At 61.7% G+C, this 57,671-nt stretch carries 42 protein-coding genes, 1 tRNA gene and 1 riboswitch (2 of these 44 running past the window's edge); of the genes, 26 read left to right on the top strand and 17 right to left on the bottom strand.

Annotated elements, in window-relative coordinates; translation table 11 throughout:
* Nucleotides 1-693: the 5' portion of a FecR family protein gene (locus tag KIG99_RS14805; RefSeq protein ID WP_226460844.1), read on the bottom strand. The gene continues 237 nt to the left of window position 1, outside the view; only the first 693 of its 930 coding nucleotides appear in the window; its start codon is at nt 691-693; its stop codon lies beyond the left edge, outside the window.
* Nucleotides 690-1,187: an RNA polymerase sigma factor gene (locus tag KIG99_RS14800; protein ID WP_226460843.1), complete on the bottom strand. Its 498-nt coding sequence runs from the start codon at nt 1,185-1,187 to the stop codon at nt 690-692. The genes KIG99_RS14805 and KIG99_RS14800 overlap by 4 nt, the downstream gene beginning before the upstream one ends.
* A gap of 253 nt (nt 1,188-1,440) precedes the next feature.
* Between KIG99_RS14800 and KIG99_RS14795 the strand changes: the two genes are divergently transcribed.
* The 3 genes from KIG99_RS14795 to KIG99_RS14785 all read left to right on the top strand — a co-directional run bounded on the left by KIG99_RS14795 (nt 1,441) and on the right by KIG99_RS14785 (nt 3,371).
* On the top strand, nt 1,441-2,049 hold the full coding sequence (locus tag KIG99_RS14795) for a nitrous oxide reductase accessory protein NosL (RefSeq protein ID WP_226460842.1): 609 nt from the start codon (nt 1,441-1,443) through the stop codon (nt 2,047-2,049).
* A complete protein-coding gene (locus KIG99_RS14790) occupies nt 2,049-2,531 on the top strand; it encodes a nitrous oxide reductase accessory protein NosL (protein WP_226460841.1) in 483 nt (160 codons plus the stop codon). The genes KIG99_RS14795 and KIG99_RS14790 overlap by 1 nt, the downstream gene beginning before the upstream one ends.
* Before the next feature lie 78 nt (nt 2,532-2,609).
* A complete protein-coding gene (locus tag KIG99_RS14785; protein ID WP_226460840.1) occupies nt 2,610-3,371 on the top strand; it encodes a bacteriohemerythrin in 762 nt (253 codons plus the stop codon).
* A 44-nt stretch (nt 3,372-3,415) separates the two neighbouring features.
* Here KIG99_RS14785 and KIG99_RS14780 read toward each other — a convergent pair whose 3' ends face one another.
* Nucleotides 3,416-4,231, bottom strand: a complete 816-nt coding sequence (locus KIG99_RS14780) for an NAD(+)--dinitrogen-reductase ADP-D-ribosyltransferase (RefSeq protein ID WP_226460839.1) — start codon at nt 4,229-4,231, stop codon at nt 3,416-3,418.
* Between the two features lie 462 nt (nt 4,232-4,693).
* On the opposite strand from KIG99_RS14780, the gene nifH reads away from it, so the two are divergent.
* From nifH to KIG99_RS14735, 9 genes are all read left to right on the top strand, one after another.
* Nucleotides 4,694-5,590, top strand: a complete 897-nt coding sequence (nifH, locus tag KIG99_RS14775; protein ID WP_226460838.1) for a nitrogenase iron protein — start codon at nt 4,694-4,696, stop codon at nt 5,588-5,590.
* Between the two features lie 109 nt (nt 5,591-5,699).
* Nucleotides 5,700-7,172 carry a nitrogenase molybdenum-iron protein alpha chain gene (gene nifD / locus KIG99_RS14770; RefSeq protein ID WP_226460837.1) on the top strand — a complete coding sequence of 491 codons (1,473 nt, stop codon included), beginning with the start codon at nt 5,700-5,702 and terminating at the stop codon, nt 7,170-7,172.
* A gap of 167 nt (nt 7,173-7,339) precedes the next feature.
* Nucleotides 7,340-8,908, top strand: coding sequence for a nitrogenase molybdenum-iron protein subunit beta (nifK, locus tag KIG99_RS14765; RefSeq protein WP_226460836.1), 1,569 nt, complete (start codon nt 7,340-7,342; stop codon nt 8,906-8,908).
* Between the two features lie 118 nt (nt 8,909-9,026).
* The gene (gene nifT / locus KIG99_RS14760; protein ID WP_028996171.1) at nt 9,027-9,254 is read left to right on the top strand and encodes a putative nitrogen fixation protein NifT; all 228 of its coding nucleotides are present in this window, start codon (nt 9,027-9,029) and stop codon (nt 9,252-9,254) included.
* A 102-nt stretch (nt 9,255-9,356) separates the two neighbouring features.
* The gene (locus KIG99_RS14755; RefSeq protein WP_226460835.1) at nt 9,357-9,548 is read left to right on the top strand and encodes a 4Fe-4S binding protein; all 192 of its coding nucleotides are present in this window, start codon (nt 9,357-9,359) and stop codon (nt 9,546-9,548) included.
* 83 nt (nt 9,549-9,631) lie between these two features.
* Nucleotides 9,632-10,360: a dinitrogenase iron-molybdenum cofactor biosynthesis protein gene (locus KIG99_RS14750; RefSeq protein WP_226460834.1), complete on the top strand. Its 729-nt coding sequence runs from the start codon at nt 9,632-9,634 to the stop codon at nt 10,358-10,360.
* Entirely contained in the window at nt 10,357-10,617 is a 261-nt protein-coding gene (locus KIG99_RS14745) for a DUF6129 family protein (protein WP_226460833.1), read from the top strand. The genes KIG99_RS14750 and KIG99_RS14745 overlap by 4 nt, the downstream gene beginning before the upstream one ends.
* The gene (locus KIG99_RS14740; RefSeq protein WP_226460832.1) at nt 10,610-11,359 is read left to right on the top strand and encodes a 4Fe4S-binding leucine-rich repeat protein; all 750 of its coding nucleotides are present in this window, start codon (nt 10,610-10,612) and stop codon (nt 11,357-11,359) included. Before KIG99_RS14745 ends, KIG99_RS14740 begins: the two co-directional genes overlap by 8 nt.
* A 16-nt stretch (nt 11,360-11,375) precedes the next feature.
* Entirely contained in the window at nt 11,376-12,344 is a 969-nt protein-coding gene (locus KIG99_RS14735; RefSeq protein WP_226460831.1) for a hypothetical protein, read from the top strand.
* Between the two features lie 3 nt (nt 12,345-12,347).
* Here KIG99_RS14735 and KIG99_RS14730 read toward each other — a convergent pair whose 3' ends face one another.
* From KIG99_RS14730 to KIG99_RS14720, 3 genes are all read right to left on the bottom strand, one after another.
* Nucleotides 12,348-14,330, bottom strand: coding sequence for a putative bifunctional diguanylate cyclase/phosphodiesterase (locus tag KIG99_RS14730; RefSeq protein ID WP_226460830.1), 1,983 nt, complete (start codon nt 14,328-14,330; stop codon nt 12,348-12,350).
* A 22-nt stretch (nt 14,331-14,352) separates the two neighbouring features.
* The gene (locus KIG99_RS14725; RefSeq protein ID WP_226460829.1) at nt 14,353-15,189 is read right to left on the bottom strand and encodes a phosphate/phosphite/phosphonate ABC transporter substrate-binding protein; all 837 of its coding nucleotides are present in this window, start codon (nt 15,187-15,189) and stop codon (nt 14,353-14,355) included.
* Between the two features lie 90 nt (nt 15,190-15,279).
* A complete protein-coding gene (locus KIG99_RS14720; protein ID WP_226460828.1) occupies nt 15,280-15,951 on the bottom strand; it encodes a thiopurine S-methyltransferase in 672 nt (223 codons plus the stop codon).
* A gap of 304 nt (nt 15,952-16,255) precedes the next feature.
* Here KIG99_RS14720 and nifV point away from each other — a divergent pair, with 304 nt between their 5' ends.
* Genes nifV through nifM form a run of 6 tightly spaced genes read left to right on the top strand, consistent with a single transcriptional unit; the run spans nt 16,256 to nt 20,318 of the window.
* The gene (gene nifV / locus KIG99_RS14715; protein ID WP_226460827.1) at nt 16,256-17,392 is read left to right on the top strand and encodes a homocitrate synthase; all 1,137 of its coding nucleotides are present in this window, start codon (nt 16,256-16,258) and stop codon (nt 17,390-17,392) included.
* Entirely contained in the window at nt 17,385-18,161 is a 777-nt protein-coding gene (gene cysE, locus KIG99_RS14710; RefSeq protein WP_226460826.1) for a serine O-acetyltransferase, read from the top strand. Before nifV ends, cysE begins: the two co-directional genes overlap by 8 nt.
* A 7-nt stretch (nt 18,162-18,168) precedes the next feature.
* Nucleotides 18,169-18,699 (top strand): hypothetical protein, encoded by a 531-nt coding sequence (locus KIG99_RS14705; RefSeq protein ID WP_226460825.1) that lies wholly within the window; start codon nt 18,169-18,171, stop codon nt 18,697-18,699.
* A gap of 11 nt (nt 18,700-18,710) precedes the next feature.
* Nucleotides 18,711-19,052, top strand: coding sequence for a nitrogenase-stabilizing/protective protein NifW (nifW, locus tag KIG99_RS14700; RefSeq protein ID WP_226442680.1), 342 nt, complete (start codon nt 18,711-18,713; stop codon nt 19,050-19,052).
* Nucleotides 19,049-19,522, top strand: coding sequence for a nitrogen fixation protein NifZ (locus KIG99_RS14695; protein WP_226442679.1), 474 nt, complete (start codon nt 19,049-19,051; stop codon nt 19,520-19,522). Before nifW ends, KIG99_RS14695 begins: the two co-directional genes overlap by 4 nt.
* Nucleotides 19,503-20,318, top strand: coding sequence for a nitrogen fixation protein NifM (gene nifM, locus KIG99_RS14690; protein WP_226460824.1), 816 nt, complete (start codon nt 19,503-19,505; stop codon nt 20,316-20,318). Before KIG99_RS14695 ends, nifM begins: the two co-directional genes overlap by 20 nt.
* Before the next feature lie 18 nt (nt 20,319-20,336).
* Here the strand turns inward: nifM and KIG99_RS14685 are convergent, their stop codons facing one another.
* From KIG99_RS14685 to KIG99_RS14640, 10 genes are all read right to left on the bottom strand, one after another.
* Nucleotides 20,337-22,385, bottom strand: a complete 2,049-nt coding sequence (locus KIG99_RS14685; RefSeq protein WP_226460823.1) for an ATP-binding protein — start codon at nt 22,383-22,385, stop codon at nt 20,337-20,339.
* Nucleotides 22,386-22,387: 2 nt separating this feature from the next.
* Nucleotides 22,388-24,631, bottom strand: a complete 2,244-nt coding sequence (locus tag KIG99_RS14680) for an ATPase, T2SS/T4P/T4SS family (protein WP_226460822.1) — start codon at nt 24,629-24,631, stop codon at nt 22,388-22,390.
* A complete protein-coding gene (locus KIG99_RS14675; RefSeq protein WP_226460821.1) occupies nt 24,628-25,833 on the bottom strand; it encodes a sensor histidine kinase in 1,206 nt (401 codons plus the stop codon). Before KIG99_RS14675 ends, KIG99_RS14680 begins: the two co-directional genes overlap by 4 nt.
* Nucleotides 25,830-26,474 carry a GTP-binding protein gene (locus tag KIG99_RS14670; protein WP_226460820.1) on the bottom strand — a complete coding sequence of 215 codons (645 nt, stop codon included), beginning with the start codon at nt 26,472-26,474 and terminating at the stop codon, nt 25,830-25,832. Before KIG99_RS14670 ends, KIG99_RS14675 begins: the two co-directional genes overlap by 4 nt.
* Nucleotides 26,475-26,477: 3 nt before the next feature.
* Nucleotides 26,478-27,044, bottom strand: coding sequence for a response regulator (locus KIG99_RS14665; protein WP_226460819.1), 567 nt, complete (start codon nt 27,042-27,044; stop codon nt 26,478-26,480).
* Entirely contained in the window at nt 27,041-28,357 is a 1,317-nt protein-coding gene (locus KIG99_RS14660) for an HD domain-containing phosphohydrolase (protein ID WP_226460818.1), read from the bottom strand. The genes KIG99_RS14665 and KIG99_RS14660 overlap by 4 nt, the downstream gene beginning before the upstream one ends.
* A complete protein-coding gene (locus KIG99_RS14655; protein WP_226460817.1) occupies nt 28,354-30,990 on the bottom strand; it encodes a PAS domain S-box protein in 2,637 nt (878 codons plus the stop codon). The genes KIG99_RS14660 and KIG99_RS14655 overlap by 4 nt, the downstream gene beginning before the upstream one ends.
* Before the next feature lie 45 nt (nt 30,991-31,035).
* Nucleotides 31,036-34,020: an EAL domain-containing protein gene (locus KIG99_RS14650; RefSeq protein ID WP_226460816.1), complete on the bottom strand. Its 2,985-nt coding sequence runs from the start codon at nt 34,018-34,020 to the stop codon at nt 31,036-31,038.
* Nucleotides 34,021-34,207: 187 nt separating this feature from the next.
* Nucleotides 34,208-34,283: transfer RNA gene (locus KIG99_RS14645), tRNA-Met, on the bottom strand.
* A gap of 68 nt (nt 34,284-34,351) precedes the next feature.
* A complete protein-coding gene (locus tag KIG99_RS14640) occupies nt 34,352-35,050 on the bottom strand; it encodes a nucleotide-binding protein (protein WP_226460815.1) in 699 nt (232 codons plus the stop codon).
* Nucleotides 35,051-35,065: 15 nt separating this feature from the next.
* Here KIG99_RS14640 and KIG99_RS14635 point away from each other — a divergent pair, with 15 nt between their 5' ends.
* On the top strand, nt 35,066-35,881 hold the full coding sequence (locus KIG99_RS14635) for an IclR family transcriptional regulator (RefSeq protein WP_226460814.1): 816 nt from the start codon (nt 35,066-35,068) through the stop codon (nt 35,879-35,881).
* Between the two features lie 28 nt (nt 35,882-35,909).
* The gene (locus tag KIG99_RS14630) at nt 35,910-36,755 is read left to right on the top strand and encodes a glycosyltransferase family 9 protein (RefSeq protein WP_226460813.1); all 846 of its coding nucleotides are present in this window, start codon (nt 35,910-35,912) and stop codon (nt 36,753-36,755) included.
* A gap of 1 nt (nt 36,756) precedes the next feature.
* On the opposite strand, the gene KIG99_RS14625 is transcribed toward KIG99_RS14630, so the two are convergent.
* Nucleotides 36,757-37,530, bottom strand: coding sequence for an FkbM family methyltransferase (locus KIG99_RS14625; RefSeq protein ID WP_226460812.1), 774 nt, complete (start codon nt 37,528-37,530; stop codon nt 36,757-36,759).
* A 231-nt stretch (nt 37,531-37,761) separates the two neighbouring features.
* Between KIG99_RS14625 and KIG99_RS14620 the strand changes: the two genes are divergently transcribed.
* The 6 genes from KIG99_RS14620 to KIG99_RS14595 form a co-directional block, all read left to right on the top strand.
* On the top strand, nt 37,762-38,574 hold the full coding sequence (locus tag KIG99_RS14620; protein ID WP_226460811.1) for an FkbM family methyltransferase: 813 nt from the start codon (nt 37,762-37,764) through the stop codon (nt 38,572-38,574).
* 52 nt (nt 38,575-38,626) lie between these two features.
* Nucleotides 38,627-38,705: riboswitch (cyclic di-GMP riboswitch) on the top strand.
* Between the two features lie 211 nt (nt 38,706-38,916).
* The gene (locus KIG99_RS14615; RefSeq protein ID WP_226460810.1) at nt 38,917-49,629 is read left to right on the top strand and encodes a calcium-binding protein; all 10,713 of its coding nucleotides are present in this window, start codon (nt 38,917-38,919) and stop codon (nt 49,627-49,629) included.
* Nucleotides 49,630-49,704: 75 nt separating this feature from the next.
* A complete protein-coding gene (locus KIG99_RS14610) occupies nt 49,705-51,105 on the top strand; it encodes a tetratricopeptide repeat-containing glycosyltransferase family protein (protein ID WP_226460809.1) in 1,401 nt (466 codons plus the stop codon).
* Between the two features lie 20 nt (nt 51,106-51,125).
* Complete coding sequence (locus tag KIG99_RS14605) at nt 51,126-53,687, top strand: O-linked N-acetylglucosamine transferase family protein (protein ID WP_226460808.1); 2,562 nt, start codon at nt 51,126-51,128, stop codon at nt 53,685-53,687.
* Entirely contained in the window at nt 53,671-57,201 is a 3,531-nt protein-coding gene (locus tag KIG99_RS14600) for an O-linked N-acetylglucosamine transferase family protein (protein ID WP_226460807.1), read from the top strand. The genes KIG99_RS14605 and KIG99_RS14600 overlap by 17 nt, the downstream gene beginning before the upstream one ends.
* Nucleotides 57,198-57,671, top strand: the 5' end (the start) of a protein-coding gene (locus KIG99_RS14595) for a type I secretion system permease/ATPase (protein WP_226460806.1). It continues 1,284 nt past the right edge of the window; the window shows 474 of its 1,758 coding nt (coding positions 1-474); it begins with the start codon at nt 57,198-57,200; its stop codon lies beyond the right edge, outside the window. Before KIG99_RS14600 ends, KIG99_RS14595 begins: the two co-directional genes overlap by 4 nt.

The following is a 57,671-nucleotide window of genomic DNA, read 5'->3' as shown; positions in this document are numbered from 1 at the left end:
GACATTCAAGGGATTGACGACGCGACTGGCGGCGATTTCCCCGGCCTGGTAGCTGGCTTGTTCACCGCCATGCAGTTGCCGCTGGCGGCCGTCGGCCAGGCTGATCTCGACCGCGCCTTCGGCGACCGCGACGCTGACCTTGCCTTCGTCCTGCAGCACATTGAAGGTGGTGCCGATGTCGCGCAGGCTGCCGCCGGCGGCCTGCACTTCGAACGGCCGCCAGCCGGGTGCGACCTTGAACAGCGCCTGGCCGCGCACGAGTTCGATGTGCCGCCGCCAGGGCGTGTACTCGACGCGCAGTTCGCTGGCCGCATCGAGTTCGACCTGCGAACCGTCTTCCAGCATCAGATGCCGGACCTCACCGATTTTGCTGCTTTCCGGGCGGTCCACCGTCTGGGCATGGTAAATCATCCCCAGGGCGAGCGCGGCGACGATGGCCAGCGCGCCGCCGGTCCGCCGCTTCTGGCGCGGCCGCGGCCGGGCGACGCTGTCGAGCGCCCCCCAGAGTTTCTCGAAATTGCCGTATTCGCGCCGATGTGACTCGGAAGCCCCCAACCAGCGCCGGAAATGTTGCTCTGCGTGCGCGTCTACCGCTGGCGAACGCATCCGCAGGAACCAGGTCGCCGCCTCTTCGGCCAGACGTTCGGCCGCGCCGTGCCCGGCCGGCTCGTTGCTTTCCGGCGTCGGCCTCATGCCGGCATGACCTGCAGACGCAACGAAATCAGCGCCCGGACCAGATGTTTCTCGATGGCATTGAGCGTGACCCGGTATTCCTGCGCCAGCCTCGCCTGCGGCACGCCATCGAATTTGTGGCGGATGAAGACTGCGCGGCATTTGGGCGGCAGGGCGTCGATGGCGCGGCGCAGGCGCTCGACTTCCTGGCGGGCGATGGCGAAACGCTCCGGCGACGGGTAATCGGAAACCAGATCGGCGCACTCTTCGATGTCGACCCAATGCGCCGCCGACAACGGGTTGGCGCGGCCATGGTCGATCGCCAGGTTGCCGGCGATGCGAAACAGGAAGGCGCGCGGGTTGTCGACGGGACGCTGCGGCGCGGCGAGCAGGTAGCGGACGAAGACTTCCTGCGCCAGTTCGGTCGCCACCTCGACACAGGACAGACGCCGGGTCAGGAAGCGGCGGATTTCTCCAATGTGATCGATGTACAGGGAGGCAATCGCGCTGGGCATGGCGTACGCAGGAAACTGAAAGGCTCGAAATCCGGAAGCCGCGATTTTAGGTGGCGCCGCGCGCTCGCCCCCGCGACATATCGCCGCACCGCGGCCGGCCGGGCATGGCCCGGCAGTTGGCAGTTGGCAGGGCATCGACTACGCCCTGGTCATGCGCAAACTGCTCGGCTGACTGCGACAATATGCCGCACAGCCACTCCATAACCAGCCGCTAACATAGCCGCTCCGTTTGTCGAACCGAGGGAGCACAACAATGAATCGCCGCGATCTTCTGAAAATTTCCGCCCTGGCCGGTCTCGCTACCGTTTCTGCCGGCGCCGCCGCTGCCGAAACGGCCTGCAGCACCGACGGCACGCCGAACCAGTTCACTCCGAAGACGGCCGCCGATGCCAAGCCGCTCGACAACGAACTGGGGAAATACGCCAAATGCCCTTACTGCGGCATGGATCGCAAGGAACACAACCGCACCCGCATGCTCGTCCAGTATTCCGACGACCTGGCCGACGGCGTCTGCTCGATTCACTGCCTGTCGTTGAGCCTCGGCCTCAACATCGACCGCGAACCGAAAGTGATTTATGGCCCGGATTACGCGTCGACCGTCGAGCCGCGGCCGTTGCTGCCGGTCGATCAGCTGACCTACCTGATCGGCGCCGACCTCAAGCACGCCATGACCAAGCGCAGCAAGCATTCCTTCGCCAGCGCCGATGTCGCCAGGGAATTCCAGGCCAAGCACGGCGGCACGCTGGCCAAGTTCGACGACGCGCTGCGCGAGTCTTATCTCGACATGGCCGCCGATGCCAACATGGTCCGCAAGAACCGCGCCGAACGCCGTCGCCGCGCCGCCGAGCAGAAGCACGGCTGATGCTGCGCCGCGCCTTTCTCGGCCTCTGCCTGAGCCTCTGGGTAAGCCTTGCGCTCGCCCAGAGCGTGCCCAAGCCGGGCGCCAAAGACCTCTGCCCGGTGTGCGGCATGATCGTCTCGAAGTACCCGAACTGGGTCGCCGTCGTCACCTGGAAGGATGGCCACAGCCATTTCTTCGACGGCGCCAAGGACCTGTTCAAGTTCCTGCACGACCTGAAGAAATACGCGCCGGGCCACCACAAGGAAGACATCGCCGGCATCTGGGTTACCGATTTCTACAACCTGGAACGGATGGATGCACGCCAGGCGCTGTTCGTCGCCGGCTCCGACGTCCTCGGCCCGATGGGCCACGAGTTCGTGCCGCTCGCCAACCGGGCCGATGCCGACGACTTCCTCAAGGATCACAAGGGACGCCGCATCTACAGCTTCAAGCAGATCGACCCGACCCTGCCCGGCCGCCTCGACGACGGCAAGTTCGACTGAGCCGGTCGACTGCCCGAAAATGGGCAAAATGCCCGACTTTTTCTTGTCGGCAGGCGATCAAACGCTCGTATTGATCGCTTGCCGCCCCCTTCCGAGCGCAAAAACTTCCCCCGCGGGCTGACACGGACGCATCATGTGGCAGATAATTCGCCGCTGGTCGAAGCTTTCACTTTCGGGAGAAATCGCATGCCGAAGAAACTGTCCTGGAATCAAAACTACAGCGTGGGTGAGCCAACGCTGGATGCGCAGCATCAAAAACTGATGCGCTTGTGCAACCGTTTATCCACTTGCCCGGCGGACAACAGCGAAACGGCCAATACACAGTTCTTCGAAATTCTCGCCGACCTCTCAGCCTACGCCCGCGAGCATTTCGCTACCGAAGAGTCGATACTCCGGGCCTGCAAATATCCCCGCCTGGCCACCCAGGAAGCGGACCATGCCGAATACGAAAGGCATGTGAACGAGTTTCTCAACGCCGCCGAAACCGGCATGCCGGACAAGTCGGAGTTGCAGAAGCTCCTGTCGAGCTGGTGGAAGGACCACATCCTGATTTCCGACATGGATTACCGGAATCACGTCATGGCTTTCAATCAGGCAGCGCACCGACCGGTCCAGCCACAATTTTCGGCAAAGCAAATAGGCACGCTGCGCCGGAAGGCCGGCCTGAGCCAGGAAGCGTTCTGGGGCCAGCTCGGCATTACCCGCTCATCGGGTTCCCGCTACGAGAGCGGCGGAGAAATTCCCGGAGCAGTCCAGCTCCTGCTGCAGTTGGCCTATGGTGATGCAGGCGAAGCCCAGGCATTGTTTGCCAGCCTGCGTACTGCCAGCCGAAACGACTGACCCACACCGGCAGACCCTTTTACCGGCTGCGCGCCGGCAAAAAACTAAATTGTCGACAAACTGACATCGACCACGCCGCCGATCACCAGGAACTCGTCCTCGCCCTGCAGCACGCCGGGCAGCAGGCCGCAGTGGAAGAAAATCTTGGTCAGCGGAATGTCGACCGCCATGATGTAGTCGCCAAACTCGCAAGCGCGGTCGCGACTGCAGGTAAATGAACTGAGATTGTTGAGCAGGATGGTCTGGCGGCCGCCCTTGCCCTTGGCCAGCACCTCGTGCTCGCCCACCCGGTTGATGCCGCGGTACAGCGTCACATGCTGCGCCCCCTGATGGCGCAGCGCCAGCTCCCGCTGGCAGAAGGAATAGACCAGGTCGAACTGCGACTCCAGCGCATTGGTGCCATACAGCCCCTGCGAGCGCATTTCCTGGTAGCGGCGATAGCCCTCGCCACTCGGGTCGCGCAAGGGAGCGCCGTGGTAGCGCGGCATCAGGCCGAAGCGTGACTCGACCCAGCCCTTGAGCACCGCCCCCTCGCGGCTGTCGGAGTCGAAACTCCAGCCGCGGATCATCCGGATGTAATTGGCCTTGGCCCGGTTGCTGGCCTGCCCGGTGTAGCCCATCTCCTCCAGCCACTCGAGCTGGAAACGCACGGTCAGGTAATCGCGAAAGACTTCCGCAGTAGTGCCGGGAGCCGCCGCGGCAAGGCGGCGAAAGAGGTCGGCATGCAGTTCGGCAACGCCATCGATCAGGAGCGGACTCGGATACTGCTGGTAGGTCAGGCCGCCCAGCACGACAGCCGGCAGATTGCAGCGATTGATCGGCAGGCGAGCGTCAGCGGGCAGGGCCGGGCCACTTCGCAACGAGTCGGAGAAAAGACTGGCGTCTCCTGAAGCAGGTTTTGTCTCGCTGACGCTCGACGCGTTGTGCGTTGCCCCGATCTGAACCCCGGGGCTGCCGCGCAACGGATCAGGTAGGAGACTGGCGTCTCCTGAACCGGGTTTTGTCTCGCTGGCGCTCGACGCGTTGTGTCGGGCGCCGGGCAAATGCCCCGGAACACCGTCCAACGAATCAGATAGGAGACTGGCGTCTCCTGAACCGGGTTTTGTCTCGCTGGCGCTCGACGCGTTGTCGTCACCCCTACAAAGCGTGGGGGAATTGTCGGATGTAACCGCTTCACCTCGCGCCGGCTCTTTTTCTATTTTCATTTAACAATCAGCCACTTGGCTTGTTTTCGTCGACCTGGCACGCTACGTGCAGAAGGGATGGTGCGACTCATCAATGATTTCTTCGCAACTCGACTGACAGATCAAGGAGATTACACCATGGCAAAACTGCGTCAATGCGCCATCTACGGCAAAGGCGGCATCGGCAAGTCCACCACCACCCAGAATCTGGTGGCTGCACTCGCTGAATCCGGCAAGAAAGTAATGATTGTGGGTTGCGACCCGAAGGCCGACTCGACCCGCCTCATCCTGCACTCCAAGGCTCAAACCACCGTCATGCACCTGGCTGCCGAAGCCGGCTCCGTGGAAGACCTGGAACTCGAAGACGTCATGTCCATCGGTTTCGGTGGCATCAAGTGCGTCGAATCCGGCGGCCCGGAACCCGGCGTCGGCTGTGCCGGCCGCGGCGTTATCACCGCCATCAACTTCCTTGAAGAAGAAGGCGCTTACGACGACGAACTCGACTTCGTGTTCTACGACGTGCTCGGTGACGTGGTCTGCGGTGGCTTCGCCATGCCGATTCGCGAAAACAAGGCCCAGGAAATCTACATCGTTTGCTCCGGCGAAATGATGGCCATGTACGCTGCGAACAACATCGCCAAGGGTATCGTGAAGTATGCAAACTCGGGTTCCGTCCGTCTGGCCGGCCTGATCTGCAACTCGCGCAACACCGACCGCGAAGACGAATTGATCATGGCCCTGGCCGCTCGCCTGGGCACCACCATGATCCACTTCGTGCCGCGTCACAACGTTGTGCAGCACGCCGAAATCCGCCGTATGACCTGCGTTGAATACGATCCGTCGCACAAGCAGTCCGACGAATACCGCGCCCTGGCCAACAAGATCAACAACAACACCAACTTCGTCATCCCGACCCCGATCGAGATGGAAGAGCTGGAAACCCTGTTGATGGAATTCGGCATCATGGAAGTCGAAGACGAATCCATCGTCGGCAAGACCGCAGCCGAACTGGCTGCCGAAGCCGCCGCAGCCTGATCGCAGTTCCCGGTTCGCTGCTTCGGTAGCGAACCAGTACCGCCAAGCATTCAACCAACTGTTGGCGTCGTGCACAGATAGTTGCCGGCGCAACGAAAGGAGTTTCACCATGGCAGCGCTCACCCGCGACGAAACCGCAGCCCTCATTGCCGAGGTGCTGGAGGTTTATCCCGAGAAGGCCAAGAAGGACCGTGCCAAGCACTTGATGATCAACGACAAGGAACTCGAGTCGTCGAAGAAGTGCATTACTTCCAACCGCAAGTCCCTGCCGGGCGTCATGACCATGCGTGGTTGTGCCTACGCCGGCTCCAAGGGTGTGGTCTGGGGTCCGATCAAGGACATCATCTCCATCTCCCACGGCCCGATTGGTTGCGGTCAGTACGCCCGCGCCGGTCGTCGCAACTACTACGTCGGCACCACCGGTGTCGATGCCTTCTGCGAAATGAACTTCACCTCGGACTTCCAGGAGAAGGACATCGTTTTCGGCGGCGACAAGAAGCTCGCCAAGCTGATCGACGAAATCGAAATGCTCTTCCCGCTGAACAAGGGTATCTCCGTTCAGTCCGAGTGCCCGATCGGCCTGATCGGTGACGACATCGAAGCCGTCTCCAAGAAGGCTGCTGCTGCCCTCAACAAGCCGGTCGTGCCGGTGCGTTGCGAAGGCTTCCGCGGTGTTTCCCAGTCGCTCGGCCACCACATCGCCAACGACTCCGTCCGCGACTGGATCATCTCCAACCGTGACGGCCAGGCTTTCGAAACCACCCCGTACGACGTCGCCATCCTCGGCGACTACAACATCGGTGGTGACGCCTGGGCTTCGCGCATCCTGCTCGAAGAGATGGGTCTGCGCGTCGTTGCCCAGTGGTCCGGCGACGGCACCCTGGCCGAAATGGAAAACACCCCGAAGGTCAAGCTGAACCTGCTGCACTGCTACCGTTCGATGAACTACATCTCCCGCCACATGGAAGAGAAGTACGGGATTCCCTGGCTCGAGTACAACTTCTTCGGCCCGACCAAGATCAAGGAATCGCTGCGCAAGATCGCTTCCTTCTTCGACGACAGCATCAAGGCTGGCGCCGAGCGCGTCATCGAGAAGTACACGCCGATGATGGATGCCGTGATCGCCAAGTATCGTCCGCGCCTCGAAGGCAAGAAGGTCATGCTCTACGTCGGCGGTCTGCGTCCGCGTCACGTGGTTGGCGCCTACGAAGATCTGGGCATGGAAGTGGTCGGTACCGGCTACGAATTTGCCCACAACGATGACTACGATCGCACGATCAAGGACATGGGCGATGCCACGCTGATTTACGACGACGTCACCGGCTACGAGTTCGAAGAATTCGTCAAGGCGATGAAGCCTGATCTGATCGGTTCCGGCATCAAGGAAAAGTATGTCTTCCACAAGATGGGCATTCCTTTCCGCCAGCTCCACTCCTGGGACTACTCGGGCCCCTACCACGGTTGTGACGGTTTCGCCATTTTCGCCAAGGACATGGACCTGACCCTGAACAATCCGTGCTGGAACCTGATGAAGACTCCCTGGCAGAAGGATGCTTCGGAAGCCGAAAAGAAGGCCGCCTAAAGCAGGATCGGGAAAGCAGGATCGAGGATTTAGATATTAGGATCGAGTAGGCAAAGGCAAGACCAACACCACTCAATCCTCGATCCTCGATCCTAATAACTCGCTCTCGCCTTTGTACAACTTACGCCCGTATCCACAGATAGGTGGTGCGGGCGAAGGAGATCAAGATGCAAACCGTAGATAAGATCAAGCCGTGTTTCCCGCTCTTCCGCGATGATGACTACAAAGCCACCATCTCGAACAAGCGTGCCCAGTTCGAAGAAGGCCATGGCGCCGACAAGGTCGCCGAAACCTTCGCCTGGACGACGACCCAGGAATATCAGGACCTCAACTTCAAGCGCGAAGCCCTGACCATCAACCCGGCCAAGGCCTGCCAGCCGCTCGGCTCCGCCCTGTGCTCGCTGGGTTTTGCCAAGACCCTGGTGTACATCCACGGCTCGCAAGGCTGTATCGCCTACTTCCGTACCTACTTCAACCGTCACTTCAAGGAGCCGATCGCCATCATCGCCGACTCGATGACGGAAGATGCCGCCGTGTTCGGTGGCCAGAAGAACGTGCATGAAGGTCTGGCCAACGCCACCAAGCTCTACGGCGCGGAAATGATCGCGATGTCGACGACCTGTATCGCCGAAGTCATCGGTGATGACTTGAACGCCTTCATCGGTAACGCCCGCAAGGAAGGCAACCTGGACAAGGATTTCCCGGTTCCCTTCGCGCACACCCCGTCTTTCGTCGGCTCGCACGTCACCGGCTGGGACAACATGGAAGAAGGCATCCTCAAGTACTTCACGCTGAACCACATGGAAGGCAAGGTGGTCGGCTCGAACGGCAAGATCAACTTCGTGCCCGGCTTCGAAACCTACCTCGGCAACTTCCGCATCATCAAGCGCTACATGAAGGAAATGGGCGTCGATTACACGATGCTCTCCGATCCGGAAGAAATCCTCGACACCCCGGCTGACGGCGAATTCCGCATGTACGCCGGCGGCACGACGATCGACGAAGTCAAGGATGCGCCGAACGCCATCACCACCTTCCTGATCCAGCCGATGCAGCTCGACAAGACGAAGAAATTCGTCGAAAACACCTGGAATCATGAAGTGCCGAAGCTCAACATCCCGATGGGTGTCGAATGGACCGACGAATTCCTGATGAAGGTTTCCGAAGTCACCGGCAAGCCGATCCCGGCTTCCATCTCGCTGGAACGCGGCCGTCTGCTCGACATGATGACCGACTCCCACGCCTGGCTGCACGGCAAGAAGATGGCCATCTACGGTGACCCGGACTTCGTCATGGGCATGGTCAAGCTGATGATGGAATTCGGTATCGAACCGACCCACGTCGTCAGCAACAACGGTTCCAAGAAGTGGGGCAAGGCCATGGAAAAACTGCTGGCTTCCTCGCCCTACGGCGCCGGTGCCAAGGTTTATCCGGGCGCCGACCTCTGGCACCTGCGCAGCCTGTGCTTCACCGACAAGCCGGATTTCCTGGTCGGTAACAGCTACGGCAAGTACATCCAGCGCGACACGCTGCACAAGGGTCCCGAGTTCGAAGTTCCGCTGATCCGCATCGGCTTCCCGATCTTCGACCGTCACCACCTGCATCGCATGACCACGCTGGGCTACGAAGGCGCCATGTACGTCCTGACCACCCTGACCAACACGGTTCTGGAAAAGCTCGACGACCAGACCCGCGGCATGGGTACGACCGACTACAACCACGACCTGGTTCGGTAATAGGAAGCAGGATCGAGGATCCAGGAGTTAGGATCGAGTGGGCCAAGGCAAAAGCCGGACGCCTACTCGATCCTCGATCCTAATAGCTCGATCCTGCAACTCTGAAGGAGTTGCAACAATGGCCAACATCATGATTCGTCAGAACGCTGCCGGTGGGCTGGTGTTTTATTTGCCGAAGCGCGACCTGGAAGCCGCCATCAACTCCATCGAGTTCGACACCCCGGAAAAATGGGGCGGCGAACTGAAGCTGGAGAACGGTGGCAGTTACTACGTCGACCCGATCGCCAAACCGCCCCGCCTGCCGATCTCGGTGCGAGCCAAGCGACTCGGCGCTGCTGAAGACTAGGATCGAGGAATTAGCTATTAGGATCGAGCAAAGGCAAAACCGCGCCGCTCACTCGATCCTAGGCAACTCGATCCTAGGCAACTAATCACTAGGAGCTAAATCATGGCAATGTATATCGATCCCGACATGTGTACCGCCTGCGACGACTGCCGGCCGATCTGCCCGACCAAGGCGATCAGCAAGGGCAAGGTGTTCTTCACCATCGACGCCAGCAAGTGCACGGAATGCGAAGGCGAGAACGACTCGCCGATGTGCGTGAACGTCTGTCCGTCCGGCTGTATCTCGCCGGCCTGATCGCCAGAGAGTCAGGAACCGAGCATCTGCAGCGGTCGACCGCTGCGGATGCTCCATTCCAGACCCTCACATGGAGCACCCTCATGTCCGCAACCCCCATCGCCTCCCGCGAAGCCGCTCTCCGTATCGCCCTGGCAGCCCGTGCCCTCGATGGCCTGGACGTCCGTGCCCTGGTCGGCGCGCTCTCGGAGAAGTTCGATCTGCCGCTCACCGAGTCCAAGCTCGCCTCGATCACCGTGGAAGACCTGCGCAGCATCCTGGCCGGCGACCATGCCGAAGAAAACTGTGTCGTCGGCCTCTCCGCCGATGCGCTCAAGGAAGCCGTCCGCTTCCTGTGGGGCGAAAACATCGAGAACAGCGATACGCCAGCGGTCGACCGCTACGAAGAGGGAGAAATGCCCGGCTCGATCCGCGTCGCCATCGCCAATAACAAGGGCGAGAACCTGGACGGCCATTTCGGCTCCTGCGAACGCTTCCTCGTCTATCAGGTGTCTTCCGACAAGATCAAGCTGGTGGCGATCCGCTCCGGCCTTGATGCCGATGCCGAAGAAGACAAGAACAAGGCGCGCGCCGCAGTGATCGCCGATTGCGATCTGGTCTACATCCAGTCGATCGGCGGCCCGGCCGCGGCCAAGGTCGTGCGGGTCGGCGTCCATCCGCTGAAGAAGCCGAAGGGCGGCCCGGTCCGCGTCGTTCTCGACGAACTGCAGAGCGCCCTGCACAGCCCGCCGCCCTGGCTGGCCCGCATCATGGGTCTGCCGGCAGCGTCACTCGCCAAGTTCGAAGTCGAGGAAGAGGAAGAAGAAGCATGATCAGCCCGGAACTTCTCGCCGATGTCGGCGCTGCGGTTCGGCTGAATCCTTCGGTAAGCAGCCTGCGCCCGCTGTTCCCGGCGCTGCACTTTTCCGAGTGTTCGGCCGATGACATCAATGCCCGCTTCAACCCGGTATTTGACTGCGAAGGCTACGAGCTCTACCTGATCTCGGGCGCCAGCGGCCATTGCCTTGAGCTGACCAGCGACTTCAATGCGGCCACCGGCATCATCGTCGCCGCCAAGTCAGATGACTGAACAGGCGAGCATCGGCGTCGGCCGCTACGGCCTGTGCGCCGGTTGCCCGTACACCGACAGTCATCTCGGTCACGACCGTTGCAAACCGGGCGATAGCTGCGTACGCGCCCACAGCGGTCGCCAGATCGACCGCTTCTTTCGCGCCAACAAGGACCAGGCCGAACATTTTCTCGCCGACCTGTTCTGGGAAAGACGCGCCATCGCAGCGCGCTATGCGCCGATCGAGCTGATCGGTCATCTGGTCAATGACAACGATGAAATCGTGCGGCGCGTCGTGGTCGACCGTATTCCGGCCGACATTCTGGTCAGGATGATCAGCGACCCGGATCGCGAGGTCCGCCTGGGCGTTGCCGCCCGCATTCCCGAAGAACACCTGGCGCGCATGCTGCACGACCCGGATTACCTGATCCGCGCCACCGTTGCCCGCCGCCTGCCGCACGGTCAACTCGCCAGGATGGCCAAGGACAGCGAACGCGAAGTACGCAAGGTGGTTGCCGCCCGCCTGCCGGCATTTGCACTCGACATGCTGGTCGCCGATCCGGAGCCGGAAGTTCGCGCCATCGTTGCCGAACGCGCCCTGCCCGGCCTCGCTGCCGCCCTGCTCGGAGACAGCGAATGGTGGGTACGCCTCGCCGCCGTGGGCAATGCGCCGCTCGAAAACCTGCCGCCGCTGATCAACGACCCGGAAAGCGAGGTCCGCGAAGCAGCCCAGACCCGTCTGACCGAAGAAAACGCTACTTGAAAACGAGGAACACCCGATGAAAGAAACCCTGGCCTGGTCGGAATATTGCAAATCGCTTGCTACACCCGTTGTCGAAACCTGCACCAAGGTGCCGGTCAGCAGCGGCCCGGGCGCCTTCGTCAAGGCACTCGGCCAGGCGCTGCCGGACTGGAAGTTTCGCCACGCAATGAGCCGCGGCGGCTGGTACCGCCTGGGCGGTATCGTCGACGGCAATGGACAACATATCTCCGATAGCCTTGAAAGCTGGGTCGAAGCCGCGCTCGACGAGCGCGATGGCGACATCGGCCAGCTGATCGATGACTTCGCCGGGCAAACGCTGTACGCCACCCGCCTGGTTGGCCAGACGCATTACCTGGTTGCCTCGGCCGGCGAAGAGACCGACGACTTCCTGCAACTGGAAATCGAAGACCTGCAGGAAATGCGCGTGCATCGCCTGTTCGCCAACGAACCGGCGACCCTGGAGGAACTGGTCGATCCGCGCGGCAGCGGCGACTTGCAGCAACCGATCGGCCTGCCGGTCTACGCCTTCCGCCGCCTGCAGCATATCGGCGCCTTCCTCAAGCGCATGCTGGCGCAAAAACCCGAAGCCGCGCCGGTACACCGGATGATCGAAGACTGGGCAAAAAGCAGTGCCGGCAACACCAGTACCTTCTACAACCACTGGGTGATCGCCACCCGCGAGCATCTCGACCGCTATCACCAGAGCGTCTTCCGCGCCCAGCCGATTGCCACGCTGGCCGGCGAGGCACCGGAATTCGATGCAACACCGGGCACCAACGGACTGGAGTTATATGCAGCCCTCGGTCATTTCGACCGCGAAGCGGGCTACCCGCTGGCCTGGTATTTCCACATGCTGACCAGCAAGGCCGTACCGCACTGGGTGGCCCAAACCGTTGTCGAAGATGCCCTGGCCGGCTTCGCCTACCTGCCGCAGCGCGACGTCGATGTCGTGCGCAGCTGGCTGCATCGGCCGTACGCGGTCTGACGCCTAGAAAGGGCTCGGTTCGTGCAGGGCAAAACCCTGCGCGTAATCGACCCCGAGTTCCCTGACGATATCGACGATTTCCGGCTCGGCGACAAACTCGGCCACCGTGCGCAAACCATGCGCCTTGGCCAGGCCGATGATCGCCTCGACGGTGGCGCGATCGATCGGATCATGCGCCAGGTTGCGGATGAACTGGCCGTCGATCTTCAGGTAATCGACATTGAAGCGCTTCAGATAACCGAATGAAGACAGGCCGCTGCCGAAATCGTCGAGCGCGATCGTGCTGCCCATGTGATGCGCATCGGCGATCAGCGCCAGGGCGCCGCCCAGGTTGCCGATCGCCTGGCTCTCGGTGATCTCGAAGCAGATCTGGGCCGGATCGATGCCGTAGAAGGCAATCCGCTCGGCAATGAAATGCCGCATGCCATCCTCGGCCAGGCCGGCCCCGGAAAGATTGATATTGACGTGGTGGAACGGTAGACCGCCGCTGCGGGCAAATTCCTGCAAGCGGGCCAGCGCGGCATTGATCACCCAGCGGTCGATGAAAGGCATCAGGTTGTAGCGCTCGGCGGCCGGGATGAAGCGCCCGGGCAAGACGACATTGCCGGCATCATCACGCATGCGGATGAGGACTTCGGCATGATCCGGACGCCCCGGCTGCAGCGAGGTGATACGCTGGTGATAGAGCACGAAGCAATCATCCTGCAGGGCTGCCGTGATGCCGGCCAGCGAGGCCAGTTCATCCTGGCGCTGGCGGAAGTAGTCGTCGCCCGGCGCATAGACTTCAACCCGGTTGCGGCCATGCTCCTTGGCCGCATAGCAGGCCGTATCGGCGGCGATCAGCAGGCTGGTCACCGTATCGATATGCGGCGACACCTGGACCAGGCCGATACTGGCGCCAAGCTGGAAGGCGCGACCTTCCCAGACGAAGGGGAAGGCACGGATTTCATCGATCATCATCTGCGCCCGGGCACGGGCACCGTCCGGCGTGGCATTGAGCAGGACCATGCCAAACTCGTCGCCGCCCAGGCGGGCAACGAAGTCAGCCCCGAAGCGTTCACTCATCACCCGCCCCAGCGACTGCAGCAGGAGATCGCCGGCGGCATGACCGCAGGAATCGTTGACCGCCTTGAACTGGTCGAGATCGAGGTAAAGCACATACAAGGACTGGCTGTAACGGATGCGCAGCGCCTCTTCCAGATTGGCCTCGAACGCGCGTCGATTGTGCAGTCCGGTCAGCGAGTCATGCCCGGCCTGGCGGGCCAGTTCATCGACCCGGGTTTCGACTGCGCTGGCCATCGCATTGAAACTTTTGGCCAGCAAGCCGATTTCATCCCGGGTCGGCACGTCGAGATGCACCGAATAGTCCCCCTCGGCCACCCGCGCCGCGGCACGGGTCAGGATTTGCAGATGCCGGGTCAGCCACAGACCCGACAACAGCAGCAGGATCAGGGTCAGCACCACACCGGCAGCAGCAACCAGCAAGCCCTGCCAGATCAGCTGCCGGCTGGCGCTGGCGATGAATCCGGTATCCAGTCCGAGATGCACGCTGCCATAGCGCTGCCCCTGAAAATCAACCGGAAACACCAGGTGCATCACTTCGCCCCAGGCAATATTCTCTTGATCCTGTGGCTGGGGCAGCGCCGCCCCCACGGGGTGACCGGAGGCTGCAAGCAGCTTGCCATCCGGCGCAGTCACTGCGATGTAATGCAACTCGTCGGTCTGCCGCCAGCCATCAAGAATATCGCGCAGGGTGGCGTAATCACGGGAGACCAGCGGCACGGCGATCGCCGTCTGGTAAGCCAGTTGCAGTGCTTGCACATGCTGGCCCAACTGCCGCCCAAGCTGGTTCTCCATGTGCCGCAGGCCGCTGCCCAGCATGACGGCCAGCACCAGGATTTCGATGGACAGCGCCGCCAGCAGCAGGCGGGTACGCAGCGAGTGGAAGAAAGGTACCTTGCGCGGGGTATTGCCGGAAACATTCATCGCGGTTTCGTTACCTGAGTATTCAGTGGGCGCCCAGATTCATCTGCTGGCGCACAAGGCTGACATACGGCAGCAAGGCCCTGATGTCGGCCTCCGTCACGTTGTCATAGCCCTGATAACCGGTTTCCCTGAAAAACTGCATGCCTTCTTCGCTGGCAGCGAACTCGGCCAACGCCTGGCGGACCAGTTCGACCTCGGCCTTGCCGAGTCGCTCGTGCGCCAGCGTCATCAGATGCGGGATGCGAATATCGGAAGGCAGCAGCCGAACCCGTTCGCTGATATCTTTCGGCACCTGCTTCAATGGCGTATGCGTGGTCAATGCCGCATCTGCCTCGCCGACCGCCACGGCAGCGACAGCCGCGCCATGGGTCGGGTATTCGCGGACCTGGTAGTCACGCCCGGGCAGCATGCCTTTGTCAGCCAGCCATTTCATGCCGCCGATCGAGGAAATCGAGAAGCGGCTGGAAAGCGCCACGCTACGCCCCTTGAGGGTTTCAGCGGAAGTAATGTCGGAAGCCGAGCGAACAACGAAAACCGGTTGCAGCGGCGCCTTGTAATGCACCAGGGGAACATACCCCTTCTCGATCGACATCACGGCAAAATGCGGCCCGGTGATCAACAGATCGTAACGCCCGGCCAGCGACTCGTTTACGAAGGCGGTGTAATCGGCTTCGGTAAACACTTCGATGGGGCGGCCGAGACGTCGCTCAAGTGCAAGGCGCAGCGGCTGATGTGTCTTGATCAGCGCCAGGGCGCTGTTGAAGGGCATGATGCCGAGCTTGAGCGGGGGAACGGCAAAAGCCGTTTGGGCGAAGACCAGAGCAAAAATTGCCAGCACCGAACAAACAATGCGACGCATGACGACAGCCTTGAGCGATGAATGCCACCAATCTATCACCAAACGCATAGATGAAAGCGATCTAGATCAAGAACCTTGCCAATCTCGCCTTCACAGCGCTTTCGGGGTCAGCAGATAAACCTTGTGCTCGACCCTGACCTGTTCGCTGACATCCGGATCGGGATCTGCCTCGAAAACGCTTTCGACGTGATCGAGACGAATGTCGTAGGCATCGGCATAAAGCGTCGTGATTTCGTCGGCCACGGCAAACGGCTGATCGGCAGTCTCCCAGGCTTCCGGCTCCTCGGCCGTCAGCAGCAGGATCCGGCAACTGGCCGGGACGATGTCGCGCAGATGCTTCAGGTAGGCGGCACGCAGATCATCGGGTAAGGCGGTCAGCGCCGCGCGGTCGAAGACGGCGCCAATCTCGCCCAGATCAGCGGCCGTGAGCTGGAAAAAATCACCGCAGAGAATGCCGATCCGGCCATGTTCCCACAGCGTGAATGCCCCAACCCGACGCTTTGTCGGCTGCATCCGGTTTTCGCGGAAAAAGGCGCGCGCCGCAAGCGGGCTGAGCTCGACCCCGATCACCGCATGTCCCTGCTGCGCCAGCCAGAGCATGTCCAGGCTCTTGCCGCACAGCGGCACGAAAACCCGCTCACCGGCGGCCAGTCCGAGGCCGGACCAGAAACGGATCAGGTGCGGATTGACCACCTTCTGGTGGAAATCCGTATTCCGGTCGCGCCAGGATTGCTGCCAGAGTTCATTGTCGCGTCCGGTCATCGCGGACTCCCTTCGCAAGAGGTGATGTTTCGTGTGAATAAAGCAGAAAAGCTGCTGATCGAAACACACAACACTTCGCGGGAAGCGCCATGCAGGCCGAAAGGCATGCGCAGGAAAGCGGGCGCCACAGACGCCCGGCGTGCATTCAGCCTAACACCGAATCTGCCGCATCGGTGAGCTGCGGCGATTGTCGGATTCTCGACACAGACCAGACAGCCATCCGGTCAACAACAAAAAAACAGCTTTTTTTCAATGACTTGATAATTGGCACCACCCTTGCTTAGAAGGTAGCGAGGAGAATTCCATGACCCAGGCTTTCATCACCATCAATGACACCACCCTGCGCGACGGCGAACAGTCGGCCGGCGTGGCGTTCTCGCTGGGCGAAAAACTGGAGATCGCCCGCCAGCTCGCCGCGATCGGCGTGCCCGAACTGGAAGTCGGCATCCCGGCGATGGGTCCGGAAGAACGCGACTCGATCCGCGCCGTCGCCGACATGAAGCTCGCGCCGCGCCTGATGCTGTGGAGCCGCATGCACCCGGCCGACATCGCCGCCTGCGCCAATCTCGGCGCGCACCTGATCGACATCTCGGTACCGGCCTCCGACCAGCACCTCGCCTACAAACTCAAGCAGGACCGCGCCTGGCTGCTGCGCGAACTGCCCAAATACATCGGCGCCGCCCTCAACCTCGGCCTCGAAGTCGGCCTCGGCTGCGAGGATGCCTCGCGCGCCGACATGAACTTCCTCTGTGCCCTGGCCGAAACCGCCGAACGCTGTGGCGCCCGTCGCCTGCGCTTCGCCGACACGCTGGGCATCCTCGAACCCTTCGGCACCTTCGACAAAATCGCCACTTTGCGGCGGTCGACCGGTCTGGAAATCGAAATGCACGCCCACGACGACATGGGGCTGGCCACCGCCAACACGCTGGCCGCCTGCAAGGCCGGCGCGACGCACGTCAACACCACGGTCAACGGCCTCGGCGAACGCGCCGGCAATGCGCCGCTCGAAGAAGTCGTACTCGGCCTGAAGAAACTCTACGACATGGAAACCGGGGTCAGCCTGAAGGGCTTCCCTGCCCTGTCCAGCCAGGTGGCCAGCGCCTCGGGGCGCGCCGTGCCCTGGCAGAAGAGCATCGTCGGCGCCGGCGCCTTCACGCACGAAGCCGGCATCCATGTCGATGGCCTGTTGAAGCACCCGGATAACTACCAGGGCTACGACCCGCAGGAAGTCGGCGCCGCGCACCGCATCGTGCTCGGCAAGCACTCCGGCTCGCGCGCCGTGCAGGTCGTCTATGCCGGGCTCGACCTGACCGTCAGCGAAGCCGAAGCCCAGGCCCTTTTGCCACGCGTCCGCAACTTTGTCGCCGAACACAAACATCCGCCGGAAACGCCCGATCTGCGGGCACTTCTGGCCTCCGTCAGGAGCCACCTCCATGTCTGAAGCGATCACCATGACAGCTAGCCTTACCGCCACGCCGGGCCTCTGGGCGATTCTCCGCGAAGATCTGGCCTGCGTCTTCCAGCGCGACCCGGCCGCCCGCTCGACGTTCGAGGTCCTGACCACCTATCCCGGTGTGCATGCCGTGCTCACCCACCGCCTGTCGCATCGCCTGTGGCGCGCCGGCTGGCGCTTCCCGGCGCGTTTGCTGTCCTTCCTCGGGCGCACGCTGACCAATGTCGACATCCACCCCGGTGCCACCATCGGCCGCCGCTTCTTCATCGATCACGGTGCCTGCGTCGTGATCGGTGAAACGGCCGAGGTCGGCAACGATGTGACGCTCTACCACGGCGTCACGCTGGGCGGCACCTCGTGGAACAAGGGCAAACGCCACCCGACCCTGGCCGATGGCGTCGTCGTCGGTGCCGGCGCCAAGATTCTCGGCCCGATCATGATTGGCGAACGCGTTCGCGTCGGCGCCAACTCGGTCGTCGTCAAAAACGTCCCGGCCGACCGCACCGTGGTCGGCGTACCCGGCCGCATCGTCGATACCCGCGCCGGCAGTGCCCGCCCGGAAAACGGCATCAGCCTCGACCACAACCTGCTGCCCGACCCGGTCGCCAAGTCGATCGCCTGCCTGATCGAGCGTATCGAAAGCATGGAAAAGGAACTCGCCGAACTGCGCCACGAACCGCCGCCCGCCGATCACAGCGGCGAATGCCGGACGTGCACGGCCGGCGACCTGTGCTGCGAACACGAAGCGATGCACTGAGCACACCATGGACCTGCTCGACTTTTCCGACTGCAAGCTTTACTTCGAAGATCCGCTGCCGGCTGCCGCCGAACAGCTGATTGCCCAGGCGTCGAGCGAATACGGCGAAGACACGGCCGAACTCGCGCTGCTACGCGCCCACCTGATGGCGCCGGACAACCTGACCGTGCTGGTCGGCCTCTACCGTTACTATTTTTACCAGCATCGCCTGGACGACGCGCTGATGGTCGCCGAACGCGCCATGCAGCTCTCCGGGCGCCTGCTCGGCCTCTCGCCCGACTGGCGCACGCTCGACGAGACGCGGCTCGGCACCGCCGCTGCCAATTCCTTCGGGATGATGCGTTTTTACCTGCTGGCATTGAAGGCGGCGAGCGTGGTCCTGCTCCGCCTCGGCCAGATCGACGCCTCGCGTGACCGTCTGATCAAGCTGGCCGGCCTCGACAGCCGCGATCAACTCGGCGCCGCCAAGTTGCTCGAAGTCGTCGATGCCTTCCATCACCCCGCCGAAGAACCCGAAATCCAATTAGCAGCAGCCTGAGGAGTAGCACCATGGACGAAACACTTAGCCTAGCCGAAGCCCTCGAAGACCTGGTCTCTGCCGAGGATTTTCTCGACTTTTTCGAGATCCCGTACGAGCCGAGCGTGGTGCATGTGAACCGCCTGCACATCCTGCAGCGCTTTCACGACTACCTCGCCCGCCAGGCGCCCAACCTGCCACCGGAAGAAGACCAGCAGCGCGGCATCTACCGTCTGTGGCTGGAACGTGCCTACCAGGATTTCGTCGTTTCCGACTCGTTGACCGAGAAGGTCTTCGCCGTCTTCCAGACTGTCTCGAAACCGGAAGGCGGCATGAGCTCCTTCGTATCCATCGACAAGGTATTCCGCGAATGAACGGCTCACGCTGGGAACAGGGCGATGCCGTCCGCCTGATCCGCAACGTCCGCAATGACGGCACCTATCCCGGCATGGACCCTGGCATGCCGCTGGTCCGTCGCGGCAGCATCGGCTACGTGATGGACGTCGGCACCTTCCTGCAGGACCAGATCATCTATTCGGTGAACTTCCTCGACGAAGACCGCATCGTCGGTTGCCGCGAGGAAGAGCTGATCGGCGGCGACGATCCGTGGGTACCCTCGCGCTTCGAGTTCCGCGAAAAAGTCCGCTCGATCAAGGGCCTTTCGGTAGGCGGCGAAGTCCTGGTGCCGCCCGGCGCGATCGGCGAGGTTATCAAGGTGGTCCGTCACGCCCCCGGCGGTGCGGCCTATCACATTCACTTCGAATGCCTGCTCGGGCGCGTCCTGCAGATTCCTGAGGACGCCCTGGATGCAGTGGAGCAAGACAATGCAGACCGGATATCTTGAACTGAAACTTGCCTGGGAACTGTTCCACAAGGCGCCGGAAACCCTCTCCGAGCCGGAACGTGGCCGCCTCGCCGAAGTTGCCAACCGCCAGAACAGCATCGAGCAGCGCATCCTGCTCAGCCCAGAAGCCGCCAATGTGATCGTTCCGGCGGCGACGCTGAGCACCCGCCTCGGCGAAATCCGCCAGCGCTACGCCAGCATCGACGATTACCAGCACGACCTGGAACGCAGCGGCCTGAACGAAACGACGCTGGGCGAAGCGGTCGAGCGCGACCTGCGTGTCGAAAGCGTGCTCGAGAAAATCGCTGCCGATACGCCGCCGGTCAGCGCCATCGATGCCGAGATCTATTACCGCCTGCATCCGGAAGCCTTTGACCGGCCGGAAGCCCGTCGCCTGCGTCACATCCTGGTCACCTTCAACAATCCGAAGCAGAAGCTCAAGGTGCTCAAGGAACTGGAAGCGCTACGGGCTACGCTGAGCAGTGACCAGAAATTCGCCAATGCCGCGCTGCGCCATTCGCAATGCCCGACCGCCGTCGAAGGCGGCAAGCTCGGCACCGTCAAGCGCGGCCAGCTCTACGCCGAACTCGAGCCGTATGCCTTTGCACTGGAAGAAGGTGAAGTTTCCGCCGTGCTCGAGTCGCCGATCGGCCTGCACCTGATGCGCTGCGACGAAATCCTCGAGAGCGGCATGCTGTCCTTTGCCGAAGTTGCCGACAAGATCACCGAACGCCTCGGCGACAAGCGCCGCAAGGACGCCCAGCGCGCCTGGATACTGGCTCTGCCGAAAATCTGAACGCAGGCGGGCGCAAGCCTAAGCGGCAATCTCCGCCGGCATGCGTTGCGGCAGCCAGAGCCGGAAAGTGGTGCCCTGCCCCGGCTCGCTGCTCACATCGATACGCCCGCCGTGCTTCTTGACGATGATGTCGTAGGAGATCGACAAACCCAGGCCGGTGCCCTGGCCCACCGGCTTGGTGGTGTAGAAGGGCTCGAAGATGCGCTTCACGGTTTCCGGACTCATGCCCTTGCCGGTGTCGGCAAACTCGAACCAGACGTAGCCGTTTTCCAGCCCGGAGCGCAGCGTGATGCTGCCGCGCTGCTCGATGGCCTGCGCCGCGTTGACCAGCAGGTTCATGAAGACCTGGTTGATCTGCGCCGGCACACATTCGATCTCGGGAATGTCGCCGAGCTCGCGCACCACTTCTGCCTTGTACTTGATTTCGTTCCAGACGACATTCAGGGTGCTTTCCAGCGCATCGTTGAGATTGGCGAGCTGGTGCTCGGCCTGGTCAACGCGGGAGAAATCCTTGAGATCCTGGACGATCTTGGTCACCCGGTTGAGGCCGTCCTGCGACTCGAGCAGCAGTGACGGCAGATCCTCGCGCAGGAACTCGAGATCAGCCTTCTGCTGCGCCGCCTCAAGCATTTTGCGGTCGCCGCCGGCGTCGACCGCCTGGTAGGCATCAATCACCGAGAACAGATTGCCGACATAGTTTTTCAGCGTCCCGAGATTGGAATTGACGAAACCGACCGGGTTGTTGATTTCGTGCGCCACCCCTGCCGCCAGCTGACCAATGGCGGCCATCTTCTCGGATTGCAGCAATTGCTGCTGCGCTTCCTCGACCTTGGCAAGCAGCATTTCGAGCTCTTCCCGGTCCTTCTCGAGCGCGCCGTTGGCCGCAGCCAGTTGCCTGGTTCGCTCGACGACCAGTTCCTCCAGATGATTCTGGTATTGCAGCAGGTTTTCTTCGGCACGATGCCGCTCGGTGACATCCTGCAGGGTTTCGATGGCACCGATACTCTGCCCCTCGGCGTTGTAAAGCGGGGCTGCCGTGTAAAACAGCCAGCGCCCCTGCTCGCCAAGATGCGGAAAGAATGCCTCGCCTTCGAATGCGCCGGCAACGATGGCAGAACGCCGAAAGCCGTTCTGATAGTACGAGAGGAATTGCTCGTCAAAACCGCCATCGATAATCAGGTCGGCCATCAGCGGTCGACGCTCCGGATAGAAGGCTTGCCAGTGCTCGCTCGTTCCCACCATGTCAGCCGCCAGCAAACCGCTGATCGCAGCACAGGCCTTGTTCCAGTGCGTGATCCGGTGATTGGCATCGATCACGAAGGTTGGCACCGGGTCGCCATCGATGATCTGCGACAGCAATTGTGCCATGTTGCGCTTCGAAGCTTCAGCCCGCTTGTGCTCGGATTCGAGCAGCTTCTTCTGGGTCAACTCGACCTGCTTCATGGCCAGTTGCAGGCGCCCCTGTTCGACCAGCAGTTGCTGGTTGCTCTGCGACAGGGCTTCCGTGCGTGCCGCCACCTGTGCCTCGAGCGTCGCATTGGCCTGCTGCAACTCATCGTTGCGCGCCGCGATCAGGCGGAACATCGTGTTCATGCCGGCCAGCAGGCTGGCCATCGCCGGATCGGCAACCTTGCCTTTTTCTTCCTCGAAAGCCTGAGCCGGGGAGACGCCAGCCCGGATCTTGCGGATCTGGCGCGCCATCGACTGGTCCATGCCAAGAATATGGTGCGCCAACCAACTGCTCAGAAAACGCAGCAGGAATTCCTGATCGCCGGAGGGCATTTCGCGCATCTTGACCACCTGCTGGCCAAAATCGGCATGCACATTGTGATGAATCTCGGCAAAGCGCGGATCGCAGCCGGCACTTTCCATCAGTTCTTCTTCGTGCTGGAAATGCGTGACGGCGTAACCGACCAGTTGCACCAGCACCTTGTCGATCTCTTCTGCCGGGGTCGACGTCGTTTGATGCTCGATCAGCCAGTTGACCAGGCTGACCAGCCCCTGGTGCTCGGCATCGACTACCGACTCGCCGGTGACAAAACTCTCGTTCCAGACAAAAATATCCATGTTCAATCCTCTCCCGCCTGCGGCCCGAGGACGCGCAGGATTTCTTCAAGCGTGGTAGCACCGGCCGTGACACGCTCAACGGCATGATGGGCAATACTGCGCAGACCCTTCTGGCGAACCAGGCGACGAATTTCCAGCACGCTGGCGCCGCTACCGATCCGGTCGCGCAAGTCGTCGTCCAGGGTCAGGACTTCGTAAATACCGACTCGCCCCTTGTAACCACTACCGTGACAGGCCGGGCATCCCTTGCCGCGCGCCGTACTGACCAGATCACGGAAGGCCCGCCCGAGACGGGCTTTCAGCAAGGGATTGGCGACTTCTTCCTGGCTGCACTCCGGACAAACCCGGCGCACCAGGCGCTGGGCAATGATACCTTCGAGCGCAGTCGCCACCACGTAAGGCTTGAGGCCGAGGTCGAACAGGCGGGCAATGGTCGCAATCGCCGAATTGGTGTGCAGCGTCGAATAGACGAGGTGACCGGTCAACGCTGCATGGAAGGCCACTTCCGCGGTTTCAATATCGCGGATTTCGCCCAGCAGCACGACATCCGGGTCCTGGCGCAACAGGGCGCGCAGGATGGTCGGGAAGTTCAGACCGATTTTTTCGCGCACCAGCACCTGGCCGGCCATGTCGAGGTAGTACTCGACCGGGTCCTCGATCGTCACGTAGTTCTTTTCCGGCGTCGCATCATGCTGCAGCAGCGAGTAGAGCGTCGTCGTCTTGCCGCTGCCGGTCGGGCCGGTGGCGAGGATGATGCCCTGCGGCCGGGCGACCATATCGGTGACGCGCGGCAGGTCGACCGGTGAGAAGCCGAGTTTGTCGAGACCATGCACCGAGGAATTGCGGTCGAGAATGCGCATGACGATCTTTTCGCCGTTGATCGTCGGCAGCGTCGAGATGCGCAGATCGACCATGCGCAGCGGCGTCTTGACCGTGATGCGGCCATCCTGCGGCCGCCGGCGCTCCGAGATGTCGAGCTCGGACATGATCTTCAGACGCGAGACCAGCGACTGGTGCAACTGGTGCGGAATGTTGATCTTGTCGGCCAGCACGCCGTCGATGCGGTAGCGCACGACAACGCTCTTGGTGCGCGGCTGGATGTGGATGTCGGAAGCACCGAGCCGGATCGCCTCGAGAATGATCGCGTTGGCGATGCGAATGGCCGGCGGCGACTCGGTGTCGCGCAGCAATTCTTCGAGCGGTGCGACGTCGTCGTCCTCGATGACGATTTCGATCCCCTCGTAGGGGTCGGGCGAGGAAACCAGGGTCTCCAGCTCCTTGAAATCGACACCGCCATCGCCGCTGTAAAGCTCCTCGATTTTCTTGCGAATGGCGGCGACGTCGGCCATCACCACCTTGAGGTCAAGACCGGCGGTAAACCGCACCTCGTCGATCAGGCCCTCGTCGAGCGGATCGGCCATCGCCAGCAGCAGGCGCTTGCCATCGAGGCGGAGCGGCACCACCAGTTGGCGGCAGCAGAAGCTGTGCGGGATCAGCTCGGCCAGCATTCGTTCGATGCGGAACTCGGGCAGTTGCACCTCCTCGATCTGCATGTCCTTCCGGAGCAAGTCGCGGATATTGCGCTCGGCAACCCAGTCCTTTTCAAGGAGCAGGCTGATCAGCGGTTCCTTGCGGCGCTCCTGGAGCAGGGTCAGTTCCTGCAACTGGCTGTCGGTGAGCAGGTTCTTCTTGTGCAGCATGATGCCGAGCCGGCTGCGGTGTGTTGCAGCGAGCCGCGACAGGGCCGAGATTTCCTTGGCTTTCTGCGCGTTCTCGCTCTTCAGCTGCCGATTGCGCGCCATCAGGTCGAACTGTTCGAGGGCGAGCGCGACGGTGACGCGCAGGTCGTCGTCGTTCCACGGCTTGAGGATGAACTTGTACACCGCACCGTCGTTGATCGCGCCCATCACCGCGTCGGTGTTGGCATGCCCGGTCAGCATGATGCGGATGGTGTCCGGCGAGCGCTGCTTCACTTCACGCAGGAACTGCGCGCCGTCCATGCCCGGCATCATGAAGTCGCTGATCACCAGCTGGAAAGCGCCTTCGGCCAAACGCGCCAGCCCCTCGTTGCCGTTGCCCGCGATCACCACTTCGTAGTTTTCCTGGCGGAAGACGCGGGCCAGTGCCTTGACGATGCCCGGCTCGTCATCGACCAGCAGCAAGCGATATTTCGGTGCCGTCAGATGACTGGCCGGCGCCTGCGGGGCGGCTGTCTGGCCGGTAAAAAGAGCGCTGTAATCGGTCATGGGACCAGCGGAAAAAAGACGGTGACGGTCGTACCGAGACCCGGCGTGCTGCTCAGCTCGATGCGGCCACTATGAGCAAGGACGATATTGCGGGCGGTAGACAGGCCGAGTCCGGCCCCGGCCCCGACCTGGCGCGTCGTATAGAAAGGCTCGAAGGCATGCTCGCACTGCTCGGCGCTCATTCCCTGGCCATTGTCGACAACGCGGATTTCGATACCGCCGGCGACGACGCCGCTGCTCACCCGTACCTCACCGCTGCGCCCGGCATCCTGGATGGCCTGTACGGCGTTGCGCACGATGTTGAAGAACAACTGGTTGAGATGGCCGGGCAGACAGACCAGCCGAGGCAAGGGAGTCAGCGCCAGGGTGAGCTCGACGCCGGCCGGCAACTGGCTGCGCGTGACGCTGGCGACATGCTGCAGGGACTCGTTGAGATCGGCGAACTCTTCGGTCGCCCGGTCGACGTTGGAAAAACTCTTCAAATCACTGACGATGCGGGCGATGCGTTCGATGCCGCGGGCACTGTCGGCAAGCAGATCGGCAGCGTCTTCGAGGATGAAATCGAGATCGAGTTCGCGCCAGGCGGGGCTATTGGGCGGCAAGGTTTTTTGCAGCGCGGCAAAACGTTCGAGATACGTCTTGAAAGTCGACAGGTTGCTACCGATGAAGCCAAGCGGGTTGTTGATCTCGTGCGCCATCCCGGCTGCAAGCTGGCCGACCGAGGCCAGCTTTTCTGCCTGATAGAGCATCTGCTGCCGCTCTTCGAGTTGGGCAACCTGGTGCTGGACACGCGCCTCCAGTTCTTCCGAGAGTTTGCGATAACGCGCCTCGGATTCGAGCAGGCGGGCATGTTCGCGCTTGAGACTGGCAAAATCCTCAGCCACCGCTTCGAGATGCAGGGCGGAGGCCATCTTGAACCGAACCTCGGCGCGCAGCACGCCAAGCAGCAGGTCACGCGCGGCCAGCAGGCGCTCGGGCGCGGCGTTGGCGCTGGCAAGAAAACCGATCGGTTCAAGTTCAAGCGTCAGCGGCACGCGCCGCATTTCACCAGGCGGCACACCCCACAACAGCTCACCCGCGGCATCGAGCAGCGCCAGATCGGCGCCGAGCAAACCGGCCAGCGCCGGACCGAGCCGGGCCAGGGCCGCCGCATCGAGCAACTCGGCCAATCGCCATTCACGATCGAAGCCGGCCTCGCTCATCCTTGCCCCAGTGCCCCGGCGATGAATTTTGCCTCGTCCAGACCGTGGACCGTTGCCAGTTCATGTGCTTCAGCCTGGCGCCGGTAGAGCGCCGACAACATGGCGGCAAAACAGGCTTCGACCCCTTCGCCACGCAACGCCGAAGCAAAGACCAGCGGCCACGGCGCCGCCGCCCAGCGCTCGCGCAACTCGCCCTCGGGCACCGCATCGGGCAGATCGCGCTTGTTGAACTGGACGATCAGCGGCAAATTTTCGAAATCGAGTCCGACCCGATGGCAGTTTTCGCTCAGGCTCTGGAAGGACTCGGCATTGTTGGTTTCCTGGGCGCGCGCCGAATCGGCGACGAACACGACGCCGTCGGCACGTGACAACACGGCCTTGCGCGTCCCGTCGTGCGCGATCTGGCCCGGCACGGTAAACAGCCGGAATTTGAGCAAAAGCCCGGAGGGCGCACGAAAGCCGAGCGGCAGCAGGTCGAAGAACAAGGTCCGGTCGTCCTTGGTCTCCATGCTCATCATCTCGCCCTTCAATTCGGGCGCCAGCAGATCGTGCAGACGCAGCAGATTGGTTGTCTTGCCACTCTGCGCCGGGCCGTAATAGACCAGCTTGAAGGAAAGGCTGTTGCCTTCGCGCTCGGCCATGACTCAGCCCTTGGGCTGGAACTCCGGGTCGAGCAGCACGGAACCGTCCGGGCCCCAATTGACTTCGGTGATACCCGGCTCGATCGCCTCGAGACGTTGCGCTTCGAGTTCTTCCGGCGTCGTGTCGCCCATTTCCAGGCGGACCAGATTGGCCAACTGGCGGTTCTCGAGCAGCAGTTCACGGTGCGCCAGGGCCTGGCCGATCGCCGACATCAGCTCGTAGTCGTTCCACGGCTTGGCAATGAAGCGCTCGATACCGACCTCGTTGACCGCCCGCAGCAGCGCGTTGAGATCGGCATAGCCGGACAGGATCAGGCGCGCCGCATCGGGCTGCACCGCCTTGGCGGCCTTGAGGAACTCGATGCCATCCATCAGCGGCATGCGGTAATCGCTGACGAACAGGTCGTATTCTTCGTGGCGAGCACTTTCCAGCGCTGCGGCCGGCGTATTGAAGGCATGCACTTCCAGCTTGAAGGTCTGGTTGCCGTAGGCACACGGCGCAACACGCAGCAAACGCTGCAGTGACTTGAGAATGGAATCCTCGTCATCTACGAGCAGGATACGGCTCATTTTTCCTCCTGGCGGATATAGAGGGTCAGGTTCTGCTGTTCGGCCTGTTCCAGCTTGACCAACTGACCGATGATGTCGCTCGTCAGCGGACTGCCCTTGGCGAGCAGCAGATAACCATCGCGGTGCGCCAGATCGCGGCTGAGCACCATGCCCGGCTTGAGATGCATGCTGCGCAAAGGCACTTCGCTCGGCCCGCCCTTCTGGTTTTCGGAAATCAGCTTGACGAAGGCGTCGACCGCTGCGGGATCGTAACGCTTGCCGCGATTGTCGATCAGGAAGGCGAGCGCCTCTTCCTGGCGCAACGGGCGCTGGACCAGCGTGCCCATCTGCAGCGCATCATAATCATTGACCAGGGCCAGAATGCGAGCCCCCTGCGGAATGCTGATGCCGGCCAGACGCTCGGGGAAGCCGCTGCCATCGAAACATTCGTGGTGATGTTTGACGAGAATCGCGACATCCTTGAACTTGTCGATCGCCATCAGGATGTTCTGACCAATCTGCGGATGCTTCATGACCTGCGCCCGCTGCTCCTGGCTCAGTGTGTTGAAGGGTTTGCCGAGCAGTTCGTCGGGCAGGCCGAGCTTGCCGATATCGTGCAGCAGACCGGCCAGCATGATGCTTTGCGCCTCGGTGTCGCTCAATCCCATGCGCTGCGCCAGGCTGCGCGACATTTCGGCAACCCGCCGGCCATGCCCGGCGAGACGCCCCCCGCCCGGCCCGTTACGCAGTTCGGCAAGACCGGCAAAGACTTGGACGCTGGTCAGGAAGGATTTTTTCAGCTCGCCATGCGCCTGCTCGACGAAAGTCAGCGCCTGGCGCAGTTCGGCCGTACGTTCGGCAACCTTTTGCTCGAGACTGGCGTTGAGCGATTTCAGCTCTTCATTCTGGACCTGGGTCAGCGCCGTCAGCCGGCGATTCTCTGCCTCCAGCTGCTGCCGCTCAAGGGCTTCCCTGACGGTCTTGACGATTTCCAGATCGTCCCAGGGCTTGGCAATGTAGCGATAGATCTCGCCGTCGTTGATCGCGGCAATCGTCGAGGTCACGTCGGCGTAGCCGGTGAGCAGGATGCGCATGGTGTGCGGCCAGCGGGCGCGCACCTGCTTGAGAAAAGTGGCGCCATCCATTTCCGGCATGCGCATGTCGGAAATGATCAGATCGACCGTCTCGGTTTCGAGCAGGGCAAGACCGGCGGCACCGCCTTCGGCAACCAGGATGCGATAGCCGTGCGGCCGGAACAGGCGGCGCAGGGCAGAAAGAATGCTCGGCTCGTCATCGACGAAGAGCAGGGTCGCGGGGGTGAGCGCTTCGCTCATGTCGGAGTCTCCGTATTGTTACCGGCACTTTCGCCGTTTTTCGGTGCAATGGGAAGAATGACACGGAAGGTCGTGCCGACACCGAGTTCGCTCGCCACCTCGATCCGCCCGTGATGGCGGTCAACAATGCCGTAAGAAAGGGAAAGCCCGAGCCCGGTCCCCTTGCCGACCGGCTTGGTCGTGAAGAAGGGTTCGAAAACGCGCGACAGGTATTCCGGCGCGATCCCCTTGCCGGTGTCGACAATTTCGATACAGACTTCATGTTCTCCGTACATGGCCGTACGCAAGGTAATGCTGCCTTCCTTTTCGATGGCGTGTCCGGCGTTGACCAGCAGGTTCATGAACACCTGGTTGAGCTGCGAGATCAGGCAATACACCACCGGAATGTCGCCATACTCCTTGATTACCTTGCACTTGTACTTGAGTTCGTTCCAGACGATGTTCAGCGTCGAATCGAGCCCCTGGTGCAGATCGGCCCATTGCCACTCCTGTTCGCTGACATGCGAGAAATTCTTCAGGTCCTGGACGATCTTGCGGACCCGGGTCAGGCCATCCTTCGATTCAGCCATCAACTGCACGGTGTCTTCGCGGATGAAGGCAAAATCGCATGCTTCCTTGAGGCTCTCGATTCGAGCCAGATCAGGAAATCCATCCCCCAGATCACGCGCGGCCTTGTCATAGGTATCGATAATCGCCATGACGTCACGCAGATAGCACTCCAGTGTCCCGAGATTGGAATGCACAAAACCGATCGGATTGTTCAACTCGTGCGCAATGCCCGCTGCCAGTTGGCCGACCGAAGCCATCTTTTCCGACTGCAGCAACTGGTTATGAGCTTCTTCCAGGCGTTTGTTGAGGACGCGCTGCGCGGCCAGATTGTCGGCCAGCTCCTTTTCCTGCCGCTTGTGGCTGGTAACGTCGGACAGGACGCCGTCGTAGAACTCGACATTACCAGCGGCATCACGCTGTACATTGGTTCGATCGGCGACCCAGAGAACCTCGCCGGAGGCCGTCAGCAAGCGGTATTCCAGATCGAAATAATCACGCCCTTCGGCGGAGTACCGGATGAGCTCATCGACCACCCGCGTCAAATCGTCCGGATGCACCATATCGGCAAAACCCGGCTGGCCAGCCATCAAATCTTCGACCGAGTAGCCCCAGTGCGTTACGTTGTCGGAAACGAAGACCACCGGCCACCCGGCGCTGGCCTGCCTGCGAAAACAGACGGCGTGACTGGCATTCACCACCTGCGTGGCAATTTTCAGCGCCCGTTCGGCCCGCCGTTGATCGACAATGCGCCAGACCTCATTGCTGATCAACTGGATCGACTCGACATCGGTTTCGGTGTAAAACGCTTCCTTGTTGGCGACGCCGGTCACCATCCGGACTCGCCCATTCTCGACCACCGGCAGGCTGACCAGCCGTACCAGACTGGAATGCCCGGCGGGAAGACCGTGTTTGTTCGGGGCGCCGGCGTAGTCGTTGATGACAACCGGCACTTTCTGGCGCACCGCATCAGCCCAGATGCCTGCCTGGCTCAACGGATCGTGGTTGTCGCAAGCTCCCGTGCCGCATTGTTCCGGGGTCTGGCTGGACCTGGCGACCAACTCGATGCCTTCACCGTCGTCATTGACGAAATACATGAAGGCAATCTGGCTGGCCGTGATTTCCTCGATCTGCTGCAAGGCGTATTGCATGAACTCACGCTCGCCAAACTGACTGCTCCGGCGCGGCAACTCAAGCAAGACTTCAGCCCGCTGCGCCTGCAGGTCGAGCATGGCTGCTGCCTCGCGCCGCGCCGTAATATCGGAGGCAACACCGTCCCAGACAATCTCGCCGGAAGACAGCCGGCGCGGCCGGGAACGCATGAGCAGCCAGCCCCACTCCCCATCGGCCCGGCGCACCCGCAGTTCCATCGAGAAGTCACTGAGTGTACGTATGCTCTCCATTTCCGCGGCTCGCCACTCGGGCAGCATCGCCGGATCGACATATTGGAGAATCAGATAGGGATCGTTGAGCAGCTCATCCGGTTCGAGGCCGTGGATTGAACGGGCGCCGGAACTGGCATACGTAAAACGAATATCACCATCCGGCGTCTTCGTGCACTGGTAAAGATAGCTATCGGGCAGGTTGTCACCAAGGTGGCGCAAACGCTCCTCGCTGCTGCGCAAGGCCTTCTCGGCAGCAAGTCGGGCCGTAATGTCCTCGATGATGATCAGGAGATAATCAACCTTGCCGTCGTCCCGGCGCACCGCCTGAACCGTGATGAAGGTGTCGATCACCTTGCCATCGGCCCTGATGTAGCGCTTCTCGAACTCATGACCATTGGTTTCGCCGCTCAGCACACGCTCGAACGCAAGCTCGCTGGCCTGCAGATCGTCCGGATGCGTCAGATCTGTCCAGGTCATTTTCAGCAAGGCTTCCTGAGCGTAGCCAAAAATATGGCATAGCGCCGGGTTGACCACCTGCCAGTGGCGGTCAACGCCGACCACCGCCATGCCGACCATCGCCCGCTCGAAATAGATGCGGAAGCGGGTTTCTGCCTCGGCATCGCATGACTTTCTGCGGCTCATCTGCCACACCATGCCGGCTGCCACCACGACCAGTACTGCAAACAATACGAAATCAGGCATGGAGCTCACCCGGCATCCATTTTCCAAGGGCATCAATCCTGCACATCACTCGCCATCTCCCGCCAGATGCGCCGTTTGCTTGGCCAGACGAAAAGCTTCGCGGATCTGCTCGCGCAGTTGATCGTCATCCCAAGGCTTGGTCAGGAACTTGTAGATCGCGCCGCGATTGATGGCGCCGGTCACCGACTCGAGATCGGTGTAGCCGGTCAACACCAGACGCACCGTATTCGGATAAAGCTGGCGCACCCGCGAAAGAAACTCGGTACCCGACATTTCCGGCATGCGCTGATCGGAAACCACCACCTGCACCGGATGCTTGGCCAGCAACTCGAAAGCCTCCAGCGGCGAGGCTGCCGTCAGGATGGTGTAGCCCTCGCGCCGCAACAGGCGGGACAACGAACTCAGGATATTCGGCTCGTCATCGACCAGCAGGATGCTTTGCACCGCTTCGCGTGGCTGTTCGGCCAGCGACAATCGCTTGTTGCCGAGCAGCAGGGGGGCAAATTCATCCGGCGGCAAGGGCTTGCTGAACAGGAAGCCCTGCATGGCATCACAGCGGCGGCCACGCAGGAAACTCGCCTGCGCTTCGGTTTCGACGCCTTCGGCAAGCACCGACAGATTGAGACTGCGCGCCATGACAATCGCCGCCGTGGCAATCGCCGCATTGACCGGATTCTCGGTGATATCGCGGACAAAACTCTGATCAATCTTGATCTTGTCGAAAGGAAAGCGCGAGATATAGGCAAGCGAAGAATAGCCCGTACCAAAATCATCGAGCGACAGCTTGACGCCGAGCGACTTGAGCTTGCAGCAGATCAGAACGGCCTCTTCCAGGTCATCGACAAAAGCACTCTCGGTGATTTCCAGCTCCAGCGCGCCGGCAGCCAGCCCACTGTCAGCCAGCGCGCTGGCTAGCGTCGCAGTCAGATTGGCCTGGCGAAACTGCCGCGTAGACAGGTTGACCGCCACGCGCAAGGGCATCAGCCCGAGATCGAGCCAGGCCTTGGTTTGCCGGCAGGCGCTGCGCAACACCCATTCACCGATCGGAATGATCAGGCCGGTTTCTTCGGCAATCGGGATGAACTCGACGGGAGAAACATGCCCGAACTGCGGACTGTGCCAGCGCAGCAAAGCCTCCATGCCGAGCATCTGACCGCTCTCCAGGCTGATCTGCGGCTGGTAATGCACACTCAGTTCGTTGCGGTTGAGTGCTTCGCGCAGGCCGTTCTCCAGCGCCAGGCGCCGCGCCGCATCGGCATCCATTTGCGGCGAATAAAAACGGAAAGTATTGCGACCGCCCTGTTTGGCTCGGTGCAGGGCCGCATCGGCGCATTTGAGCAGGCTTTCACCATCGGTGCCATCCTTCGGATACACGGCAATGCCGATACTGGCGGTGATCACAGTTGCATCGCCGGCGATCACAAAAGGTACCGCAATGGCTTCAAGCATGCGCTGCGCCAGCGCCAGGGCATCACGCTCCTGGCCCAGGTTGGCCATGACGAAACCGAATTCGTTACCGCCCCGCCGGCCAACCGTGTCCCCTTCTCGCACCTGCAACTGCAGGCGGCGAGCGACCTCGACCAAGACTTCGTCACCACACGGCGGCCCGAAAGTATCATTGACCAGACGCAGGCGGTCGAGATCAAGCAGGATGACCGCCGCACCGCGCTCGAAACGATGCGCGGTAAGCAGCGCCTGCCCGAGACGATCGGCAAACAGGTTGCGATTGGGCAAGGCGGTCAAGGTGTCATAGCTGGCGAGATACTGGATACGTTCAGCCGCCGACTTGCGCTCGGACAAGTCGCTGAATGCCCCGACATAATTGGCCACGGCACCTGAGCCATCGCGTACACAGGAAATGTTCAACCACTCGCTGACCAGCGAGCCATCCTTGCGCCGATTGGTAATTTCACCCTGCCAGTTGTCACAGGTATTGAGCGTTTCCCACATTTCCCGGTAAAAGGCGGCATTGTGCACCCCGGACTTGAGGAGTTTTGGCGTACGCCCGATAACCTCCTCCGAGGTATAGCCCGTCACCTGACTGAATGCCTCATTGGCAAGCAGGATGCGCTGATCGGGATCGGTAATGCAGATCCCGTCGCTGACCCCGTTAAACACCGCCCCTATCAGCTGGTGTTCGGCTTCGGCGGCTTTGCGCGGACTGATATCGAGCATGGTCCCGATGGTGTTCAGCGGTGTGCCGTCCGGCGCGTGATGAATGGCCCGACTGCGCGTTTCCACCCAGAGCCAGTAACCATCATGATGCCGCAACCGGAATTCGGCAACATCGACATGCTCGCGGCCCAGTTTGGAACCGGCGAGCAAACGCTGCACGACCGGACGATCCTCCGGATAGACCAAATCGAGAAAGCCGGCAAAATTGCCCGGACCCTCCTCGCAACCCAGTAACTGGCAGAGAGCCTCATTCCATTGCACCTTGTTCTGGGCTGCTTCATGATCCCAAATCCCGAAACCGGCAGCTTCAAAAGCCAGCTGGAGACGGGTTGAAAGCTGTGAGTTTTCAGCTATTCGCCGGTCGACCTCGATTTCAAGCCAGTTTTTCTGGCTGGCAAGCAAGCGCTTGGCACGATGCAACTCCAGTTGGGCACGAATACGAGCAATCAGAATAGGCAGTTTGACCGGCTTGGTGATGAAGTCGGCGGCGCCCATCTGCAAGCCGCGCTCCTCATCTTCCATGCCATCCAGTGCGGTGATGAAAATCACCGGAATATCCCTGGTCTCGGGACTCTTGCGCAACTCGGCAAGAACGCTGTAGCCGTCCATCCCCGGCATCATGATGTCGAGCAGGATCAGATCCGGCAGCGGCACCAGTCGGGCGCGCTGCAAGGCCACCGGACCACAGTCCGCAACACGTACGTCGGCCCCTTCGCTACGCACCATCTCGGCCAGCACGGCAACATTGACCGGCACATCGTCAACGACCAGAATCAGCGGCTTCTGGCCGTCGACCGTCAGCAGGCGCTTGCCCACCGTACTATCGTCCGGGATTTTATTTTCTGTATGGGACATCACCAAGTCTCCCTCTAGCTCTGGTGACTAGTGTCGCTCTGCATCAGGCGCTGTGTCCAGACAAAGATGCCGTGCCGAGGACACTCAGCGTCCCTCGCACCTCCTGCATTTTGTCTCGTTTCCTTGCGATGGCCAAAAACAAAAAAGGACCAACGCTGTTAAGCAGTTGATCCTTCGTTGAATTTCTTGGTTGCGGGGGCAGGACTTGAACCTGCGACCTTCGGGTTATGAGCCCGACGAGCTGCCAACTGCTCCACCCCGCGTCCGTCAGAGGTGCGCATTATCCGGACGAAGCCCACCTCTGTCAATCGAATTCGTCATTTGGTGCTATTTATTTCGCCAACCACTCCAGCAACGGCCCCCATTGCTCGACATCACGCTTGTGTTTGGCGCGCGGCGGATCGAAGACAGTTTGGCCGGCAGCGGCCACATTGACGTAGTTCTGGGTGTTTCTGAGATAGGCGACAATGGGGATATCGAAGTGCTTGAGAAACTCTTCCAGCATGCCGGCCGCCTTGGTGCGCGGGTCGACCCGCATCGCAACAATGCCGACCTTGCTGCGCGCGCTGCGCATTTCATTGCGGATGGAAACCAGGAAGTCCTCGGTCGCAGCCATATCGAACACGGAAGGCACCAGCGGCACGATGACCTTGTCGACGACACGCAGGTAATCCGAGAGCTTGAAGCCCTGCAACCCGGCCGGCGCATCCATGACCACCCAGTCAGCCTCCTTGGGCAGGTTGAGGACAATCTGGTTGCCACCGAAATAGCCCGTTACCGGAGGCAACACCGGATCGCGGAAAGCCATCCAGCGCAACGCGGATTGCTGGCGGTCAAGATCGCACAACGTGGTTTTCTTCCCCTGATTGGCAAAATGGCCTGCCAGATTGGTTGCCAGAGTCGTCTTGCCGGCCCCGCCTTTTGGATTTGCCACCAGAACTGCACGCATATCACCTCCCTTAATATTTGTGGGGTGATTATATTCGGGCACCGCAAGGACGTCATAGATGCATAGAATGTAGCCTTTCAATAAACAGCAGTCACCATGGCCACAAAAATCGCGGATGATCGTCAGGGCATCCAGTCCATCGAAGTCGGATTCCGTTTACTGGACGTTCTGGCCAGCACCAACCGTCCGATGATGTTGCGTGACATTGCCAAGGGCGCCGGCATGCCGGCCGCCAAGGCACACCGCTATATGGTCAGCTTTTTGCGCATCGGCATCGTCGAACAGGAAATCAGCAGCGGCCGCTACGATCTCGGCGCCTATGCGCTCAACCTCGGCCTATCCGGCCTGGGCCGTCTCGATCCGGTCCGGCTATCCGGGCCGATCCTCGATGCGCTCTGTGAAGACATCCAGGAAACCGTCGCACTGGCGGTCTGGGGCAACCATGGCCCGACCATCGTCCGGATCGTCGATGCCGGCGCTCCGATCACCATCACGCTGCGCGCCGGAACGGTTCTATCGCTCGCCAAGTCAGCCAGCGGACGCGCCTTCTCGGCCTTTTACCGTTCGCCCTTCCTGAAAAAAATGCTCGACGAGGAACTGCGGGAAGCTGCCGAGAGCAGCGACACCGCGATCACCACGCTGCGCCGCCAACTCGAGAAAACGCTGACCGAGATCCGTACTCGCGGCATTTCCCGCGCCACCGGCAGCCTGACCCCGGGCATCAATGGCTTCAGTGCGCCGGTGTATGACCACAGTGGCACCATGGTTGCGGCCATTACTTCACTGGGCGCCGTCGGCGAATTCAACGTCGAGTGGGACAGCCCACTGGTCAAGACCATCCTGGCCGCGGCCAAGGCACTGTCAGAACGCCTTGGTTATCGTCCGAATGCGGACACGCTGACCGCCTCCTAACAGCAAGAATTTACTTCTGCAGGCGAGCATGCAAGACCCCCAAGCCGCATCGAGAACCATCCTGCTGCCCGCCAGGCAGATGGAGACAACGCTGCGCATCGGCGATCTCGCAGCCACGATGATCTACGCCCAATACATGGCGATGTGGGAAGGGAAAATTGTCGACTTCCCCTATCTTGAGCCCAGCCATCGGGAACTCCATCTGGATCGCCTGTTTCCGCACGTCATCCATCAGTTCCGCACGCAAGGCGAGGCAGATACGCCTATCCATGACCCCGGCCCGCTCTGGATTGTCGTGCCCGAACTGGTCGCGGCCCATGGCGGTCAACTGCTGCCACGCCCCCGTTTTGAGTCTTCCCTGTATAGCGGCCCGGCACTGCCGGATGCGCCATTTGCTGTTTTTTCGACCCTGTTCAACCCGCCCTATAACCAGAGCCGCGGCATGTCGCCTGCCCTGGTCAACCAACTGCTGCAAGGCCTCGCGAAAAAGCTGGGCCAGCAACTCTGGGTCATTACCGACACCCCGGACCTGATCGACGCTCCGGACGGCGTCTTCGTCGTTCCCCGCAGCAACACTTACGACCTGCTTTACATCATCAATGCAGCCACGGCATTCATCGGCGGCGACACCGGCTTTTCGCATTTTGCCGGCCTGTCACGCGTACCACTGATCATCTCGCTGTACGGCAACAACAGCTACGGCGTGACCAGCGAATATGGCGAAGCATGGGCCGGTCGCATCTGGAACAGCCTGCCCTGCACGGACAGCGCAACCACCGAGCACCACATCCATCTGATGCAGAACAACCAGTTGATTGGCCTGCAACGCTTCGCCATCGAAAAGGCCGTTTTCCGGATGCTCGCAGCCCGCTAGCCTATTCGGCAACCCAGCGCGGCAACTGATGCGAGATCTTGATGCTGCCGCCTTGCGGCAGACAAAGGAAATTGCCCCCCATGACGAACACTTCGTACTGGCGTTGCTCGAAGAAAGCGGCAAGTTTCTGCTTGTCGGATTTCAACCATTCGATCAGCACCAGGGGCCGATTGCGCTCTATCGTTTCGACCGCGCCGGCCAGGGCCATTTCTTCCATCCCCTCGATGTCGACTTTCATGATGCCCACTTTTTCGAAGTGGAAATCATCGATCCGCACCAGCTTGACCCGGTCGCCGCTACTCTCACCCTGCGGCTGACCGATGAACTCCTGCTGTTTGCCGCCAAACTCGACGCTGCCAAAATTGGAAACCCGACGGTAGTCAAAAGCCGGAATGTCTATTTCGCCACTTTCCGCGCCCACCGCGTTATGGTGAACATGGGCATTTTCCATGCTATTGAGCGCAACGCTGCCGCACACCATGTAAGCCAGCACCCGCTGCGCCTCGAACGAATGCACCACTCCCTTGCGCGGCGCCAGCGCCTTGGCCAGAGCCAGCGTATAAACCCCGAAATTGGCTCCGACATCAAGACAGATCGAGCCCTCCGGCAACAGCTTCGCCACCTTCACCAGCAGGTCGATCTCGGCGTAATCCAGGCCGAAGGGATTCTTGACCAGCGCATTGGTCTGGTTCAGGTCATAGCGATTGACCAGGATCTGTCCATAAGCCGTCGGCAAACAGATCGTGTAAGGAATTTCTGCAATGGCGGAAAGCATGTCGTTACGGTCCATGATCAAAGTAGGGGCGATGCCGGAGTTTAAACCGTGCGGCACTTCCCGCAAGCGGAAGCGGCACACCGGATTCAATGCCCGGAAATTTCGCGGTAGTATCCAGCGCTACGAAGCAAACAGGGAAAATAACTCTTTTCCTGGCGTCGACCGTTCGGAAGCGGTCACATTGCACCCCATGCCTTTTCCAACCTCCTCACCAACACGACCGCCGACACCATGACCTCCATCAAGCGCCCAGCCCCCTTTGTTCTCGTATCGACAGACCATGGCAGCATGATCGTGAACCGCAACGACTACCGCATGGTCGGCGAAAACCAGGCCTATGGCGTCGGCTTCCAGTTGCTCAACAACTCGAATTTCGACCCGGTGGAAGTCGGCGTTGCGCTAAACATCCTCAAGGCCCGCCGCGAATTCTTCGGCGATGGCGTCGTCGCCATCGATGCTGGCGCCAACCTTGGCGTGCATACCCTCGAATGGTCCAAGACCATGCATGGCTGGGGACGCGTGACCGCCATCGAAGCACAGGAACGCGTCTTCTATGCACTGGCCGGCAACATCGCGATTAACAACTGCCTCAACGCCTCTGCCATTCATGCCGCCCTCGGCGCCGAACATGGCACGCTGGACATTCCGGTACCTGACTACCTGAAGCCTGGCAGTTTCGGCAGTCTCGAACTGAAAAAACGCGAACGTACGGAATTCATTGGCCAGACCATCGACTATTCACCGGAAAACTGCTTCAACGTCCGCCTTGTTCCACTTGACGCACTCGAAACCGGCCGGGTCGATTTCATCAAGATCGACGTCGAAGGCATGGAACTCGAAGTACTGGAAGGCGCTCGCCAGATCATCGAACGCTGCCGGCCGGCGATGATGATCGAAGCCATCAAGACCGATCAGACTGCACTTTTCGAATTACTGACCAACTACGGCTACCGCGTCTACAAACACCACCTGAATTTCATCGCCATCCACAGCACGGACCGCTCCGACAGCTTCCTGAAAGTCAGCAACAACACCCCGTCTTGACATTTCCTTACATTTCGAATACAAGGAAAGCGTTTTCGGAAAGCAAGAAAACTCATTAAATCGGCAAACTGCAGGCAACTGCAGGACGCAAAGCCTCAGGTCCTGATTGACAGGATGGCTGGGTTGCACTGGAGCAAACTCGCTTCAGTTTCCCACCCCCATTCCCTCAAAACAAAGATCAGGCACGCCGTTTCAGTGCGGTTTTTGCTCGTTCCGATCTTGAAGAATTTTGCGCGAAGAAGCCCTAAAGCTTCTTCGCGTCCTGTCGTTAATGATCGTAATTGCTGTCTGTGCCCATAGTCCCTTGCCGGGTGACTTGATTCGAATCTTGAGAGGTGTGCCATGTCCGTAACCCAAGTAACCATCGTCAATTCCGCCACTGATATTGATGGCATGACCATTGATGGAACAATCAACAGCATCAAGGGCTCTTCCGGACAAGACACGGTAATTCTGGGATCAGGCGGCTCACTCAGCGTCTCCAGCGTCGAAACCATCGTCGGCTCGACCGATGCCGATGCCATCACCCTGCTCAACATCGGCACGGTATCGATCTCCCGAATCGAAACCATCACCGGCTCGGCCGGTTCCAACCAGGTCAACCTGCTCTCCCCGCTCACCGGCAATCTGACCATAGACCTGATTGAAATAGTCGTTGGCACCACCGGCACAGGTGAAACACTGGAGTTGAGTACCAACACCGCCTCGCTCAGCATTTCACGCATCGAAAGCGTGATCGGCAGTACGACCGCTGAAACCGTCACCATGCTCGGCGCCGGCACGCTGAACATCTCCGACGTCGATTCCGTCGTCGGCTCGACCGGCACCGACATCCTGCGCCTGGACGACGCTTCCACCGGACTGGAAATCAGCAGCATTGAAACCGTGATCGGCACCACGGGAACCGATGCAGTCACCCTGGCGACAGCAGGCGCTGTATCCGTCGACAAATTCGAAACAATCGTCAGCACGGCTGGCATCAACACCGTCACCCTGCTCAACGCACTGACCGGAACAGTCAATGTCGATGGCGTGGAAACGCTGATTGGTAGCGGCGGCGCCGACACGGTACAGATCGTCTCCGCCCCGGCCTCGACCATCCGCATCAGCGGCATCGAAAGCATTATCGGCACGACCGGAACCGGCGACATTGTCTACATCACCAGCGCCGGCAACGTTGAAACATCCAGCATCGAAAGCCTGGTTGGCACGACGGCAGTTGAAGTCGTCACCATGGCCTCGGCCCAGACCAACCTTGCCGTTTCGAGCATCGATACCGTCATCGGCTCAACGACGACCGATGGCGTCCAGATGCTCTCCAGCGGCGTTCTCGCCGTCAGCGGCCTCGGCACTGTCATCGGCACGGCGAGCACGACCGACCGCCTCACCCTGCTCGGCGCCAGCGCCGACGTCAGCGTTTCGGCTGTCGACACGATCACCGGCACCGCCGGCGCAGATACCATCACCATGCTGACCAACGGCTCCATCACGCTCTCCGGCGTCGAAAGCCTGATTGGCAGCAGCGGCACCGACACGGTCTATCTGACCGGCAGCGGTGCCATCAACGTTTCCTCGGTTGAAAGCGTGATCGGCACGACGGCTGCAGAAAGCGTCCAGCTCGATACCGCCAGTCTGACGCTGCGGGTTTCCGGCATCGATACCGTGATCGGCACGACCAACACCGATGCGGTCACGATGTTGACTGGCGGCAACCTCAAGATCAGCGATATCGAAACCGTAACCGGCTCCGTCTCGACCACTGACATCGTCACCCTCGACGCCAGCCAGACGATCCTTACTACCGCCAATGTCGAAACCGTGATCGGCAATACCTCAACCGACTCACTGACCCTCTCTGGCGGCGGCAGTGTGGCTGTATCCGGACTGGGCACGGTCAATGGCTCGGCCGGCGCCGACATCATCACCATGATGGCTGGCACCACCAGCCTCTACGTCAGCCTGGTCGATACCGTTATCGGCTCGGCTGGCAGCGATACGGTCAACCTGCGCACGGCAGGCATTCTTGCCATCTCAGGCGTCGAGAGCGTTGTCGGCACCACCGGCCAGGACACCCTGAGCCTGCTCGGCACCAGCGCAGTCGTCAGCATCAGCGACATCGATATCCTGCAGGGTTCGACCGGCAACGACACAGTTACCCTGTCCACCGCGGCCACCATGAGCATTTCCGGCGTTGAATCGCTGATTGGCGGCACCGGCACGGACATCATTACGCTGAACAACGCCGGCAATATCGAACTCAATGGCATCGACACGATCATTGGTTCGGGCGGCAGCGATGCAGTCGTGATGGCCACAACCACGCTGGCAGCTTCTGCCATCGAGAGCATTACCGGCACCGCCGGCACTGACACCCTGACCCTGCTATCCAGCGCCAACGTCGCCATTTCGAAGATTGAAAGCGTCCTCGGCACGAATGACAACGAAGTCCTGACCCTGCTCGGCACCAGCGGCTCGCTGACCGTTTCCGATATCGACACGGTCATTGGCTCTACTGGCCTCGACGCCATCACCATGCTCAATGGCGGCGCACTGACCACTTCGCGCGTTGAAACCGTGATCGGCACGACCGGCAGCGGCGACCTGCTCAACCTGCTCGGTACCGCAACCTCTGTCAAGATCGACAAGATCGAGACCGTCGTTGGCACGACCGGCGCCGACGACATCACCATCACCACCGGCAGCGGCAGCGTCAGCTTGTCGGTCAGCAGCGTCGAAACCGTTATCAGCTCCGGCGCGACGGAAACGCTGACCCTGCTCGCGGCGACGACCCAACTTAAGATTTCCGGCATTGAAACCCTGATCGGCACGGGCAACACCGATGCCGTGACCATGCTCACCAACGGCACACTCAATGTCTCCCAAATCGGCACGGTTACTGGCAGCACCGGCACCGACACACTGGCCCTGAGCGGCGGCGTCGACATCAAGATTTCCCAGATCGAGAGCGTCACCGGCTCGACCAACGTTGATATCGTTCGCCTGCAAACCGCAGCCAGCCTTAACGTTTCCGAAATCGACACGGTCATTGGCACATCCGGTAGCGATGCGATTACGCTGGCCAGCGGCTCGACCACGATCTCGACCTCCTCGGTAGATACGATCACCGGCACCGGCGCCACCGATACCCTGACCCTGCTCAATGCAGGCACGGTCAACATTGATGCCATTGAATCGGTGATCGGCTCAGGCGGCAGCAATATCCTTCGCCTGCAAAATGCCACCAGTCTGACTGTCTCCGCCGTTGAAACCGTACTGGGCTCGGCCGGCAGCGACACCGTCACGCTCAATACCGGCGAGACCATCCGTGTCTCGGCAATCGAATCCCTGGTCGGCACGACTGGTAGCGAAACGGTGATCCTGCTGACCTCGGGCAGCATCAGCATTGACGCCATTGACTCCGTTATTGGCGGCGTTGGCCTGGACAGCGTTACCGTGGTCAATTCCATGACCACACTGAAAATTTCTGGTGTTGAAACCGTCACCGGCGGCACTGGCAGTGACGTCGTCACCATGCTCGGCGCAGGTTCGCTCAAGATCAACCAGGTTGAAACCGTGATGGGTTCAATCAATACCGATATCGTTACGGTCAGCAATGCTGGCGCATTGACGGTATCCGAAGTTGAAACTGTCATCGGTGCCGCTGGCGCCGATCAACTGACCCTGCTCAACCCCGGAACCGTCACCGTCAGCAACATCGAAACCGTAACCGGCACCGCCAGCACCGATGCCGTTATCTTGATGACCGCAGCCGACCTCAAGATTGCCGATGTCGAATCGGTGATCGGCACCACGGGCATCGACCGCGTCACCATGAGCAACGCAGGTTCGCTCGCCATTTCCGCCATCGATACGGTGACCGGTTCGACCGGCGCCGACACGGTCAGTCTGCTCGTCGCCAGCACGACATTGGTCACCTCATCGGTCGAAACCCTGCTTGGCACGGCGAGTGCCGATGCCGTCACGCTGCTCACGGCTGGCGCCATCGCTGCCTCCGACTTCGACACCATTGTCGGCACGGGCGGCGTCGAAACACTGACCATGCTCACCTCGGGCAGCATCAAGATTTCCCAGATCGACAGTGTGCTCGGCACGGAAGGCATCGACATCCTGACTCTGGCAACCGGCGAAACCGTCTCCATTTCCGACGTCGAGACCGTCCTCGGTGCCAGTGGCGTTGATAGCATCACCATGCTGACCTCCGGAACGCTGATTGTCTCTGCCGTTGAATCCGTTACCGGCACGACCGGCAGCGACACCGTCACCATGCTCAACGCCGGCAACATTGCGCTGAGTTCGGTTGATTCGATCCTCGGCACCACCGGCACCGGCGACTCGGTGACCATGCTGACCAGTGGCTCGCTCGCCATTTCCGGCATTGAAACGGTTTCGGGCACGACCGGTACCGAAATCATCACCATGCTGACGCCTTCGACCCTGCTCAAGATCAACGCAATCGATACGGTAATTGGCACCACGGCAAGTTACGACACCGTCACCCTGCTGGCCGCCGGCGCGCTGACCACCAGCAGCGTCGAAACCATCATCGGCACCAGCGGCGCCGACAGCCTTACCCTGACCACGACCGGCAGCGTGCGCGTTTCCCTGATCGACACGGTTACCGGCACCACGGGCACTGAAACCATCAACCTGCTGACCCAGGGCACTGTCCTGATTTCGGCCATCGAAACGGTGGTCGGCTCATCCGGTACCGATATCGTCAAACTGCAGGCGGGCGCCGCTGCGATTTCGACGTCCAGCGTCGAAACCGTCTGGGGCACGACGGCGGCTGACTCGGTCAACATGTTGACGGGCGGCAATCTGGCGATTTCCGATATCGATACGGTCACTGGTTCGATCAGCACGGCCGACTCGCTGACCCTGCTCGTCGCCACCACCAACCTGCAAATCAGCGGCGTCGAGTCGGTGACCGGCACAACCGCTACCACCGACGCGATCACCCTGCTCAACGCGTCGACGGTCAGAGTATCCGACATCGACACCATTACCGGCTCGACCGGCAGTGACGCAGTCATCATGCTGACTGCTGGCACCATCAACATCTCCGGCGTCGAAGCGGTTACCGGCAGTTCCGGCCAGGATATCATTTCCCTGCTGACCGCCTCCGCAGTCCTGCGCGTTTCCAGCATTGAAACCCTGAACGGCACGACCGGCTTTGATGTCGTGACCATGCAGACCGGCGGCCAGATGCGCGTCGACCAGATCGATTCAGTGGTTGGCTCGGGAGGGGCAGACACAATCACCATGGTCAGCACGACCTTGTCTGTACAAAGCGTTGAGTCGGTCGTTGGCACAACGGCCACCACCGATCAACTGACCCTGAACGACGGCACCGCAGTGAGGGTTTCCGACGTAGAAACCGTGTTCGGCACTTACGGCCAAGATAGTGTCACGATGTCGAATGCCGGTACTCTCAAGATCTCCGAAGTCGACACCATCGTTGGAAGCACAGGCAGCGACACGATTACCCTGCTGACAAACGGCGACATTTCTGTCAGCGCCATCGAAACCGTGATCGGCTCGACTGGCACCGACAGCGTGCAGATGCTCAGCGCCACGACCCCGCTCAGCGTCTCGGCCATTGAAACCATTACCGGCTCGACCGGTGCCGATCAACTCACCCTGCTCGGTGGTGGCAGTGTCAGCATCTCGTCCGTTGAAACGCTGACCGGCACCACGGCGACCGATGTCGTCACCGTGCTGACTGCCGGCAATATGGCAATTTCCGCCATCGACACGCTGCTTGGCACGGCCGGTATCGAAACCGTCACCTTGCTGGCAGCCACGACCACACTCAAGATTTCCGACATCGACAGCGTCGTCGGCTCGACCGGCATCGATGCGGTCACCATGCTCAATGCCGGCACCTTGCGCGTCTCCGGCGTCGAAACCCTTACCGGCACCACCGGCACCGAGGTCCTGACACTGGTCACCGCCAACGCCGCTACCGTACAGATTTCCAGCATTGAAACCGTGATCGGCAGCACAGGCGCTGATTCGGTCGCTGTCACCACGGCGGGTTCGCTGTCGATTTCTGCGATTGACACACTGACCGGCACCACCGGCGTCGAAGTTGTCACGCTGCTGACCGCCAGCCCGGGCCTCAAGATCGACAGCATCGACACGCTGATCGGCACCACCGGCGTCGATGCGGTCACCATGCTGACCACCGGCAATCTGTCGATCTCGTCGATCGAAACCCTGGTCGGCACAACCGCTGCTGAAATTGTCACCATGCTGTCCGGGGGCAACCTTGGCGTAAATGCTATTGATAGCGTGATCGGCACGACCGGCACCACCGACATCGTCACACTCCTCTCGGCTGGCTCAGTCAGCATCTCCGGCGTTGATTCCGTACTGGGCACAACCGGTGCCGCCGACACGGTCACCATGCTGACCGCCGGCAACCTGCGGACTTCGGCAATCGAATCGGTGGTCGGCACGACCGGCGTTGAAGTCCTGACGCTGCTTGCCGCAACGACTGCACTGCAGATCGAGAAAATCGACACCGTCATCGGGTCGACCGGTGTCGACGCCCTGACCATCACGGATGGCGTTGCCCTCTCCGTTTCCGCCGTTGAAACGGTTTCCGGATCGACTGCGACGGATGTACTGCAACTGCTTACCGCCAGCACCACCTTGAAGATTTCCGACATCGACACCGTGATCGGCGCCGCCGGTACCGACATCGTCACCATGCTCAAAGCCGGTACGCTCAGCGTATCCGCCGTTGAATCCGTGGTCGGCAGCACCGGCACCGACCTTGTCAACATGGCTACCGCCGGCAGCCTTTCTGTCTCGCGAGTCGAGACCGTCACCGGCAGCACCGGCACCGACGTATTGACCATGGCCTTCTCCGGCAGCATGGCGGTATCGGATATCGAAACAGTGCTCGGCACCGTCGCTCCCAATGCGGTCACCATGCTCAACGGCAACATTGCCGTTTCCGGCATCGATACGGTGATCGGCACCACCGGCAGCACCGACCAGGTCAGCCTGCTCGCCGCCTCGACCGCCTTCAAGATTTCCGGTGTCGAAACGCTGATCGGCTCAGCCGGCAGCGATGCCGTTACCCTGCTCGCCGCGGCTCAACTCCAGGTTTCGGATATTGAAACCGTGCTCGGCAGCACAGGCACCGACGTGATTACCCTGGCAACAGCCTCCATCCTGCTCAAGGTTTCCGGTATCGAAACACTGGTTGGCTCGACCGGGACAGATGCGGTCACCATGCTGGCCGCCGGCAACCTCAACGTTTCGGTGATCGAAAGCATCACCGGCAGCACGGGCACAGATGTCGTCACCATGCTGACCACCGGCAGCCTCTCGGCTTCGGCTATCGAAACCCTGATCGGCACCACGGGTGGTCAGGAAAGCGTCAGCCTGCGCGGCGCAGGTGCTCTGAAGGTATCCGATATCGACACGCTGATCGGCGGCACCGGCGCTGATATTGTCACCCTGCTCGCCGCCCATACCCAGTTCAAGGTATCGGGCATCGAGACGGTAATCGGCACGGCAGGCACCACCGATGGTGTGGTTCTGCTGGCTGCCCAGACCAACCTGGCGGTTTCCGACATCGAAACGGTGATCGGCACCACCGGCAGCACCGATATCGTCAGGATTCTCGGCGCCTCGACCACCATGCAGATTTCCGGCGTCGAATCCGTCATTGGTACCGCTGCCGTTGAATCGGTCACCCTGTTGGGCGCCTCGGGCGAAGTCAGGGTCAGTGGCGTCGAATATGTGACCGGCACCACCGGCACCGATGTGGTGACTCTGGGCACGGCCGGCGCCGTCTGGGTTTCCAGTGTCGAAACCGTCATCGGCAGCATCGGCGCCGACGCGGTCAAGATGCTGACCCCGGGCACCCTGAGTATCAGCGGCTTTGAAACGCTGGCCGGCACCACCGGTACGGCGGATACGGTCACTCTGCTCGCCGCAGCAACCAGCCTGCGCGTCACCGGTATCGAAAGCCTGCTCGGCTCAACCGGTATCGACATCATCACCATGCTGGAAACCGGCCTCAAGGTATCCGACATCGAAACCCTGATCGGCACCACCGGTACCGACACGGTCACCATGCTGGTCGCCGATGCGGTTTCCATCTCGGTCATCGAATCGGTCGTCGGTTCAACCGGCACCGATGTCGTCACCATGCTGACCACGAGCGGCCTGACTACAGCATTGAAGGTCAGCGATGTGGAAAGCGTGATCGGCACCATCAGCCTGACCGATGCAGTGACTCTGGACGAAACCTCGGCTGTCAGCATCAGCGTCGGCGCCATTGAGAAAATCACTGGCACCACGGCCAGCGGCGACCAACTGACCCTGCTTTCTGCCACCGCAAGCCTGCAGGTAAGTCAGATCGAAACCGTGATCGGCTCCTCTGGTGCCGACGCGATCACCCTCCTGGGCACGGACAGCATTGCCATCAGCACCTCGCGCGTTGAAACCGTGATCGGCACCACCGGCAGCGGCGACGTCCTGACCGTCCTTGATGCCAATGCAGTCCGTGTTTCCCGGATCGAAACCGTCATTGGCACCACGGCTAACGAAACGGTCACCATGCTGACCGGCGGCAGCATCACGCTTTCCGGCGTCGATACGGTGATCGGCACCGTAGGCACGACCGACAGCGTATCTCTGACCGGCGCCTCCGCTACTGTCAGCATCTCTGCCATCGAGACAATCAGCGGCACCACTGGCACGGACATTGTCAGCATGCTTTCTGCCGGCACACTGAAGGTCGCCGGCACAGCAGTTGAATCCATCGTTGGTACGGTCGGAATCGACATCCTCAACCTGACCGCACTGGCCTCGGCCACGGTGAGCGTATCGAGGATCGAGACAGTGCTCGGCACCACCGGTGCCGATGCCGTGACCATGCTCGCTACCGGCTTGCTGGCGGCATCCTCGGTCGAAACAGTGACCGGCACCACGGGTGTCGAAGCAGTGACCCTGCTCGGCGGTGGCAACGTCAATGTATCCGACATCGAAACGGTAACCGGCAGTACCGGCGCCAACGTCGTCACCCTGCTCAATGCCGACAACATCAAGCTGTTCGGCATCGAAACGGTTGTCGGCTCGACCGGCTCCGACATCGTCACCCTGCTTGCCGCCAGCACCAACCTCAACAGCAGCGCCGTCGAAACACTGATCGGCACGGCCAGTGCGGACGGCGTAACCCTGCTTGGCGCGGGCGGAACGGTGAATGTATCGTCCTTCGAAACAGTGACCGGCACGACCGGCACCGACGTCCTGCAATTGCTGACCGCCGGCAGTGTCAAGGTGTCTCTGATTGAAACCGTGGTCGGCTCCAGCGGCATTGATGTCGTCACCCTGGCAGGAGCGGGTACGGTTTCGGTTTCCCTGGTCGATACCGTCATCGGGACGACATTTGCCGACCAGGTCACGCTTCTCGGCACCAGCAGCAATCTCAGGGTCAGTGCCATCGACTCGGTGCTTGGCACAACGGGTACCGATATCGTTACCCTGCTTGCCGCCAGTACCACCGTCAAGGTTTCGGCAGTCGAAACGTTCATTGGCTCGGTCGGTATCGATGCCCTGACCCTGAACAGCACCGATGCAATCTCGATCAATGGTGTCGAAACGCTGATCGGCAGCGCCGGCACCAACGTCGTTACCCTGCTCACCGCCGCAGCAATCAAGGTCAGTGCAGTAGAAACACTGATCGGCTCGGCCGGCCTCACCGACAACGTCACACTTCTGGCTGCGGGGACACTGGCTGTCTCCGGGATTGAGTCCGTAACCGGCGCCTCCGGCACCGATATCGTGACCATGCTGGCCGGTGGCAACCTCGGCATTTCTCTGGTCGAAACAGTCATCGGCAGTACCGGTCTGGACATCGTCCGCTTGCTGACCGCCTCGGCGGGCCTGACCATCGGCGGTGTCGAAACCTTAGTCGGCTCGGCCGCCCTGACTGATACCGTCACCTTGTCGGCAGCGATCACCGACCTGCAGATCAACGGTATCGAAACCCTGACCGGTTCGGCTGGCGTCGATGTGGTCAAGATGATGGCGGCCGGCAGTATTTCGGTCTCCGATGTCGATACCCTGCTCGGTTCGATCGGTATTGATACTGTCACCATGCGCACCAGTACGCTGACCATCTCCGACATTGAAACCCTCACCGGCACGGCTGGCACCAGCGACCGGATCACGATGCTGACGACCGATGCGCTCAGCCTGAGCGCGATCGAATCGGTGATCGGTACCACCGGGGCGGATTCCATCACCCTGCGCGCCTCCGGTACGCTGAGCGTGAGTTCGGTTGAAACCGTCATTGGCTTCACCGGTACGGATGTCGTCACCATGCTGGCCGGTGGTGCGATCAAGGTGTCGCTGGTCGAAACGGTGACTGGCACCGCCGGAACCTCCGACTCGCTGACCCTGCTGTCGGCCGGTACGGTAACGGCCGGTGGTTTCGAGACGGTGATTGGTTCTGGCGGGCTGACTGACAACCTGATCATCAGCGGTGCCGGTGGCGCCATCTCGACCTCCAGTGTTGAAACAATCACTGGCTCGGGTTCGACCGATACCCTGACCCTGCTGGCAGGCGGCACCTTCCGGATCGGCGGCGTGGAGACCATCATCGGCACCAGCGGTGCAGAAAGCATCACGCTGACCGGTGCGGTGGCAACCAACGTCACCGGCGGTACCGGCGCGGATATCTTCGTCGCCAACGCCAGCGCGGCAGATACCTTCGTCTTCGGCGCCCTCGCCCACTCCGGCATTGGTGCAGCAGCCGACACCATCACTGGCTTCGTGCATGGCACCGACAAGCTGGACTTCACCGACATCGTGGCCAGCCTGACCTTCAAGGGGATTACCGCCTTTACCGGCACCCTGGGAGGACCGGAAGCCCGTCTGACGGCAGCCACCTCGGCCGCCGGTGTCGCCACCATCCTGCAGATTGACAAGGACGGTAACGGCACGGTGGATATGGAAGTGAAGCTGGTCGGTTTGACCACGACGCTAAGTCAGGCTGACTTCGTCTAAGTCGTCAGAATCAGCGGCGAATGCGTTAATCTTGGGGCCGTCCGATCCGGACGGCCCTTTTTCATCTGATTATCGATGCAGCAAACAGAACCGACCGCGCAATCCGTGCTTGACGCAATCCAGCCCCTGCTGGAACGCCTGGCATCGCTGGAGGCGCCGGAAAGCTTCGTCTGCACATGGCTGAAAACCCTGGCACTCCCGGCGGAAACCCTGCTCGCGCTGGGCGCCGCCCTGATCGGCAAGGGCGCAAATGAAGCGGCCTGTGCCGTCTTTGCCGAAACGGTCCGCCGCCATGCCGACAACCCGGTCGCCCGGCACAATCACGGGGTTGCCCTGCAACTGCTCGGCAGCTTCGACGAAGCAGCAACAGCATTCCGCCAGGCTGCGGCGTTGCAGTCACCCGAGCAGGGCATCGCCAGCCTTTCTGCCGAAGGCGTTGTCCTGCGCCAGGCCGGACAACTCGATGCTGCCGAGCAACTGTTGCGCCAGGCCTGCGCCCTTGGCCAGGACACGCCGGACATCCGCTGGAACCTGGCATTGACCCTGCTCAATGCCGGCAAGTTTGGCGCTGCCTGGCCGCTCTATGAAAGCCGTTACGAACGCCCGGACAAGCCGTCCTGGGCGATCATGGACGAGACGCAATGGCCGATGTGGCGCGGCGAACCGCTGGCCGGCAAGCGTCTGCTGGTGGTCGGGGAACAAGGACTGGGCGACCAGATCCAGTTTTCCTCATTGCTGCCGCTGGTCGCGGCCCAGGCGAAAGAAGTCGAGATGCTGGTTTCGCCCGGACTGCCGCAGCTGTTTGCCGGACTGCCCGGCCTCAAGGCTGTGCATGCGGCACGGCCGCGCCATCTCGATTTCGATTACTGGGTTTATCTGCTTTCGCTGCCCCTGCACCTTGGTCTCGACACGCCGGCGAAGCTGGCCCCCGGCCCGACGCCTTTTACGGTCGACGCCGTTTTAGCAGCAAAATTCGCGGCGCGCCTCGCCGCCGTCGCCGGCGGGCGCCTCAAGGTCGGTCTGGTCTGGGCCGGCAACCCGGTGCATGCCAATGACCGTTTCCGCTCGATGCAACTCGACCAGCTCGCGCCGCTTCTCGCGCTCGACGTCTGCTGGGTCAGCCTGCAGCGCGACCTGCCGGCGCGCGATCAAAACAGTCCCTGGCTGCCGCGCCTGGAAAACCTCGCTCCGGAACTGAGCAGCATGGCCGACACCGCGGCCGCCCTGAGCCAGCTCGACCTGCTGATCAGCATCGACTCGGCACCAGCCCACCTCGCCGCCAGCCTGAACCTGCCGACCTGGATGTTCCTGCCGCAAAATGTCGACTGGCGCTGGCCGCGCGATGGCGAGACGACCTTCTGGTACCCGACAATGCGCCTTTTCCATCAGACCCGCCTGGGCGACTGGGCCGCGCCGCTTGCCGACATGCGCAAGCAACTCGCCCGCCTCAGCACAACGCCACCGATTTCCCGATGAGCAAAGCCAAAGATAGCGTAGTGAAACAGCTGAATGCCGCGATGCAGGCCTTCTCGGCCGGCCGCATCGAGGAAGCCGGCAAGCTGGCCGGGCAACTGGTTGCCAGCCAGCCGAAACTGGCCGATGGTCACCACCTGCTCGGCCTGGTCGCGCGCAAGCAGAACCGCATCGACGATGCCTGCCGGCACTACAGCCGGGCCAATGAACTTGCCGACTCACCGGCCGCTAGCGCCGTCGTGCTCGGCAACTGGGGCAATGCCCTGCTCGCCGCCGAGCGCAACAGCGAGGCCGAAGCCTGTTTCGCCCAGGCCCTGCAACTCAATCCGGACAATCCGCAGGCGGCGATCGGACGCGGCGACGCACTGCGCCGCCTGAGCCGTCTGGAAGAGTCGGAACAGGTGTTGCGCGCCGTGCTTGCCGCCGATCCGGCCAGCACCACCGCCTGGGTCAACATCGGCGCCACCCTGCAGGCGCGTGGAAAGATCGGCGAAGCGGCCGAAGCCAACCGCAACGCGATCCGCCTCGACCCGCAGGCCGCGGTCGCCTATTACAACCTCGGCGGCCTGCTCATGGATGCCGGCCAGAACGGTGAAGCCCTGCACAACCTGAGCGAGGCCGTGCGCATCGATCCGGACTATGCCGACGCTGCGGCCTCGCTGCTGCGTCTGTCCCAGTCGCTGTGCGCCTGGGATATTTCCGAACCGCTCGAAGAGAAAGCCCGCCAGCGCGTGCGCCAGGGCGGTACGGTATTTCCGTTCGCCTTCCTCGCCATCCCGGCAACGCGCGAAGAACAGCAGCAATGCGCCCGCTCGTGGGCACAACGCCGCTACGGTTCGGTGCAGCCATTTTTGCCCGTTTCCAGCGGTCGACCGGTAAAAACGGGCAAATTGCGCATCGGCTACCTGTCATCCGACTTTCACGACCACGCCACCGCCTACCTGATGGCCGAAGTCTTCGAACTGCACGACAAGCGGCACTTCGAACTGTTCGCCTATTCGAGTGGCCCGGACGATGGCGGCAAGATGCGCCAGCGCCTCAAGCAGGCCTTTGATCATTTCAGCGAAATCGGGCGCCTCACCGACGAGGCCGCGGCACGCCAGATACAGGCCGACGGCATCGACATCCTGGTCGACCTCAAGGGCTACACCCGCGACTCGCGCACCGGCATTCTCGCCTGGCGGCCGGCGCCGGTGCAGGCGCAGTATCTCGGCTATCCGGGCACGCTCGGCGCCGGCTTCGTCGATTACGTGATCACCGACGCCATCGTCACGCCACCGGAGCATCTCGCCGCCTACGACGAAGCCGCCGCCTACCTGCCCGGCAGCTACCAGTGCAACGACCGCCAGCGCCCGCTCGGCAACAAGCCGGGCCGCTCCGCCTGCGGCCTGCCGCCAAGCGGCCTCGTCTTTTGCTGCTTCAACCACACCTACAAGATCCGCCGTGAAGTCTTTGCCGTCTGGTGTCGCCTGCTCCAGGCCCTGCCCGACAGCGTACTGTGGTTGCTGCGCTCGAACCCGGAAGCCGAAGCCAACCTGCGTGCCGCCGCGGAGGCAGCCGGCATTTCCGGCCAGCGCCTGATCTTCGCGCCGGTCGCGCCGCTCGCCGAGCACATCGCGCGCATCGGCGAAGCCGATGTCTTTCTCGACACGCAGCCGTACAATGCGCACACCACGGCCAGCGATGCGCTGTGGGCCGGTGTGCCGGTGGTAGCCTGGCAGGGCGACAGTTTTCAATCGCGCGTCTCGTCCAGCCTGCTCAGTGCAGTCGGCCTGCCGGAACTGATCGCGCACGATGCTGACAGCTATTTCGCGCGCGTCATGCAACTGGCCACCGATCCGGCCTGGCGCGGCGAAGTCGCTGCCCGGCTGGTCGCGGCACGCAGCAACAGTCAATTGTTCGACTCCCGGGCCTTCACCCGGGATCTGGAAGGTTTGTACCGGGCCATGCAGGCCCGCCATGAAAAAGGACAGGCGCCGGCGACGATTCACCCGCTGCCCGCCGACGAGGAGGCATCACCCGTGCAGGATTACCGCGAACTGCTGATCGGCGCAGGCTCCAGCCGCGTCAAGAAACTGGCCGCCAACGGCCGCCAGGACTGGCACAACCTGACCACACTCGACATCAATGCCGACCACAAGCCAGACCTGGTCTGGGACCTGACGCAACTGCCGCTGCCCTTCGAGGACAACAGCTTCGACGAGATCCACGCCTACGAAGTGCTCGAACACACCGGCCAGCAGGGCGACTACAAGTTCTTCTTCGCGCAGTTCGCCGAACTGTGGCGCATCCTGCGACCGGGCGGCCTGCTCATCGGCACCTGCCCGTCACGCCATTCGCCGTGGGCCTGGGGTGATCCCTCACACACCCGCGTCATCCAGCCGGAAAACTTCATCTTCCTCGATCAGGCGCAGTACATCGCCCAGGTCGGACGCACCGCGATGAGCGATTTCCGCTACATTTTCAAGGCGGATTTCAGCACCGCCTTCAGCCAGGACGACAACACCACCTTCTCGTTCGCCCTCAAGGCGATCAAGCCCTCCCGTTACCAAGCGCCCAACGCCCCGGATGCCAGCACCCATTGACGACAGCCTGCTGACCGCGGCACTCGCCGGGTACGAGCAAAAGGAATACGCCCAGGCCGCCGCCCTGGTCGCCAGCTACATGCAGGTCGACAGCAGCCGGGCCGACGCCTGGACGCTGTGCGGCATGCTCCGCAAGGCGCAGGGCGACATCACCGGCGCCCGCGACGCCTACCTGCAGGCGATTGCGCGCTCGCCCGACTATGCCGACGCACATACCAACCTGGCCAATCTCGAACGCTGGGAAGGTTCGCCCGACGAGTCGCTGGCGCATTACCTGATCGCCTTCAAGCTGCGCCCGAACAGCGGTGCCGCCAACAATATCGGCTGCGTGCTCTCCGACCTCGGCCGCTTCGCCGAAGCCGTGCAATGGCACGACAAGGCGCTCGAACTCGAGGCCGGCGCCGCCGACCCGCAATGGGACCGCGCCCTCGCCCTGCTTGCCGGCGGTCGCTACAAGGAAGGCTTTGCCGGCTACGAATCGCGCTTTTTGCGCCGTCTGCCGGTGCCGCGCGAATTCACGCGACCGCGCTGGAACGGCGAGCCGCTCGCCGGCAAGACCATCCTGCTCTATTGCGAACAAGGTTACGGCGATGCGCTGCAGTTCCTGCGCTTCGTACCCTGGGTCGCGGCGCGCGGCGGCCGGGTCGTGCTCGAAGTCCTGCCCCCGCTCGCCCGCCTGGTGGCCCGGCTGCCGGGTGTCGCACAAGTCATCCCGATGGGCGAGGCCTTGCCGCCTTTTGATTGCCAGCTCTCGGTGATGAGCCTGCCGCATGTGCTGCAGCTCGAACTCGCCGGCGTTCCCGGCCTGCCCTACCTGAGCGCCCCGAATCCCGGCGCCGCCGCCAGCCGCCTGAACGAGCTGGCCGGCGATCCGGCTGCGCTCAAGGTCGGCATCGTCTGGGCCGGCAACCCCGGCGTCAAGAACGACCGTTTCCGTTCGCCGCGCCTCGACGTACTGCGCCCGTTGTGGGACCTGCCCGGCGTGCGCTTCTTCGGCCTGCAGAAGGGCGACGGTCGCAACGACCTGCGCCCGACCGACCCGATCATCGATCTCGACCAGGAAATCCAGGACTTCACCGACACCGCCAACTACATCATGGCGCTCGACCTGGTCATCACCTCCGACACCTCGGTCGCCCATCTTGCCGGCGCCCTCGGCAAGCGCGTCTGGGTCATGCTCATGCATGTCGCCGACTGGCGCTGGCTGGGCACGCCGACGCGCAGTTACTGGTATCCATCGGCCCGCCTGTTCCGCCAGACGAGCAGCGGCGACTGGGGCAGCGTCAGCCGCGCCCTGCATAGCGAATTGCAGGCTCTGCTCGCCAATCGCCAAGCCACCCACCCGGTCGTCATGGATGCGCTGGACGCTCACCAACAGGGCGATGGCACGCGCGCCGGCCTGCTGATCGAACGCGCCCTCGACCACGAAACGCGGCGCCCGGACATCTGGACGCTGTACGGCATGATCTGCCGGCGCGAAGGCAACACCCTCTGCGCCCAGGCTGCCTATCAGGAAGCCCTGCGCCTCAAACCCGATTTCCACGATGCGCTGTGCAATCTCGGCAACCTGCACAAGGATGCCGGCCGCATCGCCGCGGCACGCGACTGCTACGCCGCGGCGCTCGCCAAGGAACCGAAGCACCTCGCCGCGCTGCGCGAGCTTTCCGATGTCGAGCGCCAGCTCGGCCGACCGGACGTAGCGGTCGACATGGCAAAAACGGCACTTTCCATGATGCCCGGCAACCCGGCACTGCTCAACAATCTGGGGGCCGCCCTGTCGGAACTCGGCCGCCACAACGAAGCCGAAGCCGCCCTCGTCGAAGCGCTGGCGGCCGATCCGCAGCATATCGAGTCGGAATACAACCTCGGCGTCCTGCAGCACAAACAGGGACGCGACAACGAAGCGGTTGCTCACTTCCAGGCAGTTCTCGCGCGCAGCCCGGGGCATTCGCGCGCCAGCTACAACCTCGGCGTGGTTTATCAGGGGCTGGGCGACTTCCCGGCGGCCGAAGCCGCCTACCGCCGTGCCATCGAGATCGACCCGAACTACTTCAGCGCGCTGTTCAACCTCGGCGCGCTCTACGGCTTTACCGGCCGCTTTGCCGAGGCACTCGCCTGCGAACAGCGCTGCCTGGCGCTCAATCCCAGCCATCTCGGCGCCCGCGCCGAAGCCCTGCACCTGTCGATGAAATTCTGCGACTGGCAGCAGGTGCTGCCGGAAGCCCGCCACCTGGTCGAACACATGGCGCCGGATGGCAATCTGCAAGCCGAGATTCCGCCCTTCGTGCTGCTCTCGCTACCGGTCGACATCCCGGAAAGCCTGCAATTGGTCGCCGCCAGACGCAGTGCCGCCAACCTGGCCAAGGGAATTTTGCCCTTTACGCCGCGTCGACCGGTACACCGCAGCAAACTGCGCATCGGCTACGCCTCCAGCGACTTCCACGACCACGCGACGATGCACCTGATGCGCGGCCTGTTCAAGCTGCACGACCGCAGCCGCTTCTCCATCCACGCCTATTCGTGGGGACCGGACGATGGCAGCCACTATCGCCGGCAGGCCCTGCACGACATCGAGCACTTCAACGAGCTGCGCGGTCAGGGCGCCGCGGCCATCGCGCAGCGCATCCACGACGACGAAATCGACATCCTGATCGACCTCAAGGGCTACACGCGCGACTGCAAAAGCGAGATTTTCGCCTTCCGCCCGGCACCGGTGCAGGTCCAGTATCTCGGCTATCCGGGCAGCATGGGCGCCGATTTCATCGACTGGATCATCACCGACCGCATCGTCACGCCACCCGCCGCGCAGGCTGCCTATTCGGAAAAGTTCGCCTATCTGCCGCACTGCTACCAGGTCAATGACCGCGAGCAGGACATCGCCGAACCGCAACCGACGCGCGCCGCCTGCGGCCTCCCGGAAAGCGGCGTGGTGTTCACCTGCTTCTGTACGCATTACAAGATCGACCCGCTGATCTGGACGCGCTGGATGAACATCCTCAAGGCCGTGCCGGACAGCGTGCTCTGGCTGTGCGCCGGCCAGGTCCAGACCGAAGCCAACCTGCGCCGCGAGGCGGCGGCACAGGGCGTCGCCCCCGAACGTCTGGTGTTCGGCAAGATCATGCCCAAGGCGCAGCATCTGTCGCGCCTGCGCCACGCCGACCTCTTTCTCGATACCTACTGGTACAACGGCCACACAACGGCGAGCGATGCGCTGTGGGCCGGCGTTCCCGTCCTCACCCTCCCCGGCGAGCGCTTTGCCTCGCGGGTCGGCGCCAGCCTGGTCAGCGCGGTCGGCATGCCGGAGATGATCGCCGGCGATTTCGATCATTACGAAGCACTCGCCATCGAACTCGGCCGCCAGCCGCAACAACTCGCCGATTTACGGCAAAAACTGGCGGCCAACCGCCTGACGACGCCGCTTTTCGACACCGCCGGCTTTGTCCGCGATATCGAGGCGCTGTACACCGACATCTGGGCTGACGCCTGCGCCGGCGATAAGAAAGATCACGCATGAGCCAAGCACAAAAGACACCGGGCAGCCCCCTGCTCGCCTCGCCGCTGATCGCGGCCCTCTGGGAAATGCGCTCGACACTGGTTTCGGTGTTCGCCTTCTCGCTGGTCATCAATTTCCTGATGCTGGCACCGTCGCTGTACAGCCTGCAGGTCTACGACCGGGTGCTGACCAGCCGCAACATGACGACCCTGCTCATGCTGAGCCTGATCACGCTGTTTCTCTTTGGCGTGCTCAGTCTGATCGAATGGTCGCGCAGCCGCATCATGGTTCGTGTCGGCGTGCGTCTCGACCATGTGCTCGGCAAACGCCTGCTCGCCGCCGCGCATCGCCTGAACATCGACCAGGGCAGCAGCGCCGGCCGCTCGCTGCTCGGCGACCTGTCGAAAATCCGCTACTTCCTGACCGGCCCGGCCATGCTCGCCGCCCTCGACGCGCCCTGGGTGCCGATCTACTTTGTCGTCACGATGATG

The organism is Quatrionicoccus australiensis, from assembly GCF_020510425.1.
GTDB classification, from domain to species: domain Bacteria; phylum Pseudomonadota; class Gammaproteobacteria; order Burkholderiales; family Rhodocyclaceae; genus Azonexus; species Azonexus australiensis_A.
The sequence above is the reverse complement of the archived record's forward strand: the minus strand, read 5'-3'. Positions and strand labels throughout refer to the sequence as shown.

What these genes read in the sequence shown, in the direction of transcription:
- KIG99_RS14800 (WP_226460843.1), bottom strand. Translation starts at nt 1,187, where the DNA reads ATGCCCAGCGCGATTGCCTCCCTGTACATCGATCACATTGGAGAAATC.
- KIG99_RS14795 (WP_226460842.1), top strand. Translation starts at nt 1,441, where the DNA reads ATGAATCGCCGCGATCTTCTGAAAATTTCCGCCCTGGCCGGTCTCGCT.
- KIG99_RS14790 (WP_226460841.1), top strand. Translation starts at nt 2,049, where the DNA reads ATGCTGCGCCGCGCCTTTCTCGGCCTCTGCCTGAGCCTCTGGGTAAGC.
- nifH (WP_226460838.1), top strand. Translation starts at nt 4,694, where the DNA reads ATGGCAAAACTGCGTCAATGCGCCATCTACGGCAAAGGCGGCATCGGC.
- nifD (WP_226460837.1), top strand. Translation starts at nt 5,700, where the DNA reads ATGGCAGCGCTCACCCGCGACGAAACCGCAGCCCTCATTGCCGAGGTG.
- nifK (WP_226460836.1), top strand. Translation starts at nt 7,340, where the DNA reads ATGCAAACCGTAGATAAGATCAAGCCGTGTTTCCCGCTCTTCCGCGAT.
- nifT (WP_028996171.1), top strand. Translation starts at nt 9,027, where the DNA reads ATGGCCAACATCATGATTCGTCAGAACGCTGCCGGTGGGCTGGTGTTT.
- KIG99_RS14755 (WP_226460835.1), top strand. Translation starts at nt 9,357, where the DNA reads ATGGCAATGTATATCGATCCCGACATGTGTACCGCCTGCGACGACTGC.
- KIG99_RS14750 (WP_226460834.1), top strand. Translation starts at nt 9,632, where the DNA reads ATGTCCGCAACCCCCATCGCCTCCCGCGAAGCCGCTCTCCGTATCGCC.
- KIG99_RS14745 (WP_226460833.1), top strand. Translation starts at nt 10,357, where the DNA reads ATGATCAGCCCGGAACTTCTCGCCGATGTCGGCGCTGCGGTTCGGCTG.
- KIG99_RS14740 (WP_226460832.1), top strand. Translation starts at nt 10,610, where the DNA reads ATGACTGAACAGGCGAGCATCGGCGTCGGCCGCTACGGCCTGTGCGCC.
- KIG99_RS14735 (WP_226460831.1), top strand. Translation starts at nt 11,376, where the DNA reads ATGAAAGAAACCCTGGCCTGGTCGGAATATTGCAAATCGCTTGCTACA.
- KIG99_RS14730 (WP_226460830.1), bottom strand. Translation starts at nt 14,330, where the DNA reads ATGAATGTTTCCGGCAATACCCCGCGCAAGGTACCTTTCTTCCACTCG.
- KIG99_RS14725 (WP_226460829.1), bottom strand. Translation starts at nt 15,189, where the DNA reads ATGCGTCGCATTGTTTGTTCGGTGCTGGCAATTTTTGCTCTGGTCTTC.
- KIG99_RS14720 (WP_226460828.1), bottom strand. Translation starts at nt 15,951, where the DNA reads ATGACCGGACGCGACAATGAACTCTGGCAGCAATCCTGGCGCGACCGG.
- nifV (WP_226460827.1), top strand. Translation starts at nt 16,256, where the DNA reads ATGACCCAGGCTTTCATCACCATCAATGACACCACCCTGCGCGACGGC.
- cysE (WP_226460826.1), top strand. Translation starts at nt 17,385, where the DNA reads ATGTCTGAAGCGATCACCATGACAGCTAGCCTTACCGCCACGCCGGGC.
- KIG99_RS14705 (WP_226460825.1), top strand. Translation starts at nt 18,169, where the DNA reads ATGGACCTGCTCGACTTTTCCGACTGCAAGCTTTACTTCGAAGATCCG.
- nifW (WP_226442680.1), top strand. Translation starts at nt 18,711, where the DNA reads ATGGACGAAACACTTAGCCTAGCCGAAGCCCTCGAAGACCTGGTCTCT.
- KIG99_RS14695 (WP_226442679.1), top strand. Translation starts at nt 19,049, where the DNA reads ATGAACGGCTCACGCTGGGAACAGGGCGATGCCGTCCGCCTGATCCGC.
- nifM (WP_226460824.1), top strand. Translation starts at nt 19,503, where the DNA reads ATGCAGACCGGATATCTTGAACTGAAACTTGCCTGGGAACTGTTCCAC.
- KIG99_RS14685 (WP_226460823.1), bottom strand. Translation starts at nt 22,385, where the DNA reads ATGGATATTTTTGTCTGGAACGAGAGTTTTGTCACCGGCGAGTCGGTA.
- KIG99_RS14680 (WP_226460822.1), bottom strand. Translation starts at nt 24,631, where the DNA reads ATGACCGATTACAGCGCTCTTTTTACCGGCCAGACAGCCGCCCCGCAG.
- KIG99_RS14675 (WP_226460821.1), bottom strand. Translation starts at nt 25,833, where the DNA reads ATGAGCGAGGCCGGCTTCGATCGTGAATGGCGATTGGCCGAGTTGCTC.
- KIG99_RS14670 (WP_226460820.1), bottom strand. Translation starts at nt 26,474, where the DNA reads ATGGCCGAGCGCGAAGGCAACAGCCTTTCCTTCAAGCTGGTCTATTAC.
- KIG99_RS14665 (WP_226460819.1), bottom strand. Translation starts at nt 27,044, where the DNA reads ATGAGCCGTATCCTGCTCGTAGATGACGAGGATTCCATTCTCAAGTCA.
- KIG99_RS14660 (WP_226460818.1), bottom strand. Translation starts at nt 28,357, where the DNA reads ATGAGCGAAGCGCTCACCCCCGCGACCCTGCTCTTCGTCGATGACGAG.
- KIG99_RS14655 (WP_226460817.1), bottom strand. Translation starts at nt 30,990, where the DNA reads ATGCCTGATTTCGTATTGTTTGCAGTACTGGTCGTGGTGGCAGCCGGC.
- KIG99_RS14650 (WP_226460816.1), bottom strand. Translation starts at nt 34,020, where the DNA reads ATGTCCCATACAGAAAATAAAATCCCGGACGATAGTACGGTGGGCAAG.
- KIG99_RS14635 (WP_226460814.1), top strand. Translation starts at nt 35,066, where the DNA reads ATGGCCACAAAAATCGCGGATGATCGTCAGGGCATCCAGTCCATCGAA.
- KIG99_RS14630 (WP_226460813.1), top strand. Translation starts at nt 35,910, where the DNA reads ATGCAAGACCCCCAAGCCGCATCGAGAACCATCCTGCTGCCCGCCAGG.
- KIG99_RS14625 (WP_226460812.1), bottom strand. Translation starts at nt 37,530, where the DNA reads ATGCTTTCCGCCATTGCAGAAATTCCTTACACGATCTGTTTGCCGACG.
- KIG99_RS14620 (WP_226460811.1), top strand. Translation starts at nt 37,762, where the DNA reads ATGACCTCCATCAAGCGCCCAGCCCCCTTTGTTCTCGTATCGACAGAC.
- KIG99_RS14615 (WP_226460810.1), top strand. Translation starts at nt 38,917, where the DNA reads ATGTCCGTAACCCAAGTAACCATCGTCAATTCCGCCACTGATATTGAT.
- KIG99_RS14610 (WP_226460809.1), top strand. Translation starts at nt 49,705, where the DNA reads ATGCAGCAAACAGAACCGACCGCGCAATCCGTGCTTGACGCAATCCAG.
- KIG99_RS14600 (WP_226460807.1), top strand. Translation starts at nt 53,671, where the DNA reads ATGCCAGCACCCATTGACGACAGCCTGCTGACCGCGGCACTCGCCGGG.